Genomic DNA, 57671 nt, shown 5'->3' on the forward strand with positions numbered 1-57671 from the left:
CCTATCACAACACTATGAATGCACCGTATCCTTCAATAATATGACACTGTTTCACATGGGTATTGCTGATGACAAGTCAAGAAATCCACTATCGCTACATCCGTCAGGGATGAGGTAAGGATCACTTTGCTAAAATCATGCAGGCGCAGAGATCATCGCTTAAGCGTTTTGGCGACATCGTTTCTACGATCGGGTTAATGAAAATATTCGCGTATCTCAGTGAGCTTCACGGCACAGTAATATAGTCTGTAGTTGCAGAGCCGTATCAGAAAACGCAAACAAATGGATAAAAAGCGGCTTTGACGATGCAGCCGTTCTTCTTAAACTTACGGCTCTCCAGTTTAAATTGACAGAAAGGGGGCCTTGACTGGTTTTTGCCGCTTTTTCACAACAATATTATTGGGTTGGAGCATTGTGGACAGTCCAATTCAACATCCGGACTGGATCGGCGCAGTGCTTACCTGGTACTAAAATATCTCATGCAAGGAATTGATAACTGCCAGCAGGTATTCTTCTTCGTATCAGCACTTCTTGATCTTCTCTGGCCCAACTGTGTGCATCACCATGCAGACCCTGTCCCGAACTCACATCGGTAATATATCTGTCACGCACTTTCGACAGATCTATTTCGATAACATTTTCCATATGTCCCTCTGCGTAACATAACGCCTGATGTAGTGATCTTGACGTAGATATATATTGTGTTCTCAAATTCGTATTACCATGATGCGTCCCACCGGGCGACGGAGGGCCTTCGACATGAAATTGAGGTGTTGCATTAGCATGTGGGTCTCTGGCTCGAATATTGCGTCCTTCTACCGCATCTAAAAATTCTTCATCGCTTAATGCTCTGTATACAATGCCCGTATGCTCCTTCGTCAAACCTAAGGGATCAATCCAGCCGGTTGGATTGGGGGCATACTGATAAACATTTCCCCCCCCCATCAGGCCCAGCGGATCGGGAGAGATAAAACGCCCGGTGTCCGGGTCATAATAGCGATGATGATTATAGTGCAAGCCACTCTCTTCATCATAATACTGTCCCGGAAAGCACAGGGGCTGATGGGCCATCTCCTCATCCGCAGACCGGGTTTTCCGACGTTTCCCCCAGGCCTCATTCTCGGCCTTCCATATCAGGCGTCCGTCCTGTGACGTCATCGCATACGGCGTGCCGGTGGGGTCCGTATGGTAATAATTGATCCGGTGCTTATCGCCTTCTTTCTGAATCCGTTGCGCCAGCGGCGTATGCCCGGACGGCCCGTATAGCCAGGTAATCGTTTCCCCCGCGTGCTGCTCGTTCAGCAACCGGTTTCCGTCCCAGAAGAACAGGGTGGTACCCGCTGCCCCTTTTTTGTAGACCCGCCTCCCCAGCGCATCATAGCCATACTGCACAGTCTGCTTTATGCCATCACGTTGCGCCTCAACGCATTCAAGCAAGTTTTCCGGCGTCCAGTACAGACGTAAAAATCCACCGCCCTCAGACGTTTTTTCCCGTAAGCGTCCGCAGTCATCATAAACAAAATGAGCGTGCTGATAGTCTGACAGCCGGTTATTCAGAACTCGCTCTCCGTCGCTATCAACAATGTTATGCGCGGGATCGTATGAAAAACATGCTTCATTGGCGCTTATCAGCCGCCCCAGCGGATCATAGCTGTAATGCTGATTCATCCCGGATGGGGTGAGTACCGACGTCAGATTCCCGACCCGGTCATACTCGTAGGCGCGTGACATAAAATGGGATACGCTTGTCCCTTCGGTATCGACTTTCTGTTTAAGCCGCTTTCCGGACGGATCATAGTTAAAGCCGCTGGTGATACTACCCTGCGTGCGGCTGGTTTCACGATAGCGGATGTCGCGCTCAGTTTCACACACCATCTCGTTATCGAGATTAAGCTGATAGAAATGCCCGGCGCCATAGCAGAGATAGTTCAGTGTGGCGCCATCAGGCAGCCATGTCTGCCGCCGCCAGCCGCCGCGGTGGTAGCGATGCCGTAGGGTCTGGCGATAACCCAGCACCTCACTGGTTTCTGATTTCACCCGCCCGAGAGGATCGTAGGTAAAGGTGACCGTGCTCCCGGCATTCGATGCTTTCAGCAGCTTACCGCCCGCGTCATAACTGAAATGGCTGTGCGCGACGGCGTCTCCCTGCCTGACCGTTTTCTCCGTCATCCGGCCTGACGCATCGCGCGACATCGTGACGCAGATATCGGCCACCCGCGTCTCAACCAGCAGGCCGTCACCGTCGTAGTGATACTGCTTCAGCACGCCGTCGAACCCTTTTTCACTGATAACGTTATCATTATCATCGTAGGTGAACAGGTGCTCCGCGCCGTTCTCATTGGTCAGCCGCATTAAGCGGCGGGCGGCGTCGTAGTGACAGTGAAAAGTGTGACCGCAGGCGTCGGTACGGACCAGAATCAGGCCATCGGTATCCCGTTGCCAGTGCGTCTGCGCCCCCAGTGCATCACGCTGTGTCGTCAGACGCCCCCAATCATCATAGGTATAATGAATACGGTTACCATCCGGTCCGGTAACGGAGAGCACTTCTCCCCGTTCAGTGTATGTTAACAGGGTCCGGGTGTTATCCGGGTGGGTGACCGCGTTGATATTTCCCCGGCTGTCACGCGCCAGGCGGGTTGTCTGGCCGGAGCAGTCGGTGTGGCTCGCCAGCATTCCCATCCGGTCATAGCACATACGGCGGGTTTTTCCGTCGGCACCGGTGACGGCCGTCAGTAAACCCCGGGCGTCATACTGGTAGGCGGTGGTCTGCCCCAGCGCGTCAGTCTCACTCAGCAGATTGCCTGCGCCATCGTAATCGTAGCGCATGGTATGGCCCATCGCATCCGTCACGGCGGTCAGGCGGTTATCGGCGTCATAGCGGAAGGTGCTGCGATGCCCGGCGGCATTCGTCATCGTGTCGGTCCGGCCCAGATGATCATACGACCAGCGGGTTTCACGTCCGCCGGGAGAAATCAGGGCGATCAGCCGGCCTTTATCATCGAGCTTACGGGTGATGGTGGAGCCATCAGCCTGTATCAGTGCGGTAAAATTTTTATCGTCATCAAACTGGTAGCGCGTGACCCGTTTCAACGGATCGGTGACCCGCGTCTCCCCCGCACCATAGTCAAACAGCCAAGTCTGCCCCAGATTGGTGGTGTGCCGGATAACCCGCCCTTGCGGCGTGTAATGATCGTATTCATACCGGGCGCTGAGCCCGCCGGGCTGCGAATGTCCGGTTAAGAGATGATTACGGTACTGGTAGCGACGGGTTACCTTACCCTTCCCGTCCAGCACACAGGCCAGATCACCCTGCGCCGTATACTGATAGGTGACCAGCGTTTCACGCTGCCTCTTGCCTGCCGCCTCCCCGCTCAGTGAAACACGCTGTAGGCGCCGGACCGGTTCACCTTCAGGTAAAATCAGGCGGATAAAATGCAGATTCAGCTCTCTGCCCGCACTGTCAAAAAGCGCTGCCGGTAGCCCGTCCTCATCGTAGATTAGCCGGAGATGGTTACTATTCGCGTCGCTGACAGCAATCAGAGGCAGATAGGCGGCCCTGTCGCCCCGGCGATCTTTTTCATCCAGCGCCAGGGGCGCGAAGGTATAGCGCAGTCGGGCATCCCTGGTCGAAACGTAATAGCGCCCGTTCTCTCCGCGTTCAAAGCAGAGCTGTTCCGTACGGTTGAGCCGGCGCTGTCCGATCTCCAGCGCCGGCAATATGATCGCCTGCCCCTGGGCATTGATGAAGGTTAATTGCTTGCCGGCGCGCAGCAGGCGGGCGGAAAAAGGCAGGGACCAGCCCTGCCCCAGCCAGCCATTGCCGGGCTGGTCGGAAAAATAGCTGCGCTGCCACGCCAGGGGTATCACCGCCGGTAAAATAAAATCCTGTTCAGGCAGGCCGTTCAGAAACTTGATGCCCAGCACCGGGTTTACCGGATGGCCAGCTTTGGGGCACTCTTTGGGCGCGTGTTTTTTTTGCTCTTTTTTTTCTTTCGTCTGAATACCGTCTTCTTTTTTTTCAGTTTTAGATTGCGTGTTCCCCGGTTTTTCATCTGGTTTACTGGCGACTTTTTTCTCTTCAGGTTTGGGCGCAGGCTTTCCTTCGTGTTTGGGGCTATATTTTCCTGCACCGTCGATAGCCCCTTTTTCTGCAGTTTTGACAGTGCCTTTTTCTGCCTGCTTTAGACCGATTTTTTCAGCCTGTTTTGATACGGTTTTAGTGACCTTAGTTAGCGCTTTACTGACTGCTGCAGCGCCTTTTGCACTGTATTTGGCAATCTTAGCCGAGGTGCCAACTCCGGGCGCCAAATCCAGCGCAACGGAACCAAATGACATCGCCGCTTCTTTATAGTTACCCTCTGCGGCATAAATGGCGCCATTCGCGCCGTCAAATAGCGCACCTGCTACGGGAATGCCCCCCGCCAGATCCAAAGCGCCATGGACATACTCCCCCGTGACTTCCCATAACACCGGCGCGGATTCGATGAAAAAATTCTTTAAGGTTAATCCTCCACTCGGCGGATTACTGTCACTGCCCGGCGAGGCGGCTGCTGGTTCATTGATTAATACCCCTTCCGTATTTCCCCCGGCCGAGGAGTTGGGTACTGAAAAAGGAATATTCATAATGTGTACAGAGGGATCAGCGGAAGCATTTCTCGGAACAACTTCCGTGTTTCCCCCCACCGGGGACTCCTCTTTCGGGTTACCTTCCGCATTTTGGCTGGCAAGGGATTCCGGTGCTGAGGAAGAAATTTTCATAATATGTTCGAAAGGATCAGAGGATTCAGATTCATTCACCGTTGAATCTCCCGTTCATATGAAATTTATCCCCTTCGCGTATGACATATTTTTTACCAATCCGTACCGTGTTGCTGTGCTCTTTAGGCCAGCAGTCTCCGCCGGACGTACCACTTTTGACTCCCCCCGACGATCCCGCCTCGTCGCCTCGGGTTTTGGGCGCCTTACTTTTATCAAAAACGAAGGCTGGATTACCATTGAGCTGAACGTTATCAATCACCCCCTGAGCATCGCCCAAATCCGATATTACCTGATAGGGAACCGGGATATTCAGGGGAGGAGTCAGGCAGACGTCAGGTAATATTCCTACAATTAACCATTTGCTGTCCTTCCTGGCGCCCAATTTTTTCGCCATGACGAATTACCTCTTATTATTCAGACTGGGGGGGACAGGAACATAACTGGCGGAAGTGCCATCTTTTGACATCTCAGCAGCTAATACTTTCTGCGCCATTCTGTTTTCCGCTGCGATATAACGCAGCTGAATTTCCTGAGGCTGAAATAATTCGGCTAAGGCAATCCGATAAGTACAGAATACTTTTCGTGCCCACATATCAATCACAATAGTATCCAGCTGCATATCTTTCGTGAGAGATAATCCAAGCTTAGATTTATTTAAGGTAAAGAGGGTTTCCACAGGGATAGAGAATGAAATAGATTGATGAGGATTTTCATCTGCAGGTAACAGTCCCCACAGTTCAACAGAGATATTATCTTCAGATGGGAGTGTTATTTGCAAAGATGGATGCGCCCCACACCAATAATTAAAATTGAAATCCTGCGGAAGATAGGGATGCCGCTCATTTTTCCATACATCATCATAGGTTCCGGCCCATTCAATCCGCCTGCTCCAGCTACGGCCGAAAAAACCAAATCCCTCCGGCATAATAAGCTCACTGATACGCGTAACGGGTGCATCGTCAGAATCTATCTGAGGTGCAGGGAGTGACGTTTTTTTACACTGTTTCAGGTATTCTCCAGGATACCATCCTATACCCAGCGGATTAGAGGGTGAAACGTGCGTTTTATCGTCCATCTCATGCCATCCACCTGATGCATAATCATATAAAATATCAAGCTGGTTTATGGGTTTCTCATATTCAAGCAGCCAACCTGTTGGATAGAAAACCCAGCGCCGGGGAGCATGGATGCGTAATGTTTTTATTTTATCGCCTATCTTTACCGCAACAGGGAAACAGTGCGTTAATTTACCCTGCGGAGCGAAGGCTGTGGCATTAATAATAACATCAGTTTTGGGTTTATAAGGGGCAAGGTCGCTCTCATATTTAACATTGCTCCGTACCGGATCGTGATAATGCGCATCCCCATAATTCAACGACGCCTGTTTTGCAGAAAGCGACAGGTGCGCCTGACCTTTTTTTTCTTCTATGTTGATATCATAGGTGAGGCGAGCGGCCACTACGTGAAAAGTAATATCATATTGATCAATCGCTTCGTATCTCAACGCAGGAAAAAGACTAAAGTTTGTGAAATCACTCATCAACGTCACCATCATATCAAAAGAAATAAGAATAAATTTAGTTTAAGTCGATTGTATTCCCATCAATCTGAACGGCTCCGGCGCTACCAATATTGATTTTCTTTCCATTAATGGAAATATTACCTTCGCTATCCATAGTCAGGATCGAGGAACCAACTACCAATTCAAACTTATCTTTGACGGTAATACGGTAACTTTTGCCAACCTGCGCGTTTTTATTTCCGTTAACCTGCTCACTCATGTCCAGTTCTATCTGAGACTGCAGATTTTTTTCCACCTTAATACTCTGATTGCCCTTCACATCCCGGCTATCATTCCCACCAATAAGCCTGTCGTAATCACTCTTAACTTCGTAACGTTGTTTACCGCCTATAGTCGTTTGTTGATTACCGCCGATATCAACGCTGTCGTCCTGTTTCACCGAGCAACTACGGTTCGCCATTAAGGCTATTTTCTCATCCTGATTAACCGTTTCGCTGCGCGTGCCATCAATATTTGTCGTTTCGTTACCGCCAATCGCTTTATCTCGGTTGGCCAGTACCCGGTGAACCTCATTATTTTTTACCTCTGTGAGCATATCCCGCTCAGCCTGAAGCCACACCTCTTCCAGGCCGGGCATGTCTTCGAAGCGCAGTGCATTCGCATTGCTCAACCCACCGCCCAATGTCCTTGAAATAAGCCCACTCTGCGTCGCATTTAACGGCAGCTCCCACGGTGGCATAGTTATAGCGTTGTATACCCTTCCGGTTATAATCGGTCGGTTAGGATCGCCGTTTTCAAAATCAACGATGATTTCAGTTCCAATGCGGGGAATATTGATACCGCCAAAATTATTACCCGCCCACGGATAAGACACCCTGACCCAGCATGATGAATTGTGATCGAGGATCGACGTGCGATCCCAGTGGAACTTCAGCTTTACCCTGCCGTAACTGTCTGTCCAAATCTCTTTGCCTGGTGGACCGGTCACAATCGCCGTCTGTGGCCCGGTGGTCCTGGGAAGCGGGGTGCTGCGTGCCGGTCGCCAGGGAAATTTTACAGGCTGAACATCGAAAGAAGATTTGAAGCGATATTCTCCTGACTCGCTGGCTTCCCCTTTTTCTTCTGCTTCAAGTTTTGAACGGGTGACCAGGTAATGGCAGTTTGCCCCTTCCTTCGGATAGCCTGTCAGCTCAAACACCTTGCCACAGACTACATTGCGCAGATTGCCGCTGCCTGAGGCGTGCCAGCTCCGCGAATGGATCTCCTCCATGCGTACCCGGGCATACTCTGCTCCCTCCAGGGGGTCGGCATAATTACCGGGCCACTCATAAATAACCAGATCGCTGGCCGATGCTTTATTCAACAGGGAATGATGTACCGCCAGATCTGCAGCCGGCTGTTTGAAATCGAAATCACTGGTGGTCCTGGTACCAGACTGAAGACGTTCAGCCGTAGCAAAATGGTGAATAAATTCCTGATCGCGCCGATTTTCCGCTGGAGAGTAAGGTAAACGGTGGTAGGCGCTACTAGTAACCGGATCGTGTGCAGCGATGTTATCGATTAATATCATTCGATGCATATTATCGGCATGTTCGAAGAACCAATAAATACCGTAACGCTCCATTAACCGCTGAATAAAGTCGTAATCTGACTCGCCATACTGGACCTCATATGTCAGCATCGGATAAACCTGACTCAGTCGCTTTTGCCATGACAGATAAACAGGTTGGCTACCTAATACTTCATCAATAATATCCACAACAGACTTTTTCTGAAATATCCGGTAATCCGTACGGCGTTTTGCTAATACTATCCAGGGCTCCAGGATTATCTGGTAAAGATAATAACGATCGAATTGCTCTGCCAGTCTGGCCTCGGTCACAATACCACTGATTTCCCGCGTCCCGGCACCCATGTTGCATTGAGCATTATCGGTTGAAAACGGGCTACCCATTCCATCCAGTTGAATCGTCACCGTCAGCTCGTGACCGATCGTTGAGCTGAGATCCAGATTAGCCGCGTGATCCGACGGCATATCCAATGAGGTAGTGAGGTTTAACTGGTACTGATAGGTTTCAGATAGGGTTTCCTCACCAGAAATACTGCGTAAGCGCAGAGTGGTGATATCAAAACCCTGCTGCGTCAGCGTATTACTGCTGATGGTAATATTTCTGTTGTTTAAAAAGTTCAAATGCATAGCCCTCCGAATCCTTGATAAATTTAAAATATAAATAATCTTTACGGGAGCGGTCTAAAATTTAGCCGAGCCAGACACATCGAGGTGAGGAGATTTGAAAGTATTTGGTTTTAATATCAAAGTCACTATTGTATTTAAAAAATCAGTTTCCTTCATCTTAATCATCGATATTATTAAGACCAACACGGAAGTGTGATACATTTGAATAATAAAAAAACACCTGACAACCTTACAGAGCAAGCCTCTCTTTTTGGCATTTTCTGGAAATGAATATAATACTCAGTCCTGTATTTTCCTGTCGCATCGCCCGTTGCTTCTGGTGTAACTCAACAGCACAAAAGGGAGCAATAATTATTCTGCCAGACGCAACGTTCGGAACTCCTTAGTTCAATAATGTTAATCAATATACTGAATAAATAAGTGGACAATTCATCTGCGATCGGCATATTGCCGTTTTATATACCGACACGCTGCAAACGCGGGATCATGTCAGTGGCTTTTCATCTCACTCTTCACATAATGATGCCAAATGCATAAGCAAGGTGAAATATTCACGCTAAGAATTTTAAAACGAAACCAGATAAATCGAAAAGTGATCGCCCTAAGGTTAAAATAAAGTCGAGTTGTAATCAGCAACATGAATAATCGCGCTTTAAATATGCAGGTGTTCCGAGTTGCCCGGTATGGGTCGGATATCTTAGTCATTATCTGCCAGGGTAGAGCGGCAGGGAGACGTGGCCCCCATGGATGCACCTTTATATTTTTTCTATATTTTTTTAACTTTCTACCGCTGCAGGATAAAAAATAACACCTTTAAAAGGAGGTTTTGATGGTCTGGGAAAGTTCCCACACTCTTTGTCGTTGTCACATCATGAGAAAATATCAACCGTATCTCTTTTTGAGTTAATCCGGCTCTGTATCTTTTTTTCATTTTAGCGGCTAAACGTTAGATTTGATACTTCAGTGAATGGGAAATAGACCGAATGGGTGAGGCTTAAAGCCCGGAAAAATAAAGATGGTCGACGCCAGGCTGACCTAAAGGATAAATCGGCTTGCTTAGAGATTATCTGAATATGAAATTCAACGCTGAGACAGGCGATCACAGCGCACTGATTTTTGATGTGCTTAACGATCCACCTTTCGCCTTTCACAATAACATGAATAAAATTTCATTTAAATCAATCCTGGATTAAAAAGATAAACTTCGCCACCTGTCTCCTTCGCCATATTTGAAAGACGGAAAGGTAACAATTTCATCACCACGACGTCCAGTTCATTCATGAAAATTAAGACACCGAGCTTTTCCTTTATCGATTAATTATCATCCTCAATAATTATATCTGTATCAGTGATAAACGAAATGGCCACACAGCTTAGGGTAAAGCACCTCGCCAGCGAACCAGAGACGATATAACACTCAATGAAAGTAAAAACTGTCAATTGAAAATATGATTTAATTGTAAAAATAACTCTGAATCGCTGCTGATATCCAGTTTTCGCATGGCATTACATTTATGGGCGCTAATCGTTTTGATACTTAACTGCTTAATTCGCGCGATATTCTGCAGATCCTTACCATTATACATATACCTTAAAACATCGAGTTCGCTACGCGTTAATCTCGCCGGAGAAAATTGATACGATTCATTTATACGCGCAAGATCGCTGCATATTTTAGGGCTGAGCACGCGCTGCTGTTCAAACGCCTGTTTAAAAAATTTCTGTGTATCAGCCAGTGATTCACCACGCGCTATCACACTGATGTTGTAGTGATCAAGTAAGCGCCTGAGTATATTACTGTCATGACATGAGGTATAAACCACAATATTCATGGCAGGAAACCGGGCGTTTATGCGCAGTAAGCAATCAATGCCTTCCTGAAAGGTCTCATCCGCACTTTGTAAATCGGTGACGAGAATATCCACGGACAGATACATCAGGGCATCGAACATTTTAACCAAACTGAGTTCCCGAAGGCTAATTTCACAGTTTTTATCGACCGACTTTATCAGCGTCGAAAGGCCAAAGAGCGTTAAAGGGTGGCTGTCCATCAACGCCACAGTGTGTGACGATGTACACGTCTGGTTCATCAGGCTTTAGCTCCTTGCTGGCCGGGACTTCCGGCCGTTAATCCGTTAACAAACTGGTTGCTTAAAGTCCGGTTGCGGGACCGATTTGTGCCATCCAGGTGCCTCGGGAAAAGAGTTCACTGTCATTGTGAAAACCCAGCTTCATCATGGCATTACGTTTATGGGTACTGACAGTACGAATATCACGATGGAGTGCCTGCGCCACCCTGGACACGCTCAGGCCTGAAAACAGGTGAGCGAGAACATCCAGTTCTCTGGCAGTCAGTGCGGTATTTTTAGGCGTTGTCTTCACATATAACCTCTGCACTTTGGGGCTTAGCCATTGGCGCTCTCCGGCGAGGCATTTGGAGACACACTGCGCCAATGCCAATGACGGTTCGTGTTTTAATAGAATGCCGTTGGCTTTCGATGAAATGAGCATCTCCAGTATCCGATCGTCATTAAAATCCGTGCAGACGATAATCTTCATTGTCGGGCAGACCTCATTCAGATGAGCCAAAAGCCGCAGCCCATCCAGCATCCGTTCTTTTTCACCGCAGATATCCATAATCAGGAGCGCAGGCGGCGCGCTGGCAACTCGCGACGAAATACCCGCCAGACTTTGTACATAGTGAATCGCGTCGGTTATACCGCATGACTCCACCAGTATCTGTTTTATGCCCAGCGCGGTGGCTGGACAGGCGTCCATAATCAGCACCCCATCGCCTGCAGAGTCCGCAGGAAGCGTCCCTGATAAGACAGGATCTTGCGTTAAGCTAATGACGTTGTTCATCTTACCTCCTTGTTTTTAAGTGACGCGTCCTGACGCCAGCCCGCTCTGGAACAGCCGCCTGACTTTTACTGCTATTGATAGGTAAAGGTAACTTGCATGGTGCCAACAATCGTTCCCGGCGTGGCATTGCCCTGAGCACTGTGGACCCGTGCCTGCATATTGAAGGTGGTTCCACGGCTTGCGGCATCCACGTTCTGCACCATTTGCGCCATGTTGCCAAGCGATGTGCCAGCACTGCTTTGCACCTCAATTTGCACCCGGGATGAAGTTCCTGTGTTCGCGTACATCGTGTTTTCGATCTGATCCGCCGTGCCGTTCAGTGTCATCGTTACTTTATTAATGGCTATCGGGCACTCGCTAAGTACAATCGAAAAAGGTCGCCAGCTAGTTGAAGATCCCGCCACTGCCAGTGATGAGGCCAAAATTTTCTGACCTAAATCCACAGTCAATCCGCGGGTTGGCAGATCAACTTTGCAAGGCGAGGATTTGATTCTGCCAGTGATGTTAAGTTGAGTATCCGCACTTACCGGAGATGAAAGTATCGAGGCTACCAGCCACAGTATCAGTGCTGGCGTTTTTGCTTTGCTGTTCGTAATGGAAGCAGCCGCTTTAAACATTCTCTTTTTCCTTACGCGCTTCATCACGAAATTACTCGATTTCAGCACGAATAGTCGCTGTCGCAGTAAAATCACCGGTCTCAGGCACATGACCTGTGGTGTTAACGGGAAATAATTTGATCCCCGATACGGCAGACTGTGAGGCGTAATCCATCATCAGTGGCAAACGCCCACTCTGCGGCGCGATGGTTGCGCCAGCGGTATCCTGAATCCTGACGCCTATATCAGTGTTGGTGCTCGAAAGCAGGGTCGGATCGTTGATATCGGGCGTTCCCTGGAAAGAGAGGCTGAGCTTCACCCCTTCAGAAATATTGGTACAGGCAACGTTCAGGTTGACGTTTTTAGGCGTAAAATTCTTCGCCATTTCACCCTTTGTGGCGATATCACCTGACATGATGTCGCCGAAAGGTACCGTGATCACGCCCCCGCCATTGATCTCACAAGATTGTGGCACAACAACCGTACCGCTCATCCAGACGGTTGATACCGGCGTCGGCGACTGCGTTTCCTCATCAGAAGCAATATAAACATCAACCACTTTGGTCAGCGGAATAGTTTGTTTGCCGACAAACGGGCGTTTAAAGTACAAGGAGATGAAACCGCTGGCGCCGGTACCGTATGGAGCGGTCTCGCAGCGACTGCTCCCGTTGTTTCTATTGCTGACGCTGAAAAAGGGCGTGGCGACATAGCTATCCAAATTCCCGGCGATAAACACCTCGCTGGCCACGGCCAGAAATTCATTGACGCTGTAAAAGTTGAGGGGACCGTCCTTGTAGACCTGCTCGGTGTCCGGTACTTTTGCCGTGACGAATCCTTTCTGATAGGTATCCTGACAAAAACAGGTCACATTGTAGACCCCGCCGAGGTTCCAGTCTGAAGCTGAAGCACGCTTAATCACCCGGCCTGTGGTGTTTTCGGACGGATTGGTAAGCGTGTAATTCAGCTCAAAGTTATAATTTTTTGTTCCGCCAATCGGAGCACAAACAGCGGCCTGTCCCTGCGCACTCACCATACCGGCGGCCAGCGCCAGGCTGAGCAGCAGGCCACTTTTTCCCCATAACAAACGGCGCAATAAATTACGGCGTGAGGGGATGTCTACAAAAAAGGGATGCATTCGTTCGTTCATATCCTTATTCCACCTTACTGGCAGGCTCCATTAATAAGCTGAATACCCGAGGTAGCAGACTGTTCTTTCAGGCGATAACTCACCTGGCAGGTCTGTGACGCTGTATTACCCCATTTCACCGTAAGCGTTCCGCTATCCGGCATACCCGACAGATAAACCTGCCCACCGTCACCGACAATGCTGGAACTGCTCTTTTTGCCATCATCAATGCTCGCCGTCGCGCCAAAAGGCACCGCCTCGCCATTCGACCGGGTGAGCGTCATCAATACGCGCTGACCCACATTGGGTTGGAAGTCAGCACGAACCACTGCGCCACGCGTAGGTATTACCGATGCACTGCTCATCGTCATATCGACGTTGTCCGGCAACGTCGTCGTATCAAGGGAAATCTGATTACGCCGGTATGCGGTGGCATAAGGCACCACGGCATATCCGCGCCAGTCAGTTTTGACCCCGGCATTGCTGGCGATACTCACATTATCCGCGCCCGGCGCTTTTACCAGCACCACCGTTTCACTCAGGGGCTGCGAAAGGGTGACCCCATTCTCATGGACCACCACGCCACCCTGCAGACCATAATCCATACGACGCTGGCTGCTGTCATAGCCGTAACCGGCGTTGATTTCACCGTAAGCCCCTTTATAGTCAGCGCTGGCGTAGCCGTTTGCGCCCCCTCCTTTCGTTGAATAGCCCTGAGTGATGCTGTAATTCATGTTGTCGTCAGGTAACGCCGTACCGCTGAGTCCCACGTTGTGGGAGGTACTGCCATTTTTACTGCTATTCAGGTTATAGATGGCATAACTTCCCGGCATCCATTTGCTCAAGGGTACGATGAGGCTCAGAGCAGCAATCTGATCGGTGTAGTTGGTCTGGTTGCCAAAGCTGTCCATGCCGTTGCGACTGTAGCTATAGCTCACATTGTATGAGATCCCTTGCCAGGTGTTGTTATAGCCAACGCTGGCCGACTCGCTGGACCGGTTGTTATTCCAGTAGTCCTCTTTCACCAGGCTCAGCGAAATGGCCCCCCACTTCTGCCATAAGTTCTGGCTGAGCGTGAGTTCGGAGCGACTTTTCTTATGATCGCGGTAATTATTGTCCCGGCCGTAGGTTTCGATTGCCTCCTGCAGGGTATAAAAACCCGCAGTGGAATAACGGTAGCTGGCCAGGCTGAAGTTGGTCCCGGTTTCAGCAAAGCTTTTTCCATAGCGCAGACGATATGATTGCCCGTTTTCTTTTGCGGCATCTTCCTGCCGGGCCCACGCTTGTGTCACGTCGACAGAGAAGGCACCAATACGACCCAGGTTCTGCCCCAGACCCAGAGCCATCGCCTGATATTTACTTGACGCCTGCAGACCACCATAGATGGTCGCACCGCGGGGTAGGCCGTAGATGACGGTAGCTTGCGTGAACGGTATTTTACGTATCTGCGTGTTGTACGAACGGTACTGACCGCTGGTGAAACTGTATTTCAGACGCCCCTCACGCTGCAGAACCGGTACAGAAGCAAAAGGAACGACCATGGTTCGCTCGCTGCCATCTGCCTCTCTAATCGTCACGTCAAGATCGCCACTGCCTGCGGTCGGATAGAGGTCAGAAATAGTAAACGGTCCGGCAGGTACGTAGGTCTGATAGATCACATAGCCGTTCTGACGAATGGTGACCTGAGCGTTACTCTGTGCGATGCCTCGAACTACCGGTGAGTAGCCTTTCTGGCTGTCCGGCAACATATCGTCGTCAGATGCGAGCTGAATACCTCGGAACGGCACCGTATCAAACACTTCCGTTGGCGAGTTGCTGTCACCCACCGTCAGCTGACTTCGTAGTCTCTCAATCCCTCGTTGAAGATAGGTATTGATGGTGTTCCAGCTGACTTTACCGCTACTGTCCCGATTCCAGGTGGAATAGTTGCGCAACCGCCAGGCCCCCAAATTTACGCCAGAACGCAGGTTCAGATAGTAGGTATTGGCGTTTCTGGCGTTATTCTCCCGCGCTGTCGTGTTCGCACCACTAAAGCTGTAATTTAACAGCAGCGCCGGAATGCCCGAGTCCCACAGTTCCGGCGAAACATACCCACGCGCTTGCGAACTCAAAGCCGCCTGAGGAATGCTCAGATCCAGTCGCTGTTGGTTAAAAAGGAATGTAGCCGAGGACTGCGCTATCGCATCGGTAAACCTGGCGCACTCCTCTGTTGCCTTAAGACTGGGGTACATGCCAATTCTTACGCCCATATCTTGCAGCGTCTTGCCACTCAGGCAAGGTTGAAGACTACGTTTACCGGAGGCATCCGTCACCAGGCTGAATGTGACATCCTGGGTATCCACCGCTGAACCATTCAGATAAATATCAACGCGGTAAGTGCCTGGTGGCTGTAATTCGCTGTCTTCGAAAATGGATAAATCAGCTTTACCCTGGGCAGGATTATCGATTTCTAATAAGGCTGGATTGAAGTATTCCTCTGCACTGACCATGCCTGATATGCCAGTTGAGAGCGCAATCTGGCAGATCACAAGTTGTGCAAGCCGGGAAAGTTTGAAACTGACGGTCGCAGGTTTTTTTATAATATTTCCCATTTTTTCGTTCCACCTCATCACGCAGCCTGACGCCTGCGGTAACGACTTCCCTATTGGCAACAGGCGTAAAGTGCCTCCGATTAGCAAGATTAAATACTGCTCGTCAGAACGTTGCTGAGGCCTCCATAGTCATTAATAAATTGCCAGGTCAGCGATCCTCTGGCGACGTTGGAGGGTAAATCAAACGAAGCGACTGACTGTGGTGCCACCATAGAGGCTCCCTTGACTTCAGTACCGTTGATTTTGACTTTAAAAAAGGTGAAGTAATGTGGGGATGAATTTGTCACCTGAAGCTGGTTGCCCACCCGTTTCCATGTCAGCAATTTTGCCGTGTCTTCAAGCGTGCTTGTTACACCAGCCGGTCGGAAAATGAGTTTGATGCGCGTTTTTACCGCAATTTGCAGCGTGTTTTGCTGCGTCTTGTCCACAGACGGAATAGATTTGATATTGAGCCAGAACAGCGACTCTTTGTTTTCCGGCAGATCGCCACCGGCGCGGATCACGCGCAATATATTTTGCTGATTTCCACCGAGACGGAATAGAGGCGGCGTCACGATAAATGGGGGTCTGCTCGCCTGTACACCAGCACCTGCCTCGGCGCTGTCCACCCATGACTGAATTAAGTAGACGTTTTTGTCGGGGTTACTGACATTAATGGATGACTCTTTTTTTGTGCCGTCATAAATCAGACGCGTGCCGCCGACCACCACGCCCGCTTTTACCATCGTGCAGAAAGTCGTTAGTACAACTGCTAACGCTGCTATGCGCCAATTTTTCATGGTATCCCTACCTGCCTGAAACGGTTCAAAAAGTCAGAGGCAGTCGTTGCCTCTGACCTGCTGCAACTTAACGAAATTACTTATAAACCACCGTGAATTGCGTTACAGCATTCGCACTACCCACGGTGACCTGATCAGCTACAGCGATGTAACGCGCGCTAAAGTTCAGCTTATTAGCGCCAGTACTGATCAGAGGATAAACGGAAGAGTCCTCGTACAGCGGGACGACTTTGTTCTGGTTATCTGAAATCTGAATACCAACACCCTGTGCCGTCGTGGTGCTTCCGCTGTCAGTCAGCATCAAGATGCTGTTGTCGCCAGGAACTTGCGTCCCGTCAAAGCGGACCGTTGCGCCTGTCACGGTATCGGGGCAGTTAGTCAGTACCAGGGTAAAGTTCTTCGGTGCGGCCGTGGAGCCGGCCCCCGAAAATGCGGTACGAGAGATATTTCCCATCAGAACATTTTGGTTCTGAGAGGCGGTGTCAATTGTACAGGCTGCATCGGTGATAGTTCCGGTGAAGTTAACTGCACCATCAGCAGCGGAAACAGAAACAGAGACAGCGGAAGTCGCTATCAATGCTATAGCAAGAAGAGTCTTTTTCATGAGAATTATCCTGTGAAAAATAAAAACTAATATCCCTATAACGCGATTATTGGCTTCGTTATGAAAAAAAATTACCTGCCGCACCTATATTTATTTCATGAGAAGCTGTCTCAAGTTAATAGATAGCGTAACGGCCTTCTCCTAAAGAAGGCCTATTCATTTTATATCAAAACCATTCGAATGCAATAAATTGGTTACAGGTTCTTAATCAGACTCCTTTGTATCGCTATGCGTCATTCACCGTAATGATAATCCGCTCTGAATATTATCCAACCCCGAATAACACTGAATCGGTTCACGTCTATTCCTCAGTCAGTTTTAGCAAAGTCATCGACCTGTATCAATATATGAACATCTCTATTAATCTGAAAAATTAATCCCGAAACAGAGTTATTCATTAATCAGTAAATCCGTGACGAGATAATTCATTCTTCGATGAGAAAATAACACGCAATCAGCCAGTCTCCGAATCACGAATAGTGCCGTAATTTAATGGCATGAACTCATTGCCAGAGACCATACAGTCTTTTTTTTGAACATTTTCTAATGATGAGACGAAAATTATATCCCGATCCAGGCGCTGAAAATGAGGTTACGAAGCGTGACTACGTCGTTCCACTCGCACCCTGTGATTCTGGCTATAACATAACGGGTTGAAGCCAGCATCATCCAGCGTTCCGGCACGATATCAGGTATGTAAAACGAGACAGTAAACGGACGCAGAGAATAGTATTTTCATCAAAATTCATAAATTTACAATAAATCACTCCATACTAAACGGCGCTAACTGGCCCGGCCTCAGGCATAAAACAGGTAGTGCCAACTGTCTTTACCGCTTACCTGTCATCAGGGTTGACTGACTTTGCAGCAGATAACAGTTAAACATTTTAATTTCAGATAGTTACCACAATCTTGCGGCTCGATTTTTTTTAATGATGTCGCAGAACGGTATTGAGAGTGATCCGAAGCGCCCTTGCTGTATCACGATGCCCGGCGTCATTCATCGCCATCTCTTCAATAGCGTGATGGGTATCAGGTTTAACACCGTTGTAGCGATAGTTAATCTGAAAAGTTTTCAGGTATTGATCACAGCGATAAAGCTGTGCGCCTGTGCAGGAATGACCATTTCTGATTATCCCGTGAGTATGAGAAAAATGGCGACAAATCATATCAATTTTTTCATCATGGGTTCAAACAGCGAAGAATACTCAAACACGAAGTCTGTAGCGCAAACCAAAGACATAAATTGCCTATATAACAATAAAAACAGATTTAATCTGCATGTTTATTTCTTATTAAAGAAAAAAATGAATAAATCAGAACTAACTTTCACCTTATCATTTCTTACTTAAGAAATAACGTAAAAATAAAAGTGGGCGTATTGCCTCAAGCAGCCATCAGGACTCAACAGAGTAAACTAACAAAGCTTATACGCCGGAGTTGCACCTAAGCGCCAGAATTGAAATCAATAACGCCACACAATATCAACAGAGCGACAGCATCATCTAAAAGGTATAATTAACCACTCATATCAAAAGATATTAATTTTCAGTAGGCTTAACGACTTCATTCCTTCAAAAGCGATTATAAACTACCGTTCCATAATTCGTAACAGACAGGCGGCATTATTTGCCTGACGCTAATCAGCTGCCTGAAAGGCTGTGCCAGTAAAACAGGGCCTGCCACGCCCTGTTTGCTGGCCTCAGGCAGAAAGGCCCCCATCCAGAATAAGGGTTTGTCCGGTCATATAACTGCTCTCATCGCTGACCAGCCAGGCGACGGCACTCGCCACCTCATCCACGTTGCCGAAACGTTTCATTGGGATTGTTTTTCGCAGTTCCGCCAGCTTAACTTTAGGAATACTGTCCATAATCTGGGTATCAATATAACCGGGCAGCAGACAGTTGACTCGAATTCCGAAGCGGCCTGATTCAACGGATAGAGAGCGCGTCAGCCCCATCATCGCGGCTTTACTTGCCGCGTAGGCGCTTTGCCCACTGTTGCCTTTCACACCGGTAACCGACGACATCATCACAACCGACCCTGTGCCCTGCATCATCATGGGTTCGAGCAGCAACTTATTCCAATAGAATACGGCATTAAGGTTGGTGTCCATAACCTTGTGCCAGTTCGCAGCGCTTTGCTGAATGTGCAAGGCATCCAAAGTCACGCCAGCATTGTGTACCAATGCATAGGGCGCGCCGAAGCGCGCCAGCAGATCGGTAGCCAGGCCGATCACCGCCTGCTCGTCGCAGCCATCACATTGGAACCCCTTAACCGTGCCGGGTAATGCTTTGCCAGCCAACTCAACCTCGCGTGCGGCATCTTCATCTTTACACCAGGTGAATACCACATTCCACTGTTTTGCCAAACGCAACACCGTGGCGCGACCTATCCCGCGGCTTCCGCCTGTCACTAAGATCCATTGAGTGTGCATAATTTACTGGCTTTTTTCACTAAGATGTTGACACAACTCGCTCAGTGTCATGTTGGGATGACGGGTAAACATCTCAGCGTCAAGCGTGACAGCAAACTCTTTCTTCGCCAGAACCATTAACTCCACATAGTCCAGACTGTCGAGTTTAAGCAGATACAGCGGCATATCTGGTCGAAGATCAGTCATCTCCAGATCTTTTGCATCACACAGCATCTCACATACCTTGGTATAAACTTCATCAAATTGCGCCATTTTTATTCCCTTTAATTGCGTTGCTTAATACTTTTCAGAACAAATTTTTAGTGAGTGAAAAACGGTGTTTCACTCCGTAGCCAGCGGTCCGGTTTTTAACGTCACCGTTACCGCAATCAACGGTTCATCAGTCCGCCATGCCTGGATGCCGGTAACTAACACTAGCCCTGGCGCCTTTTCACCCATCACCAGCGTCGGCTGGATGGCATAATGCAGCGGTTCACCTGACCACACTTTCTCCACAGGCTGTAACAGCCAGGACGCAAAATGGACCTGATGATGGGTCTGTACTACCTGCACCAGACTTAATATATCGCCGAGGCAGTTAGCCTTGTGGCCGGGGATAAGATCCCGTACGCTTTCGAGCGTTTCCGTGGCATTCACCAGTTGACGAAACAGAATCGCGTCTAAAAGGCTCCAGAGCGGCACTGGATTATTTTCTACCGTCAGGAACTGGTTATAGATTGCCGAGAGCCTGTCCCCAGGTAGCATGCTTGCCCGGATGACGGGTGATAGCGTCAGCGGCATCGCCACGCTCAACTTACTGTTGATACTGCTCTGCTGGGTATCGCTATTAACCAGTTTTCCCCCGATCTGCAACCTGTCGCCCTGGCATGTTTCGTTTAATGACAGCTGATAAGGTATATCGAACAGCACGGGAGCGCGCAGTCGGCTACTGAATAGAAAACCATCTGAACAAAATAGGTGTTTCTCCAGTGCCTGACTGAGTCCTGACTTCACCTCCAGCAGCGCACGCATACCGTGTATACACAATCGATCCATACCGAGACGTCGCGCCTCGGCAGGGTCAAAATGGATCGGATTATGATCGCCGGAAAACACAGCCCAACGTGCTGCATCTCGTTGCGTATAGCACAGTGCCATTATTCCCCCCGCCCAATAACCAGCGCCGCATTCGCGCCGCCAAAACCAAAACTCAGGTTAAGCGTCATGTTCAATGCGGCCGGGCGATGTCTGTTCGGCACATAATCCAGATCGCAGCGCGGGTCCGGCGTATCAAGATGACAGGTCGCGGGTATTACCTGATGCTGTAGTGCCTGCAGGCAGACGATGGATTCAAAACTGCCAGCCGCCGCAATCAGGTGACCACTATAGGATTTGGTACTCGAACAGGGCGTCGCGTAGGCCGCTTCCCCCAGCGCCATTTTGAGCGCTTCTGTTTCGTTGAGATCGTTAAGCGGTGTAGAGGTTCCGTGTGCGTTAATGTAATCCAGTTCGCTGGCGCCAATTTCAGCCTGATTAAGCGCACAGCGAATGGTCTGCACGCGGGCAATTTTGTCGTCAGCCGGGGCGGTAAAATCGAAGGCGTCAGAGTAATTTCCATAGCCGTGAATTTCACCCACTATCTTCGCACCGCGCGCAATGGCTGACTCCCGTTCCTCCAGGCATAGCACAGCCGCCCCCTCACTCAGCACGAAGCCGTTACGATGCTGGCTGAACGGACAGCAGGCGCGGGTCAACACCGCCTGCTCGCTGGCAAGCGCGCCCAATACGTCAATGTTCCACACCGCTGAATCAGAACGCAGTGACTCGCCCGCGCCGGCCAGCATCATGTTTGCACGACCCTGGCGAATCAATTCAAAGGCATCTCCCACGGCCATCGTTCCGGTTGCGCAGGCGGCCACCGGCGTATTTTGATAGCCCCGAAGTGCCCACAGCAGGCTGACGGCCGCCGTGGCGGCGTTCGGCATCGAGAAAAAACAGCCAAAGGGTGATCCTACGCCGCTACGCATAAATTCTTCATAGTGTGATTGCGTTTCGTCTTGCCCGGCCCAGCCGGTGCCCATGATGGTGCCGCAATCACGTAAATCGTAGTACTGCTCCAGCTTTTCATCACCAAAGGCCATCTGCATGGCTTCACGCGCGGCGGCCAGGGTAAGCCGTGCAAAACGCGGCAAGCGGCGGCGGATCGCAGCAGGAACGCCCTTGAGCGAGGGTTCCTCATCAATCAGCCCGTAAAAACGGGATTTGATCCCCGCGGCAGACTTATCGCAATAACGATAGCCAACTTTGTAGTTCATGATAGCCGCCCAGCTCTCTGCGGAATTCATTCCCAGAGGGGTGACCGCACCATACCCGGTGACCACAACCCGACGTGGTGTATTCATCGCCGGTAAACTCTCCCTTTGCATGACTCATCCTTATTGATTCACTGTGTCGTCTTCTCCACCACCCAGTGCGAGCCAGAGCTTCATGGTGGAATTCAGGTAGTTGTATTGCGTTGTTACCCGCGCATTCTCGCTATCCAGCAGTGCGTTCTGCGAATCCAGCAGCGTCTGATAGGACACGGCACCGAAGCGATACTGGCTTTCCACCAGCGCCAGCCTTCGCTGGCTTAGCGCGAAGTTATCCTGTTGACGCTGTTTTTCCTGCTGCGAAGTCAGGCGCTGCGACATAGCGTTATCGACATCCTGCAACGCACTGTAGGCTGTTTTTTTGAACTGAATGGCCGCGCTCTGAACATCTAAATCAGACTGTGCAATGGTCAGCTGCACCCTATTCCATTCAATGAAGGGCAGATTGAGCGCTGATCCCAGCGTTCTGACCGGATTGCTAAACCATTGCCGGAATACCGACGCCCCGGCATTAAGCGACGCGCTGAGCGTCAGTGAGGGATAAAAGCTCAGACGGGCAACATCCGAACCGGCCAATGCCGCACGCAGCTTCAGCTCGGCCGCCCGGACATCCGGTCTTTGGGCTATCATCGCCAGCGGGAGCCGTTGCGCAACCGGCACGCGCTGTTTGCTATCCAGCGAAGCGCGCTCCGCCGTGTATTGTCCTGGCGGACGGCCCAGTAAAATCGCCAGCGCATTACGGCTTTCATCACGCTGCTGGTAGAGATCGCGCAGGCTGTTTTCCCGACTCAATAGCGTTTGCTGTGCCTGCAAATAATCAAGCTGACCAAGATCCCCGGCTCGCCAGCGTGAGGTCACCATCGCCAACGTATCCCGGGCAATATCCACGCTGCGCTGCATATTGCCGATTTGCGCATTCAGGCTGGCCGTCTGCCAGTAAAGCTGGGACGCCGTGCCGATCAGGGTCAGTGCAGTTGCATGTAAATCCTGTTCTGATGCCTTTGCCAGCCAGTCAGATTGCTCACGCGTGCGCGCCAGTTTTCCCCAGAGATCCAGTTCATACGACGCCGTAAGCGCATTGTTGTAATTTTCCGTTGGCGTGGTATTGCGACGTAAATTTTGGCTATTGGTGGCAGTCGCGTTGGCAGAAAAATCAGGCGTCAGGGTGAGATCGGACAGGCCAGCCGCCAGCCGCGCTTGCCTGAGCTTTATGCCGGCCAGCGCTAAATCGTTATTACTTTGCAGCGTTGCCACAATAAGCCGTGACAGCTGAGGATCGTCAAAGTTATTCCACCAGTGCGGCGTAAATTTCACCACCCCCTCACCGGTATCCTGCTCGCGCCAGACATCAGGAACCGACAGCAACGGGCGCTGATAATCGCTTTTCAGTGCCTGGCCACACCCGTTCAGCATCAGCATGATTAGCACCGCAAGAGACCGGATCAGAATATTCATTCGCGGGCCAGCGCCTCAGTCGGATGCAGACAAGCCGCATTGCGCGCCGGGAAAAAGCCAAATCCCAACCCGATTAGCGCGGAAAATCCACCCGCCAGCAGAATCGGCGGCCAGGTAAAAATCATGGTGAATTCTTGGGTAACTTGAGAAAAAATCAGCCCCGCCAGGCCCGATCCAATAATACCGATCAGTCCGCCAAGCGTACAAATCACCATCGCTTCAATCAGAAACTGGCGCATGATGTCAACCGGGCGCGCACCCACAGAGAGACGTATGCCAATTTCATGGGTGCGCTCTGTCACGGAGACCAGCATGATGTTCATCACCCCTACACCACCGACCAGCAGAGAGATCCCGGCAATGGCGGTGATCAGCAGCGTCATGGATTCTGAGGTTTTACGGATCGTCTTCGTCAGTTGATCGTTGGTCAGCGTGAAGAAGTCGCGCTTGCCGTGTGCCGATATCAGCAGTTGCTCAATCTGATGCTGCGCCACCTCGATCGGGTAACCGTCAGCAATACGCAGGATAATAGACTGCAGCGGCGTATCACCTGACATCCTTTCAAGCAGCGAGGTATACGGAACCCAGGCACCAGGCTGTTCGCCAATAGACTTCGGCCCTTTTTTATCTGCGACGCCAATCACTCGGAACGGCACCCCGGCGAGCTGAATAATTTCGCCCAGCGGATCCTGGCCGTTGGCGAACAGCGTAGCGCGCACGTTAGGATCGATGATGATCACCGGCTCACGATCTGTCAGGTCGCGAGGCGTAAATGTGTTCCCGGCAATAAACTGCAGGCCCTGAGCTCGGAAGAAGCCGTTGCTGACGCCCAGCAGCGACACCAGAACCTGTGTTCCCCCACGGATGGCCCGAACCGTGTCGCTCACCACTGGCGAAAGGCTATCGGTAAACGGTTGTTTGCCAAGCAGCGCAACGTCTTCCAGCGTCAGCGAACGTTCAAAATCCGGTCGCGGTTGATCCCAGCTCAGACCAGGACGAATTTGGATGGTGCTGGTGCCAAGCTGGCTTATCTGGTTCAGAATACTTTGTCGTGCCCCTTCGCCCACCGCCATAGAAGAGACGACAGAGGCAATACCGATGATGATGCCGAGCATAGAAAGAAACGCACGGACACGATGCCCGAGCAGTGAACGCCACGCCATGCGCACCGCTTCTTTGATGCTTTGCCACACCGGGGTTCGGCCGATAGAGGCAATTGCTGGTAACGACTGTGACTCACCCTGTTGCATTGCCGGGTTGGCGTAATCGGCGACCATCTGGCCGTCGTGGATTTCAACAATGCGCTGACACTGCGCGGCGATGCTTCGGTCATGCGTCACAATAACGAGCGTATGTCCGGCCTGATGAAGGCCATGCAGAATATCCATCAACGCCTGACCGCTGGTGCTATCAAGTGCGCCGGTGGGTTCATCAGCCAGAATCACCGGCGCGCCGTTCATCAGGGCGCGCGCGATACTCACGCGCTGTTGCTGACCACCGGAGAGCTGTGCAGGCAGGTAGTGCATACGCGGCCCCAGCCCTAAACGTCCCAGCAAATGTTCCGCGCGCGACTGGCGGGTAGAAGCGGGCATGTCGGTATACAGCGCCGGAATAGTGACGTTCTCGATCGCCGTCAGATACGGCATCAGGTGATAGCGCTGAAAAATAAACCCCAGATACTGACTGCGCAACTGCGCCAGCTCTTCACTTGTAGCGGCCTGGGTCGACAGACTCATAATCGACATTTCGCCTTCCGAGGGCTTATCCAGGCACCCCAGAATATTCATCAGCGTGGATTTACCCGAGCCGGACGCGCCGACAATTGCCAGCATCTCACCGGCATGCACGCGCAGAGAGATGTCCTTCAACACGGTCACTTCAGCGTTGCCCGAGCCAAAACGGCGAGAGATGTGGGAAAGTTCGATTACCGGCGAGCTAGCCATTCTTGCCCCCTGTGGTGTTTGGTATAACCACACGCTCGCCGTCATGCAGTCCAGCTTTCACTTCTACAAACTGTCGGTCGTTGATCCCCACATGAACAAGACGTTGCTCGGTTGTCCCCCCTTTCACGACCTGCACTGCGTAGTCGTCGTCACCTTGCGACTGACCCAGCGCCATCACCGGCAGGCGTAACACATTTTTGACCCGCTCAGTAACGATAAACACTTGCGCCGTCATAGAGGTACGCAGAAGATGGCCGGGATTCGGCACGCTAAACACGCCGTTGTAATACACGGCGGAGGATTGTTGAGGCTGGCCGCGCATATCGTCATCCTGCAACGCCTCGTTAGGGGCATCCTGCAACGCGCCCATTACGCCTTGATAACGATGGCCCGGATCGGCGACCACGTAGAATGTCAGTGGCTGACCGGGATGCACTTTCAGAATATCGGTTTCTGAAATACGGGTTTGCACCGTCATCGTGTCAACGTTCGCCAGCACCAGAATCGTCGGCGCGGTTTGAGAGGAGACCACGGTCTGGCCCTCTTTGGTGACAATCCCCAGAACCTGGCCGTCCATCGGTGCCAGAATGCGCGTATAACCCAGGTTGGCTTTCGCGGTTTCCAGCGCCATCTGTGCCTGAACGATCTGCGCCTCATTGACTTTTATCTGCGCCCGCTGGGTATTCACCCTGGCCTGCGCCTGCTCCAGATTGCTTTTGGTTCCCGATCCATCGCGATCCATCTGGCGCTGACGTTTCAACTCCAGCTGGTACTCGGTTAACGTGAATAGCGCCCCCTGCTTCTGGGCCAGCGCACTGTCCAGCTCGGCCTCCGATTTACGCAGTTCGCTCTGTTGCAGCGTCGGGTCAATTTCCGCCAGCAGTTGCCCTTTGGTTACCCGATCTCCGGCTTGCACATAGAGTTTTTTTAACTGACCGTTGACCTGTGCACCCACGTTCACCTGCACGGAAGGTTTCAGTATTCCGGTCGCCAGCACCACCTTTTCAATATCACCGCGGTCTATTGCCTGCGAGAGCAGCGGTGCCGTCGTGCCTGACATCATGCTGCGCAGCCCCCATGCCCCGCCAGCCAGCAGGATCAGCACTAGCGCGACCAGTGCATAAAAAGGCTTACGCTGCCTGGCTATGCGGACCAGGATCGTCTTCATATTCGCACTCACGCCCGCTTTTCCTGCAGCACAATATCCGGTGTCACCCGGCGCTTTTCGTCTTCCAGTGGTTTATTTCCGAGTACGCAAAGGTGGTCGAATAACGACAGCGCCGCTTCACTGTGCGTCACGACGATCAGCGTTTTTTGGTATTCGCGGCAGTGATCGATCAGGGTCTGCATCACATGCTGTGCGGTTTGTTCATCAAGGTTGGCGGTGGGTTCGTCCAGTACCATAACCGGGCAGTCGCTGTACATTGCACGTGCCAGCATCAGTCGCTGACGCTGCCCCAGAGACAGCGCGGGATGGCTTTCGCGGATCAGCGCATTTTGTTTACCCGGCAGATTATCAATCACCTCGGTCAGCTTCAGCCCGCGCAGGGATTTATCAATACGCTGCTGTTTTTGAGCATCATAATGGCGATCGAACAACGCGATGTTTTGCCGCACGCTGGCGCTGAACAGAATGTCCCCCTGGCTTTGCAGGAAGAACAATTTTTGCGCCTGACGGGTACTCACCCGCTGGCCATCCACCAGAATTTCGCCGGACTGGGGTGCCATAAGCCCGGTGATCACTTTTAGCAGCGTACTTTTACCGGCGCCGGACTCACCGACAATCGCCAGGGTTTCACCCCGATATAGCGCCAGAGAAACATCGTTGAGTACTGGCTTGCCTGGCTCGTAAGCAAAATGAAGTCCGTGGTAGCTCAGCCGCTGGGCAAAGTGTAAGGGCGGCGATGGCGCATCGGCGTCTTCGTCTTTTTTCACCTGCGGAAACAGATCGGCAGCGCGGGTATCGATCACGTGCAGCTGATTCTTTTTCAGCACCGAGAAGAAAATTGTGGTGACGTAGGAGGTAAAAATCTGACGTACAAAGCTATAGGCAAAGAACTCCCCCAGCGAGATACGGTTATCTTTCAGCAGCGGTAACGCCAGCAGCATAAAAAATACCATTTCGAGGCTGCCAATCAGTTGATACAGACTGCTTTTTACCTGTTCGTACACCTTCTGCTTTTGCCTGATCTCAAACAGGGACGAGGCAAAGCCTGCAAATGCTATCTGACGCTGGCTATTCAAGCCCGCCGATTTAAGCGTGGCAAAGCCCTGAATCGACTCCAGCAGGAAGTCACTTTGCTCCGCGCTTTTCACCTGAACTTGTTGCGTGTAAAAGCGATCGCGGAAGATGGCCCACACGCTGACCAGGCCCATTAACGTTACCCCTACGGCCGAAATCGCCGCCAGCAGCGGGCTGATGTAACACATCACCGCCAGCGCTATTACACCAACGATCCAGTCTGTTCGCAGGCCGTTATCCAGCTCGATTTTCTGAGCGGCAGCCATTTGCCAATTGGAGAAGCGACTGTAAATCTCACCCGGACTGCGTTTTTCAAAGTAGGCAAGCGAGTTTTTCAGCAGACTGGCGAAACCACTCACGCTTTGCATAACCACAAAACGCTTAATAAAGCGCTCGGTGAGACTACGCACAATGAGGGCCAGCAGGGTCGACACCACAAACGCCAGCAGGAAGTAAAAGTAGGGAAAGTCGCGTTCCCCGCCGGATGAGAAAACGTTATTGATCGCCGAACTGACCATCACTGGCATGATAAACAGCGTCAATGAAACCAGAAACGTCAGGAGCATGAGGCGGTAAATACGCGGTATGCTCGCTGTCTGCTTCAAACTCATGCATTTCAGTGCGCGGAACCGCCGCACGCGCTGAGGTTGCACCATCGTAGATTTTTCATCGACCGCATCGTTATCCAGTACCAGCGCATAGCCGCTGATTTCAGACTTCAGCGCAGCAATCGGCAACAGCTGCTCACCAATAGCGGGGTTCATCACACACACATAGCTGCCCTGCCGATACGCCAGCAGGACATAATGGCTGCCACCGTAGTGCAAAATGGCGGGTAACGGGAGGTCAGCCAGCTCGTCCAGATCGAAAGCGACCGGATACGCCGGGATAGCCAGCCCGGAGAGGATCTCGCACAAGGTTGACAGCGCGGTACCGTGGGCAGACGCCGGATAATGTTCGCGCAGCATGTCCAACGGCGCATCAATGCCCTGGGTCTCCGCCAGCATAGAGATGCAGGCCAGCCCGCATTCATTCGTTTCAGCCTGGTAAACGATTTCTGGAATAATATTTTCCATAATTTAATTCCTAAAACGCCCTGTTCTTTTCTGTCGTTATGCCTGATTAGTCGTTAATAAAAAACAGTGAGTGCGAATGCCATAGCATCCAGTCAGTAGAATAATCATGAATGCTTTGCTCGATAATTCGGGGCATCTCATCCTTGAGCATTCTGGGCGCAACAGGTTCGTGGATCTTTATTTTTAATCCTTTATCAAAATAAAGATGATAAAACACCACCTGCGCGGACATCATTCTGGCCAGGCGGATAATACCGCTGTGCAAACTGGCCGGGCGCTCAAATAAGCGGCAAGATAATTTCTCTGCTTTGTCTTTACTGGCAAATTGCGTGAAGTCCGGCGTAATATCGGGGAATAAAATAATATTGCGTTTATTCTCCGCTGCCGCCATCACCGACGTCATTAAGTTACCGGCAATATTTTTATTATCTTCATGTATCGAACAATAGTTGAGATCTAACCCACCCAGCCGCCGCTCCGCTTCAGAATGGGCATTGGCACTGCGGGAAGTGATCACCGTCGCTTTTCCCGGATAGGCAGTCGCACCGATCATGGTACTCAGGACGTCCGAAACCATGTGCAACGGGGCCAGCAGCACCGGCTGGCCGGCTCGCTGGAGCGGCTCTACAACGCCATTAAGCCGTGCCGAGCAGTCTGCCAGCTCGCGTAATAACCGGCGGTTACGTCCGTAGGTCACCGCCTCAATTAACAGTTTTCGCCGCTGCGTCAGCCAGACATAGTCAAATGTTTTATTGTCATTGAGCAGGCACTGACGATTAGATTCCGCCACCGCCGCCCGCAATTTCACATCGCGCGGAATAAGTTTGAAAAATATTCTGGCCCGTGAAAATGCAAAAACAATACGGTAATGCAAATAGCGAAATAATGCACAATGCGCCCTGTAGCCCACCCGCTGTAGCTTAGATATTAGCCACTGACATCTGACGGTAAGGTTCCGCCAGAAAAGCGCGCACCACAGAGCATAAAATTTCATTATTACTCCGGTGCCTTACCTGTTTCCATAATAGAGAGCAATTTATCAGCGAAGGCCGGGAAATCTCGGTCCTGAATTGCAATCCATTTTTTATTAATAATAAACGTCGGCGTGGCGTTGATATTATAATACTGAGTAACACGCGTCATGTAATCCAGACGATCTTTGACTTCCTTCGACTGACTGACTTTATGATATTCCGCGACGTTAATCTTATTTTTTTCCAGCCATGCGTCGAGCTTAGCCGGGTCCCCTAAATCAATCTTATCCTTTATCACCGCATTATAGGCACTCTGACGATAGGTGCTTTCAATCCCCATGGCTTCCAGAGTAGCGAAGACGGGTGCATAGCGCGCCAGCCCGGCTTGACTATCAAGGCTGAGATGAAGTCGGATGAACTTTTTTCCGGCCGGCATACGTTTTTTAAGTTCAGCCACATTTCGCTCATTCATTTCACAAAAATGGCAGCCGTATGAAAAGATCTCAACAATATCGTCTCCATCGGCAATCGGACTTTTATCCTGCTTTTCGGCAGAAAGAGAACGTAACACCTGCGGCCCGGCCTCGCTGGTTTGATTCAACACGAAAGCATGGAACCAGGCAGTAGTAATCAGCGCTGAAATAACCGCTATAAAAACGGTATACATCAGCACGTAAAAAATTCTTTTTTTCATGGAGGGCATTGGTCCGAATCTACGAGTAAGATAGATTTCCTCAATGATTATCAGGATGGCGTTGTATTTAACAATACAACGCCATCGGGGATGAATAGCTGCTACTGACTATTGAATAATCAACCTACGCTAGGGCAGTTGATAATAGCCGCAGGCGTGTACTCCTTAGTGACATCGCCATTTTTATCAGTACAGGTTTTAACAGCATTACAAATGTTATACTTGCCTACCACATTCAGTTCGAAACTATTAACGCAGGTCGTGATCCCACCTACCACTGAGCTTGCTTCAGACATATTAATTTTTTTCATATTTAACATCCTATGTTGATTACAATCATGAATTTTTGGCATTTGTTAATACATACTTTAAAGAGACAGAAAAGCATTACTGCCCCTATAGTCCAATAACTCTATCAACGTTTCTTTTCGGAAACTCATTATCGGACAGCGGCCATTCTAGTGTTGCCTTTTTAATTAGGCAATACATCCAAAATGACATAAATTGGGCATAAATTGCTGCTATACAATTTAAAAGAAAGGATATTTCTTATATAAAAAACGGAAATTTCCTTCATGGTATATAGCCGCTACACTTATTCGCTATTTTTACCTATACCGCTACAGAATATTCCCATAAAAAATTCAGACTATCAGGATCACAGCGTCAGGTTTTTTTAAGAATTTTTTTTCTAAATGGATATATAAGGATAAGTTTCAGAATTTTTGCACTCCATGAGGCGGGATCAGTCTGCAAAATACGGGATAAAGTCCGATACATAAGCCGCTGATGGCATTTTATCTCACATCGTCCTGGCAAGGCGGATCGGATGGGGCAGTGTGCCTGAGCAGCGAGGGGGGGCCGCATCGATGCTGAATAAAAGTAGCGCACCAAAAAGTATCGGGCTACTTATTACCCGCCCCGCCAGGTACTCGTAAGGCAAAAACCTGTCGACGATCCTCACTGGCGGTGGCACTAAAAACTGAAGAGAGTGCCTAAACATGCCTGTTTTATTTAGAATCGCCACAGACAATCCAGACGCCACCAGGCCGTTGATGGGCTGGCCCTCCCCCTGTCGACGCGATCGCTCAGTCGTTTTCAGCCATCAGCAGCCTTCGCTAAACGATTTGGCGACCAAATCAACTCCACTAACCCCAGAATAAGTTTCTGACGCGCAAGTTGCTCCGCTTTGTCGAATACCTCGACGGATTTGAAAAGCAGTCCGTATTGATTAGCAAACTGCTTAAACTGTGGCTGATGTTCGTAAACACCTGGATCCAGACTTGCAGCAAAGAAGTTCTGCTTAGCATAGTGCGCTCTCTTCAGCAAAAAGGGTTTGTCCTGCAAGCTGCGGTTGACATCTGCGGGTAACAGTAATAGTGAGGCAACGTGGTTACGCCAATCCTGAAACTCCTGCTCATTGTTGAACTGATTTTTCACGCTTTGGTCATCATTGGGGCAGATATGTTCGATATCGAATGGATTCTTCAGAGTACGGTTCACCAGTCGTTCAAATGTCTCAGTACGCCCGGCTCCCTTCTCAGTGGCTTCTGTTAGTCTTGCCAACAGATGGTAGATGTAGCGGCGGCTGAATTGGTTTAGCCCCAAACCCTCAATACCCGTTCGTCCTTTTACTGCATAGCCAGAGAACGTAATATCATCTTCCGCCAGTTTCTTTTGCAGGATAGCCACCAGTTCCGCTAACGTTTTGCGTCTGATCTCCCGGCACAATAACCACATAGCGTAGGACACACTGGAGTACCCAACCCGGATATAGTTCACGACTCGCCGCATCAACCAGATATCCAGATAGGTCGCGGTGACAGCCAGTTTGCGGTCGACGGTATCGTCATCATCAGTCTCAACCAACGATGCCAGCAGCACGGTATTCTGCCAGGTAAAATCGTTGTGTGCGTTGTAATAGACCGCTTCCAGCTTCGGTGTGTAATGCTTACTGCTGTGCAGGATACGTCGGTACGCTTTGGCAAAAAATGGAAAGCTAACCGCCATCATCTTCTGATTATTCTGAGCCTTTCCCAGACCCAGGCGTGCGTTATTTTCCCGCACCCAACGATGAAACACCGAGCCGATTAACTCCCAATCTTTATCGACCGACCCGGCCTTACGCTCACGGATGGTTTCTGCATACTGTGCCCGTAACCACGCCTTAATACAGTTGGCATCGCGCTCTGGCTCGTGCTCCCCTCCCCAGGAGATTAAGTCCAGGACTTGTTGCTTCCAGATTTGATTGGCCTGTAACCGCGCTGCCTGCTCTTCAATCGGAGCCAGTAAATATGCCTTCAGCATATCTACCGGACTCAGCGGTTTACCCCGATCATTCATCGTTTCAAAAATAGCGTAAGCATAATTGTCGTTAACAGTGGCAATCTCAATCAAACCCACCCGCGTCAATAACCAGTAGATGAAATGCGGTAAGACATCTCTTATCTCTGCCATCAGATCGTTGGCTTCAATATCACTGTAACGGGCGTACATGGTTTGGATGGATTCATCCTTCCCATCCGGACTGAACGCTTCCCCCTTGAACAGGGCATTGATAACCGGAAGCCGCTCAGAGATGTCGAGATTGAACCTGGGATTGCCGAGGTTGTCGCTGAAAATAAGTGGGGCGACCGTTTGGGCGACCGGCAAGCTCTGTTCCCTGGCAGATCGATACAGACAAATCAGCAACAAAGTCAGAGAGGTGACTCGCTGCTGACCATCGATCAAATAGTTTTTGTTATTGCGTTTGCTAACAATGATAGAACCAAGAAAATACTCGCCGTAGTGACTAATCGCACTGGTTTCATCACCCTCCCGATAACAGTTGAAGAATTTTCCCTGAAGATCAGCCAGCAGCTCGTCAATATTCTCCTTCTCCCATTTATACTCACGCTGATACTCGTCGATAGAAAAGGATTGGCTTTGCAACAACTGTTGTACACTACGGTAATGGGGGGTGATTGTGCTCATTTCAGACCAAACTTTACTCATGATTAATGACGGTATTATGCCCTGTTAGCGGAGCGGTATCTTTGACCTTTGTTCAAAATCCGTGCGTTGGAAAATCAGCCGTGGATAGCTGGATTAAAATCCAGCCAAAAGCCGCATTAGCGAAAAATGAGGCTAAACAGGCTGGCAAGCTATTTTCTTGCTTGTAGCGATAACCCGGGTAACAACCGGCGAACGGAACCTACCCGCCAACGGCTTAACGCAATGTCGATGTGGAATTTACAAAAACGAAGCCCTGCGCCGTTTGCAGCCCAACGCGCTGAACACTCCGTTCCCGTCATCCATAATCAACCTGTCACCCCCCTCCCGACACAGCCAGCCAGCGCGCTCCGGGACGGTATAACGGAAGGCGTCCCGTTGCCACACATCCGCTTACTCGCCTGAGACAGGTCATTTCTTTGTCCCATATCGGTTGCGATAGCCCCCGTAGCAGGTATTATTTTACGCACTCTATTCCATAGCGATTTTTTTTGCCGACGCACTTTGCTTCATGGCTGCGATTTCTTCCGAGGGTTTCATGACTAACACTAACTTTTCTCAAACGGCGGCGTTTATCTGGTCGGTGGCTGATTTGCTGCGCGGTGATTTTAAACAGTCTCAGTACGGACGGGTGATACTGCCGTTTACGCTGCTGCGTCGTCTTGAGTGTGTATTAGCCGAAACCAAAGACGCTGTCGTGGTAAAAGCAGACGCGCTGAAAAAAAGCCCACTGCCGGAGGACGCTAAAGAGAAGTTCCTGCTGCGCGCCAGCGGCCTGACCTTCTTCAATGCTTCGCCGATGGACCTCGGTAAAATGGGGCAGAACGACATCAAAGCCAACCTGGAAAACTACGTACAGGCATTCTCCCCGGATGCGCGTGAAATATTTGAACACTTCAAATTCAGTGAGTTTGTTGGCCTGCTGGAAGATGCCAATCTGTTGTTCAAAGTGGTGAAGAAATTCGCCACCACCGATCTTAGCCCGAAAGCGATCTCCAACCACGACATGGGCCTGGTGTTTGAAGAGCTTATCCGTCGTTTCGCGGAGAGCTCCAATGAGACCGCCGGCGAGCACTTTACCCCGCGCGATATCGTGCGTCTGACCACCTCGCTGGTGTTTATGGAAGATGATGACGCGCTGTCGCAGGACGGTATTATCCGCACCATTTACGATCCGACAGCCGGGACCGGTGGCTTCCTCTCTTCGGGTATGGAGTATGTGCACGAGCTGAACCCTAACGCGGTCATACGCGCCTTTGGCCAGGAACTGAACCCGGAGTCCTACGCTATCTGTAAAGCCGATATGCTGATCAAAGGTCAGGACGTCAGCCGTATTAAGCTGGGTAACACGCTCTCTAACGATCAGCTGCCGGGAGATCGGTTCGACTATATGCTTTCTAACCCCCCGTTTGGCGTGGACTGGAAGAAGATTGAGGGCGAGATTAACGACGAATATATGCAGAAAGGCTTTAACGGCCGTTTTGGCCCGGGTCTGCCGCGTGTTTCCGACGGATCGCTGCTGTTCCTGATGCACCTGCTCAGCAAACTGCGCGACAACCACAATGTGGCTGGTCGCGTGAGCAACGGCGGGCGTATCGGGATTATCCTGAACGGCTCGCCGCTGTTTACCGGCGGGGCGGGCAGCGGTGAGAGCGAAATCCGTCGCTATATTCTGGAAGCCGACTTGCTGGAAGGTATTATCGCCCTGCCAACCGATATGTTTTACAACACCGGCATTGCCACCTACGTCTGGATCCTCTCCAATAAGAAAGCGCCCGAGCGTAAGGGCAAAGTGCAGCTGATTGATGGCACCCACCTGTGCGGCAAGATGCGTAAATCGCTGGGTTCCAAGCGCAACCTGATGGGCGAGGATGATATCAAACTGATCACCCAGACCTTCGGTGAGTTTGAAGTGGTGGATGCCACAACCCTGGAAGAGCTGGGTCTGGAAAAAGCCGCCGGGCAAAAATCCAGCCGTGGCCGTCAGGCTGCCACCGCGAAAACCGACGCGCCGAAAACTTTCGCCAGCAAAATCTTCAACAGCACCGAGTTTGGCTATCGCCGCCTGACCATTGAACGCCCGCTGCGGTTATCCGCGCAGGTAACGGATGAAGCGATTGCAACGCTGCGCTTTGCGCCGAAGCCGTTTAATGCGGCGATGGAACGCCTGTATGAAGCGTTCGCATCTCAGTGGCAGAAGGAGACCTATGGTGATTTATCTGAACGGGAAGCCGACGCGCGCGTCATCCTCAAAGCCGAATTTGCCGAGCTGAAAGAGAAGCAGATTAAAGATCTGCTCGACAGCAAACTGTGGCTGGCACAGCGCGCCTTGATGGAAAAAGCACAACGGATTCAGACGGCGCTGGCTACCCAGGCGGGGGGGAAAACGCGGGTGAGCAACGACTTCAACCAGTTCCAGCTAACCCTGAAAGCCGCCATCAAAACCGCGGGCGTGAAGCTGGACGCGAAAGAGAACAAGCAGTTTATCGACGCCATCACCCGCCGAAACCCGGATGCCGAGCCGGTGGTGAAAAAAGGGCTGAAAGAGGCCGCTCAGCCACTGTACGGTGCCTTCGAGTACCGCGGCAACGTGGTGGAATTTGAGCCGGACGGCGAGCTGCGCGACTACGAAAATGTGCCGCTGAACCCGGCAGTGTCCACCTGCGATCTGATCGAAAACTATTTCAAAGCGGAAGTGCTGCCGCACGTCGCCGATGCCTGGATTAATGCTGATAAGCGCGACGCGAAAGATAACGAGGTGGGGATTGTCGGTTACGAGATCCCGTTCAACCGCCATTTCTATGTTTATCAGCCGCCGCGCCCGCTGGAAGAGATTGATGCCGATCTGGATGCGGTCAGCGCCGAGATTATGAAGTTGCTGCAGGAGGTCCATTCCTGATGGCAAAGTATAAGCCGTATCCGGCGTATCAGGCGTCTGGGGTGGAGTGGCTGGGGGATATTCCTGAGGATTGGTCTGTCACTAAATTAAAGTACATTGCAGATTTGCAAACCGCAAAATTTACTAATTCAGATTACTTATTTGTTGGATTAGAAAATATATCGAGTGGTGATGGAAGGTATATATTAAAAGAAGAAAATATAGCAGATGGTACAACGGTGTCGTTTAAAAAGAATGATGTTCTTTTCGGGAAGTTGCGGCCTTACCTTGCCAAATCTTGGCTAGCTAGTTTCTCCGGGGTATGCTCATCTGAGTTTCTGGTGCTTCGTACAGCCAAATTACATCCAAAATATCTTAATTATTATTCATTAACAAATGAATTTATTGAGCAGGTTAATTCCTCAACTTATGGCTCCAAAATGCCAAGAGCAAGTTGGGAGTTTATTGGCCTGTTACCTATACCAATCTGTTCTTATTCTTTATCAGAAAAGGTGGCTTGGTTCCTCGATCACGAAACCGCAAAAATCGACTGTCTGATCGCGAAGCAACAACAACTGATTGAACTGTTAAAAGAAAAACGTCAGGCAGTGATTAGCCATGCCGTCACCAAAGGGCTAAACCCTGATGTGCCGATGAAAGATTCGGGTGTTGAGTGTTTGGAGGGCATACCAGATCATTGGTTATGCACGAAAATAAAATACATAGCATTACTAACACCTAAAAAATCATCAGTTAACTTTAAAAATAACGATGAATGTACCTTCATCCCGATGGAAAAACTGAAAAGAAACTCTCTTGTAACAGATGAAAGAAAGCTGATTCGGGATGTTATAAGTGGCTATACTTACTTTGAAGATGATGATCTTCTGTTAGCTAAGGTTACGCCATGCTTTGAAAATAAAAACATTGCTGTAGCTAGAGGGCTAGTTAATAGTATTGGATTCGGCTCTACGGAAATATATGTTTTGAGGCCAACTGAAAAAATTTGTGCACATTACTTATTATATCGCCTTCAAGAGGATAATTTTATCCGTGCCGCAACAGGAGCAATGACAGGTGCTGGCGGACTAAAACGTGTACCTTCAGATTTTCTGCTTAACTATCCAATTGCTATTCCTCCAAAACCAGAAATGGATGCAATTATTACTTATATCAATGAACAAGAATTCCGTTATGACTTGATGGAGAAGCATGCGACGCAGGCTGTTCAACTCCTCCAGGAACGCCGCACCGCCCTGATCTCCGCCGCCGTTACCGGAAAAATCGACGTCCGCGATTGGGTTGCCCCGGACACCGAGGATATCGAGGCGCCACAGGAGGCCAGCGCATGAGCATTGACAGCACCCAAGAGCGGATTTTCCAGGATGACATGATCGCCCAGATGCTCGACCGAGGCTGGGTTCGCGGCAGAACGAGCGACTACGATCGCCAACGCGCGCTCTACGCGCAGGATGCGCTGACCTTTGTGCAGACCACCCAGCCGCAGCAGTGGGAGAAGTTTGCCAACATTTACCCTACCGATACCGAACGTCATTTCCTCGATGCGCTGGTGGCCCAGCTAAAAAAAGCGGATATCAACGCCACCGACAGGCTTTCGCGCACCTACGGCACGCTTGGCGTGCTGCGTCACGGAATCAAGAGCCACAATGCGCGGTTTTCGCTGTGCCAGTTTAAGCCAGAACATAATCTCAATCCGGACATTCTGACGCGCTACAAACAGAATATCTGCCGCATCGTGCCGGAGCTGGTTTACAGCCCCCATGCGTCGAACGCCGCATTCGAAGAGACCGGCGTTCAGGCGAAGAAGTGGCGTATCGACCTGGTGTTGTTCGTCAATGGCCTGCCGGTAGCGACGCTGGAACTGAAGTCTGAATTTAAGCAGTCGGTGCAAAACGCCATCACACAATATAAGAGAACGCGTTTGCCAAAGGACCCTGGCACCAATAAGCCTGAGCCGCTGCTGACCTTTAAACACGGCGCACTGGTGCACTTTGCCGTCAGTCAGTATGACGTGTTTATGGCGACCAAACTGGATGGCGATAACACCGTCTTCCTGCCGTTTAACAAGGGAACCCATGACGGCGGCGCGGGCAATGACATCCCGGAAAATGCCAATGACTATGCCACCAGCTACCTGTGGAATGAGGTGTTGCTGCCGGACAATCTGCTGAAAATTCTCGCCAGCTTCGTGCATCTGCAAATCGTCGAAAAAGAAAATGCCATTGGCCTGAAGTACAAAAGCGAGAGCCTGATTTTCCCGCGCTATCACCAGTGGGACGTGGTGAACAAACTGATCGCTGCGGTGACAGTAGAAGGGACGGGCAATAAATACCTGATCCAGCACAGCGCGGGATCGGGCAAATCGAACTCTATCGCCTGGAGCGCCCATCAGCTTTCCCGTCTGTACGATGAGAACGGCGAGAAGCAGTTCCACTCGGTGATTGTGGTGACAGACCGCACCGTGCTCGACGAGCAACTGCAGGACACCATCTATCAGTTTGAACATCAGGATGGCGTGGTCGGGCGAATCAACAACAAAGAGGGCGACGGTTCAAAATCAGAGAAGCTGGCCTTCGCGCTGGAAAACTCACAGCCAATCATCATCGTCACCCTGCAGACCTTTCCGTTTGTCCTGAAGGCGATTGAAAACAGCGTCAGCCTTAAGCAGCGTAAATATGCGGTGATTGCCGATGAGGCACACTCCTCGCAGAGCGGCTCCTCGGCGCGACAACTGAAAGAGGTGCTGATGAACGAAGAGAAAGATGGCGCGGTCAGGATGTCTTCAGACGAGTCTGTGGGTGCCATCGTTGCCACGCGTGTGGGCAGCGATAACCTCAACTTTTACGCGTTCACCGCCACACCGAAAGCCAAAACGCTGGAGCAGTTTGGCCGTCGCCCTAATCCGCATGAACCGGCGTCAAAAAACAACAAACCGCAAGCGTTCCACGTCTACTCCATGCGTCAGGCCATCGAAGAGGGCTTCATTCTTGATGTGCTGAAGAACTACATCAACTACAAGGTCGCCTATAAGCTGCTGCAAAAGCTGAACGATCCTGACCGGGAGGTGGACAGTAAAAAAGCCAGGATCAAGCTGAACCAGTGGGTCTCGCTGCACGATCATAACGTGTCGCAGAAAGTGAAGGTGATTGTCGAGCACTTCCGCCAGCATGTGATGCACTTACTGGCCGGCCAGGCAAAAGCGATGGTGGTAACAAGTTCGCGTAAAGCGGCGGTGCGCTATAAGCTGGCGTTCGATAAATATATCGCTGAGCAACAGTACGATAAGATCAGCGCGATGGTGGCGTTCTCCGGGGAGGTGGAATTCCATGAAGATGACCCTAACAGCCTTGCGCTGCTTAACCAGAAGTTCACCGAAATCACGATGAATCCAGGCCTGAAAGGCCGGGATATGCGTAACGCGTTTGATACCAACGACTACCAGGTGATGCTGGTCGCCAACAAATTCCAGACCGGTTTTGACCAGCCCAAGCTGTGTGCCATGTATGTGGATAAAAAGCTGGGCGGCGTGGAGTGCGTACAAACCCTGTCGCGCCTGAACCGTATCTATCCCGGAAAGGCGCTGTCCGGTACCTTTGTGCTGGATTTCTACAACGAGCCGGCCGAGATTTTGGCTGCTTTTCAGCCGTACTACCAGACGGCGGAACTCACTGATGTCAGCGATCCACAACGCGTCTTTGAGCTTTATGAAAAGCTACGCACCAGCGGCATTTTCCTGTGGAACGAAGTGGAGCAGTTTTGCGAGGCATTCTTCAGCAGAAACAAATCCAACGCGGCCATCAGCAATATCTGCAAACCTGCGGTAGCGCGCTGGAGACATCGCTACACCTCAGCAATCGAGGCCTATGTGCTGGCCAGAGAGATGCTGGAACGCACCAGGAAGACCGGCGATATTGTGCTGATCACCAATGCAGAGAACACCTTCAAAGAGTGCGAAAAAGAGAAAAGTAAGCTGGATATCTTCAAAAAAGATCTCGGCAGCTTTGTCCGCTTTTACGAGTTTATGTCGCAAATCGTCGATTACGATGACAAGAACCTGGAAAAGCTCAGTCTGTTTGCCCGCCATCTGCGTCCATTGCTGCATGAACAGCGTATCGAAGAGGATGAGATTGCATTAAGCAACGTCGAGATGAGCCATTATCGTCTGTCAAAGCTTCACGAACAGCACTTGAAGTTGCAGGAAAATGCGGCGGACGACAAAATCAAACCGGGTAATGATGTCGGTACGGCGAAGCCGAAGGACAAGAAAGAGGAGTTTCTGTCGACTATCCTGGCTCGCCTGAATGCGCTGTTCGTCACCGATAATCTGACCGATAAAGACATGATCAATTATGCCTTCGCGGTGCGCGACAAGCTGTCAGAAAACCAGGCGGTGATGACCCAGATTGCCAACAATACGCGCGAACAGGCGATGCTGGGCGATTTTCCCAAAGCCATTGATGATGCCGTGATGGACAGCAACGACGCCCAGCAGGCGATGATGGTGCAATACCTCTCTAATCCTGAGCTGGCGAAAGGTTTTGCCCGTGTGGTGTTTGATATGCTGAAAGGGGCTTGAGGCTTCTTCACCAGGGCGTGGTGTAAGAAATGCTGAGTTCTCTGGAGACAGTTCCGGCGTTGAATGAATTGGGTTACCGCCTTGTGGCGGAAAAATTCGAGCCGGGTTATGCCTCCGGGCACTCGCCTGGCAGTGGAAAGTCTCTGTGTCAAACGTAGCCAGGACGGCGTGGTTAACCAGCGTCGAATGGATTGCTTTCCCAGAATCAAACGAACTCGCTCCCTGTGCACAGACAACTGATGCGCCACCCCTTCAACATCAACCGCCCCTTCCCAGCGACGCATCCTATAAATACAGGCGCATGCAACGCATTACGCTCCCTATGGCTAATCTGAGGTTCCACGCATCCTTGCACCATAGACCCGACTAAATCAATGAACTGTAGGCCATTGTGCGAAAGCCATGACCGCAAAACTCAGTCTTCGTAACGTAACGTCAACTTAAAGGCCTTCACTCCCGGCTTAGCCGAACGAACCTCACATCACTCAGCGTCATGATGAGCATTCTTTTAAGAGATCTGTGTGGATAGAAACATCATCGAACGGGGATACAGCTGCAGATGTCGCCGCATCTGTAAGTTGATGTAGATTGAATCAGCTTGACTTAGGTTGAGTAACTAAATCGTGGAAAGCTCTGTGCGGCGCGATTTTCAGACCTAAAAATGACTTCAGTTGAGGTCCATTTACATACTTATGGTGCATGGGCGGACTCACCAAAAAATAAATCTAATTATTTTTAATATATTCAATAAAGTAAATATTATCTTGCCCCCCTTTTGACCCACTGAATTTTTCCTATAACGCTATTTTTGGCGATCTTTACGACAGCTATTCAGAGGCTTATCTCCGGGGATTTCTCTGGCATAACGCCCCCGGTTATCGCACGTTATCGTATCAATTGTAAACGGTGTAAGGAGTGACTGTAGCTCACGACAGTTTTCATCCGTTCCGGGTCCGAATGCATGGGCCAACACACTACCTGTTTCAGTATTGCAGTCATACCCGAGCCGGTGTGCTCGTTCTTTACTGCCAACAAAGGCCCATTGCTCATCAACTTCACAAAATAGTGCGATATCAGCATGCGCAACGGGAGAGGAGGCCATTCGCTTTGGTGAGCGTTTTCAAAGTGCGAAGAACGGTATTCATACCGATTTTAAGGATTATTGCCGTATCACGGATACCCGCACCGTTGAATGCCAGCCCGGTAATTTGTTCTTTGACGCCAGGCTTACGCGCTTCACATGTGTAGACCCGATGAGAGTCACGGCAGCGAAAACGGTCACGTCCTTTGGGGTTTTGACCATGACGCCAGACCTGAGCAGATTGACAGCGGGGGCAGCGAACAGTAACGGTGGCGATGAGGAAATCGCAAAAATCTTATCCTGTGCCAATCCAACTAATTAGAGGCATCACCATCACTTGAAAGAGACGCACATCAGTGCCGAGCCCTTGGGTTGACCACCGGTTTTTCCCGCCCGGACATCTGCGAGGTGCATGTGCTAATAACATCAATGGGTTGACACAATGTGTAACAGAACAGATCCCTGCCGTAGTAAATGATTTGCTGCATCTGTTCTTTTTTCCTGACCGTGAAGGTGCGTCGCGATTATTGCCTTTTTAGCGGACACCCTGGCACAGGGTACAGTATCTTTCCCAATCGGGTTTATTTAACACTGTGAACTTTGTCACTTTTTTCTCACGCTGCCCCGGCTATAACTTCACTCCTGATAAACGGACGTTATCGCGAAAGCGAGCGAAACCTGTTCAGAGTCCACCCTGGTGGCCTCTGAACAGGTTTTTTTTTGCACAAAATCTTGCTCTGACACTGTCGTTACTCTTACAGGTGAATAAATGAATGCGAAACAACTGGCCGGTAGCGTGCTGGCGCTGGTTGGCTCTACCCCCAATATCATCACCGCGATGCACTGCGCCACACGTCTGCGTCTGACGCTGAAAGACACCTCTCTGGTGCAGGACAGCGAAATCAACGCGCTGGACGGGGTGATCAGCACCGTTAACAGCGGCGGCCAGTTTCAGATTATCATCGGTAACCGCGTCAGTGAGGTGTATAAAGAGCTGGCGCTACTGATCGGCGAATCCACCGTCGAAAACGCTCAGGATGCCCCGGCACAGCGTCAACCTGTGGTGTCACGATTTATTGATGTCGTGTCCTCTATCTTTACACCCCTGATGGGTGCCATGGCCGCTGCCGGTATACTGAAAGGGCTACTGACTATCACCCTCGCTACCGGTTGGTTGACGAAAACCGATGACAGCTGGCGGATTATGTGGGCGGCGTCCGACGGGCTGTTTTACTTCCTGCCCATTCTGCTGGCGGCAACCGCAGCGAAAAAATTTCAGTGTAACGTCTACGTTGCTATGTCGATTGCCGCGGCCTTGGTCTATCCGGATATGCTTACTCTCGCTCTGCCCGGCGAAACCGTCAGTTTCTTTGGCCTGCCGGTTGTGGTAGTACGCTATACCTCCTCGGTGATCCCGATCATTATTACCGTCTGGGTAATGTCGCTGCTGGAGTTCAGACTGAATCGATGGATACATGAAACTGTCCGCAACGTACTAACGCCCTTCATCCTTCTGTGCATTATGGTGCCGCTGACGCTGGCGACAATCGGCCCGGTCAGTACGCTGGCCAGTGAGATGCTTGCCGCCATTTTCGTCTCCATCTATCAGTTCAGCCCGGCCATCTCCAGCGGTCTGTTTGCGGCATGCTGGCAGGTGCTGGTGATCTTCGGTATTCATTGGGGCTTTGCCGCCCTGTTTATGAACGACATTGCGGTCACCGGCCGTAGCTATCTTAAAGCCGCCACCGCCCCGGCCATATTCTCTCAGGCGGGAGCCATCCTCGCGGTGATGCTGAAAACCCGCGATCCTAAACTGAAAACGCTGTCCGCGTCGGCATTCATCTCCGCCCTGTTCGGCATTACCGAACCTGGGGTGTATGGCGTGACGCTTAAACTGAAGCGCCCCTTTATCTGCGCCACTGTCGCTGCAGCGATCGGTGGTATGGTGGTAGGCTGGGCGCACAGTTCAGCACTGTCGATGGGGATCACCGGGCTGCTGACGCTGCCTATCTATTACGGCCATGGTTTTGGCGGCTTCCTCGTCGGCTGTGCGATTGCCTTCGTGCTGGCTGCGCTTTTTACCTGGTTCTTCGGCGTCATAGAAGAGCTGCCTACCGGGGAGCAGAAGGCACCCGTGGATACCCAACCTGCCGTTGCTACGCCCGCTGCCCCTGGCTCGTCTTACGCCCACGCTGAGCAGATCAGGATGCCCTTCCCCGGTAATATTGTGCCTCTGCAGTCGGTTAGCGATCGGGTGTTCTCCTCCGGCATCGTTGGGAGGGGCTGCGCGGTGATCCCGGCATTAGGCGAACTCCATGCCCCAGTCGACGGCGTGGTAAGCAGCGTCTTCGATACCGGCCATGCCATTAGCCTGCTCTCACACCAGGGGGCAGAGCTGCTTATCCATGTCGGCATCGATACCGTTCAGCTGGCAGGCACCTGCTTTATCGTGATGGTGAAGGCCGGTGATACGGTCTGCCAGGGAGATCTGCTGCTACGGTTTGATATTGCCGGGATCATCGCCGCCGGCCTGGACATCACCACGCCCGTTGTGATTACCAACAGCGACGATTACGCCGAGATTACCCTAAGCCCTCAGACAGTAGGCCAGACCGGCGATCTGCTGATGACGTTGAATAAATAAGGAAACCCAATGAAACACAATACGTTGAAACCTTTCCCTGCCGACTTTCTCTGGGGGGCTGCCACCTCCGCCTATCAAGTGGAAGGCGCCTGGGATGAGGATGGTAAAGGCCCGTCGGTCATCGACGCGCGTCAACATTATCCGGAGGGCACAACGGATTTTAAGGTCGCCAGCGACCACTATCACCGCTACAAGGAAGATATCGCCCTGTTCGCCGAGCTGGGACTTAAGTGCTACCGCTTTTCCGTCGCCTGGACGCGCATCATTCCGGATGGGGATGGCGAGATTAACCCAGCGGGCATCGACTTCTATCATCAAATGATTGACGAACTGCGCGCGAAAAACATCGAACCTTTGGTGACTCTGTACCATTTTGATTTACCGCAGGCGCTGATGGAAAAAGGCGGCTGGGCCAACCGCAATACGCTGAATGCCTTTGTTCGCTATGCCAACGTCCTGTTTGAAGCTTTTGGTGACAAAGTGCGTTACTGGCTGACCATCAACGAACAGAACATGATGATCTTGCACGGAAACGCCCTGGGTACTCAAGATCCGAACCTGGAGAATCCGGTCAAAAACCTCTATCAACAGAACCACAATATGCTAGTTGCACAGGCGCAAGTCATGCAGAACCTGCATCGCCGCCATCCGCAGGCAAAAATTGGTCCGGCGCCGAACATTGCACTGATCTATCCGCTGAGCTGTCGGCCGGAGGACATTACGGCCGCGTTTAACTACAATGCTATCCGCAACTGGGCCTATCTGGATGCGGCCGTCTGGGGGCGCTATAACACCACCTTCTGGCGCTATTTGGAGGAGAAAGACGCCCTGCCGCACATTGAGGAGGGGGATATGGAGATTCTGGCCGCCGGACGGCCGGACTTTATCGCCTTTAACTATTACACCACACAGACTGTGGAAGCCAGCCGGAATGACGGCACCGACTCCGTGGCGCGCAGCAAGACGGATCAGCATCTGCGTTCTGGTGAAGAGGGCGTACATCGCGGTGCAAAGAATCCGCACCTGGCGCGGAACGCTTTCAACTGGGAAGTCGATCCGGTGGGCTTTCGCAACACGCTGCGCGCCATTTATGACCGCTATAATCTGCCGCTGATCGTCACAGAAAACGGCATTGGCGCCTTCGATAAACTGGAAAATGGCACGGTTAACGACGATTACCGCGTTGACTATATCAAGGCCCATCTGAAGCAGATGCAGCTGGCGATCACCGACGGCGTGGAGGTATTTGGTTACACCCCCTGGTCGGCAATTGATGTTATCTCCACGCATCAGGGGTGTTCAAAGCGCTATGGCCTTATATGGGTCAACCGCGATGAGTTCGATTTAAAAGATCTCAAACGGATACCGAAAGCCAGCGCCAAATGGTATACCAACGTCATTAAAAATAACGGCATCGATTAATGCTGGAGGGCACCCCTCATCTACCTGGGGAACGTCGGTTATGAAAATTACGCGAATTTTAAGCAACAACGCGGTTATGCTGCTGTCCCCGAAGAATGAAGAGTTTGTCGCTGTTGGCCGGGGGGTAGGATTTGGCAAAAAAACCGGCGATGACGTTAACGAGGCGCTGATAGAGCATCTGTTTGGTAAGAAAAGTGAAGGCCTGGGTGCCTACTTTGCGGCCATTCTTGGCGACATTGCGCCGTCAGTGCTGATGGCGGTGCAAAATGTGGTTCAGATGGCCGGTGAATCACTGAAAATTACTGCTCCGGAAACGCTGTTTCTTGCCCTCAGCGATCACATAAATGCCGCCGTGTCGCGGCATCAGCAGGGAAAGTCACTGCGCAACGGCCTGTTGTGGGAGACGCGTGCCTTTTATCCGCAAGAGTATGCCGTGGCGCTGCAAGCACTGGCGATGCTGCGTGATGCCCTGCATGTCGATTTACCGGATGATGAAGCTGGTTTTATTTCCCTGCACCTGGCCAATGCGGTCAACGACAGTTCGCTTCAGCACCATATGCAGGCAACGGAGATTCTGCGCGACCTTATGAATATTGTGCGTTACGAAATGCGTAGCGCCTTTAATGAAAACAGTGAGGTTTGCCAGCGTTTCATCATCCATCTGCGCTTCTTCATTCAGCGCATGCTTGACAACAAGCAGCATATTGTCGGGTCGCCGGATATTTATGCCGGCCTGTCCACCATGATCCCCGACGCGTGGAAAAGCGCCAAGCGGCTGAGCGATTTTATTGAAAAAAAACATGATTACACACTTAATCTCGATGAGATGGCGTTTTTAACACTTCATATACACAGACTGAGAATAAATCAGGATGATGATCAGATTCACAATTAGATAAAACTCTTAAGAACAGCCCTGTAAAGACGAAAAAAATAGCATTATTGTAGATTGACTAGGATGTCACTACCTCGGTAGGCAAAACCTGAACTTATGCTTCACTCATCATCGCATCATGCGGTAGGGAGTACGGCGGAAGTTCAGGTTTTTTTTGTCAAAAAAAACAGGAGGTTCCATGAATCGTCGTCAACTACTCGTTGGATTTGCTGCGCTCTCCACCTCAGCAAAACTGATCCCTGCGATCGCCGCACCGCGCCTCCCCTCCCAGATATCGCCACTGTCCCGGCCGGACGGGATGGATGAGCAGTCGTGGCAGTGGTTGAAAAAAGCACAGGCGCTAACTCCTGCCCTGCATCATCATTTACAGCCGATGACCGGCTCCGTCACCATGAAGGCTAATGCCGATGGCCGTTACGGCTATAAGGTGCAGAAAGATCTGACACCGCAACAGGTGGCACAAACGGTGCTGCAATCCGGTGACAGTATCATTCTCGACTTCGGTAATCACTACACAGGCTACCTGTCCTTTGACCTTGGCTGGCAGGGCAAAAGCGCCGATGCACCGGCCCGGCTGCATCTGACCTTTGGCGAGATCCCGGACGATGTCGCCGAACCGCTCTACCCCTATAATGGCTGGATCAGCCCCTCCTGGCTGCCCGATGAGGTAGTCAACGTGGACTTCCTGCCGACACAGTTTCGGGTGCCGCGCCGGCACGCTTTCCGCTTCGTCAAGATTGAGGTGATCGCTACTTCCAACAACTTCGGCATCCTACTGAAGCAGGCCAGCGTCGATGGCGTCAGTTCTGCCGGACCCGATAGCCTGAAACCGCAGCAGTATCCCTCCGCCGAATGGGAAAGGCTGGATGCCGTTTCGATGCGTACGCTTAGCGAGTGCATGCAGACCACCTTTGAAGATGGTCCGCGTCGCGACCAGCGTTTATGGCTAGGCGATCTCTATCTGCAGGCGATGACTAATCACGTCAGTTTCCGTCACCACGACCTGGTCAAACGCTGCCTCTACCTGTTTGCCGCTCTGCGCGATCCGCGCGGCTACGTTTCCGCCTGCGTCTACGAAAAACCGGTGCCGCGAATTGGTGAAGCTTTCCTGCTGGATTATGCGTTGCTGTTTGGTGTCACCTTGCATGACTACGTTTTCACCAATCGGGATTACGCCCTGTTAGTCGAACTTTTCCCCGTTGCCGAACAGCAGCTCCAGCTGGCACTTCGACAGGTCGACAGTGCCGGGCTGTTCCATCTGCCAGCGGACATCAAATACTTTATCGACTGGAAAAAAGAGCTCGATAAAACGGCCGCAATGCACGGCGTGGTCATGTTCAGTCTGAGCCGTATGTCCCGCATGGCGCGGGCGTTGAACCAGCCGGAGAAATCCGAACGCTGGGAGACGCTGCGCGCAACGATGGCCGACGCGGCGCGGCAGCATTTCTGGGATGAGAATCAGGAATATTTCGTTAGCGGTGCAGATAAACAGATCTCCTGGGCTTCACAGGCATGGCTTGGTCTGGCGGGCATCGTCCCGGCGGCAAAAGCGAAAAACGCCCTCATGCGGGTTATGAAAGAGCCGGGCGCCATCGGCCCGACAACGCCATATTTGTATCATTATATGGTGGATGCGCTGGTGCATAACGACGGTGTGACAGAGGCAAAACAGCTGATACTCGACTATTGGGGCGAAATGCTCAACCTCGGCGCTGATACTTTCTGGGAGTGTTTTAATCCGCGCGAGCCGGGCATATCGCCCTATGGCGGTAAGCAGATTAACAGCTACTGCCACGCATGGAGTTGCACGCCCGGGTATTTCATCCGTACCAACTTTAAACCCACCCTCTGAGCACGGCATCCCACAGGCACTGCAATGAACGTGAATAAAAAGAACATCCTTCTACTCTCCCTGCCAGCCGCACTGGCGTTGACGTCCCTGTATGCTGCTGGATACCCGTTAACTACGGAGCAACGTCTAAATCTGCTTGAAACTGAGTTACGTAAAAATCAGCAGGAGCTTGAACAAACCCGTCGGGAACTGATGGCGATGAAGCGTCAGGCCGCCACCCCGGCAACAGCTCCGCACTCGGTGACAGCCGCGCTGAACCGACCTGATGCCACCGGATATTATCCAGACGGTGTTAAGCCTGCAGCCGTGCCCGCCACTTTGCCGGCGGATACCCGGCTTAAGACGGCAGACAATCGCCCTCTGACGGTAAGCGAACTGAATAAATTTATTAAAGATGATATTGGTTTTACCTACAGCGGGTATCTGCGAACGGGATGGACAACTGGCAATAAGGGTAGTCCGACGGCCTGGGCCGCCGGTTCCGTCGGGCGTTTTGGTAATGAGCAGTCGGGCTGGTTCGATTTAATCTTTAACCAGCGCGTGTTCAACCAGGACGGCAAAAAGATCAATGCCATCGTGCGTCTGGACGGTAACGTTGGACCGTCGTACAGCAATGCCTGGTTTGGTGACAACATCGGCAACGATAATCTGCTGCAGTTCTCCGATGTCTATGTCAATACCAGCGGCTTTGTGCCCGGTTTCCCGGAAGCTCAATTCTGGGTAGGGAAACACTATTTGAAAAACTATGAAATTCAGATGCTGGACTGGAAAGCGCACAAGGCCGACTCCGCTGGCGGCATAGGCGTTGAGGGACTGGATATCGGACCGGGTAAACTATCGCTGGCCCTGCTCCGTCAGGATTTAAACCTTTACAATCTGGATAAATCTGCCTGGCGCAAGACCAACACCAATGCGCTGGATATACGCTACAGCGGTATTCCGCTGATAAATGACGCCACCGCCGACGTCTATTTGCGCTACAACAACGCCAACCACTCTGGGGCGCCGGCCGGGGATTCGTTCGGCAAAATGAAGGATTCACTGCTCGCCACGCTGCTGTACCGCCAGCCTCTGGCACACAGCGGTTCCAATGATTTTGTCTTTCAAATGGCGACCAACTCAAATGCCAGCGGCTTTATGAATCTATCGGATGCCAATCCTGATTATGGCTTTGGTCGCTATTACTACGGCGATCATGGCGGACAGGCATTCCGGATGATTTCGCAGGGTGAACAGTATCTTAGTCCGCGCATCATTATTGCCAACGCACTGGTCTACGGCTGGGGCAGCGGGCTATACAGCCCTTACACCGGGAAAGATACGCGCTTCGATACGCTCCGCGCCGTGATCCGCTCCGCGTGGATCTGGGATAGCTATAACCAGACCGGAATTGAGCAGGGCTGGTTCCGGCAAAAACAGCAGGCCAGCGCCGAGGCACGTACGGAGTCCGGCTATAAAACCACACTGTTCCACACGCTCAAGGTGGGGACCAGTATGCTCAAATCCCGACCAGAGATCCGCTTTTACACCTCGTATCTGCGGACAACGAAAAACGGGATCGATGGCTTCAGCTTTGAGGACGGTTCTGCCAGCCAGATAACCGTTGGTGCGCAGGCCGAACTGTGGTGGTAGTGCGTGGAGGCGGCGGGAGGTCGCGCGCCTGCCGCCAAACCTGCGGTTAATCAGGGTTTTAAACTTCAGCGGCACTGTTGCAAAAGTCCGGAGGATAAAGAGTTCTGCTTTTGGCTGTTACAGCGTCAGCAAGAAAACTCAAAACTAACCCATCTACTGGATGAATATGTGAATCTTACGCACCGCTGAAGTTATCCTTCCCCGTACTACGTGTTCATTCTTCAGTGCCCTGAAGATGTACAAGCTCACTTCGTCGGCCAATTTAGTGTGATATTCTTTCCAGAAATCCTGTTGTATCGACGACATAAGGCGATGATTGATGGAGCAGTCTCTCAATTTTGAAATGTTGCGCAGCCAGTGGCCGGAACTGGCGGATCTCACGTGTATGGCGGAACGTTACGTTCACACCGACCCGGAAAGCAGTCTGGTTAAACTACGCAACTATACCGAATTGATGGTGCGTTGGTTATATCGTCAGGAGCGGTTGCCGGAAGGCATCAAGGCGAATCTGTACGATTTAATGAACGCCGATGTCTTCACCAGCATGATACCGGAAGCCATCATCATGAAAATGGATGCGCTGCGTATCCACGGCAATCGCGCCGCGCACGGCGGACGTATCAAAGCCAAAGATACCTACTGGCTGCTTAAGGAAGCGTATTTATTAGGTGTCTGGCTATATGTTCGTTACGCCCACGGTAATGTTGATAACTGCCCCAAATTTTCTCTCCCTCCGTTAACGCAATCTTCAGGTCGTGCAGATGAAAAACGTCTGGAAGATGCAATCAGGGCTCAAGATGAAAGCCGTGAGCGCGAATTGGCATTACAACGCGCATTACAACAGGAGCAGGAAAAGGCCGAACACCTTACTCAGCGCCTGAATGAAGCCAGAGCGCGTAACCAGCATGTTGCCGATATCCTCTCTATTGATGAAGCAGAAACCCGCCGCCGCCTGATAGACTCCCGCCTGCTTGCTGCTGACTGGAATGTAGGTGAAGAACTTAACAATACCGATCAGGTTACACAGGAACACCCAATTAAAGAACAGCCTACCGTGACCGGCGACGGTTATGCAGATTATGTCTTGTGGGATGAGGCGCATAAACCGCTGGCGGTAGTGGAAGCAAAAAAAACCAGCGTCAATGCTGAGCAAGGACGAATTCAGGCCCGGTTGTATGCAGACTGGCTGGAAAAAGAATATGGTCAGCGTCCGGTCATTTTCTACACCAACGGCTACGATATCTGGCTGTGGGATGACCATAAAACGCATGGCTATCCTCCGCGCAGGGTATTTGGCTTCTACAGCAAGGAAAGCCTGCACTATCTTATTCAGCAGCGTGAAACCCGTCTGCCACTGAACAGCGTGCCGCATGTTAAAGATAACGAAGGTAAGGCCGTTGCCGGACGTTTGTATCAGCTTGAAACCATTGCCCGTGTCAGCGAACGGTTTACCAATAAGTATCGCCAGTCATTGATTGTTCAGGCTACAGGTACTGGCAAAACCCGCGTGGCAATTGCGCTAAGCAAACTGATGATTGATGCCCGCTGGGTAAAACGTGTCCTGTTTCTTTGTGACCGCAAAGAGCTACGTAAACAGGCGGCGAATGCCTTCAATCAGTTCACCAATGAGCCGCTGTATGTGGTCGGGAAATCGAAGAAAGCAGACAGACAGAATGCCAGGATCTACATCGCCACCTATCCCGGCATGATGAAAATCATGGACCATTTCGATGTCGGTTATTTTGATTTGATCATCGCCGATGAATCCCATCGTTCGATCTATAACGTTTACGGCGATCTGTTTAAGTATTTTGATGCCCTCCAGATTGGCCTGACGGCCACGCCGATCGACATGGTGAGTAAAACCACTTTCGGCTTGTTTGGTTGTGAAGGACGTATTCCTACCGCCAACTACAGCTTGGAAGATGCCATCGCTGATAACAATCTGGTGCCTTATGAGGTTGTCACGCATACCACAGAATTTCTGCGCGAAGGCATCAAACGGGAGAAATTAAGCGACGCACAAATCCGCGAACTGGAAGAACAGGGGATCGATCCTAATACGCTGGAATTTGATGGCAAGGCGCTGGATGAAGCAATTCATAACAAAGACACCAATCGCTATATTCTGCGTAACCTGATGGAAAACGGCCTGAAAGATCGGGACGGCCAACTACCTGGTAAAACCATTATTTTCGCCCGTAACCACAAACACGCGCTGCTGTTGAATGAATTATTCGACGACATGTACCCGCAGTTTGCCGGACGCTTCTGCCAGGTCATCGACAACTACGATCCCCGCGCCGAGCAACTGATTGACGATTTTAAAGGGCTGGATGAAAGCACCAATAAAGAGCTGACCCTCGCTATCTCAGTTGACATGCTTGATACCGGTATTGATGTCCCGGAGATTGTGAATCTGGTCTTTGCCAAGCCGGTCAAATCAAAAGTGAAATTCTGGCAGATGATTGGCCGTGGTACGCGCCTCTGTGCGGGGCTGTACGGCTACGATGACAACGGCAAACCGCTGGATAAACAGAAATTCCGCATCTTCGATCACTGGGGCAATTTTGAGTATCACGAGCTGCATACCGAAGAGGCCGAAGTCACAGCGACAAAATCGCTAGCGCAAAAACGCTTCGAAGCGTGGGTTATGCTGGGGGCTGCCGCGCAGCGTAAGTTCGACAAACAGGCGGTGGATTTAGTCGCTCACCAGCTCCGCGAGCAGATCAACGCGCTGGATGAAAAGTCGATTGCTGTGCAGGAGAAGTGGCAGCAAAAAGCGCACTACAGCGATGAAAAAGTGCTGCGCCAGCTTTCCCCGAAAACACAGCAGGATCTGCTATCTGCCCTGGCCCCGCTGATGCAGTGGCTGGACGTGCGCGGGCAAAGCGATGCCATGCGCTTTGATAGGGATATTCTGGCGGCGCAAACTGCCCGTTATACCAACCCGGAAGAGCTGGATGTGCTCTGGCCGGTCATCATCGAGAAAGTGGAACGTCTGCCGCCGCATCTGACTCAGGTGCAACAGCAAGGACAACGGATTAATCAACTTCGTGATTTAGGCTGGTGGAAGCAAGCCAGCCTGGAAGAACTGGAGGATATCCGCATTCATTTGCGCGGCATCATGCACCTGATGGAAAAAGACGCGACGCCGAAATTTGGTTCGATACAGGTGGATATTACCGAAGATGCGAACCTGATCCAGACGGAGACCCGCAAAACCAACATCCGCTCGATTGATTTCAAACTCTATCGTCAGCAGGTTCAAGGAGCGTTGGAGCCCCTGTTTCAGCAAAATCCGGTACTGAAAAAAATCCGCAACGGCGAGACGGTGACGCAAAGCGAGCTGGATGAACTGGCTAAGTTGGTGCTGATCCAGAACCCTAACGTTGATATCCGTGCGCTGAAAGAGTTCTATCCGCAGGCGACCGCCAGCCTGGATAAACTTTTGCGTACCATTATCGGGATGGACAGCGATGCGGTAGAGGTACGTTTTGCCCAGTTCGCCGCTGACAACAGCCTGACCAGCCAGCAACTGCGCTTCCTGTCACTGCTGAAAAACCACATCCGCGATTACGGCACCATTGAAATGCGGCAGCTCTTTGAACAGCCATTTACGCATATCCACAACGAAGGCGTTACCGGCGTGTTCCCCGATATAGAGCAGATCGCCCGGTTGCAAAGGATAGTCGAAGAGCTGGGTGTTGTGACCGACGCGGCGACGGTATAATACGCGCATGACAAGCCCCGGCAGCGGGGCTTTGGTATTTATAACAGGGTATAGACGTTAACAATGATCACCGGTGACTTAAAAAGTAAAATCGACGGGCTGTGGGAAGATTTCTGGGTGGGTGGTATCACAAACCCGCTGACCGTAATCGAACAGATCACCTACCTGATGTACTCCAGGATGCTGGATACCCAGGAACAACGGGACGAGAAGCGTAAGCAAATCGCAGGCGTTGATTTTAAACCACGCTTTGCGCCTGAGCAGCAGGAGTTCCGCTTCAGCCACTACAGCAACCTTGGCTCGGACGAGATGATGGAAGTGGTGCGCGACGGCGTATTCCAGCATTTCCGTCAGCTTGGGCAAGCTGAAGATACGAAAGTGACGCTGCTGGGCAACTTTATGAAAGATGCTCGCCTGGAGATTGTTAAACCGTCACTGCTGACCAAAGCCGTGGAGGTGATTAAAAACCTGCCGCTGGATCGTGGCGACACCAAAGGCGATCTCTACGAATACCTGTTAAGCAAGCTGACCACCGCCGGGATCAACGGTCAGTTCCGCACGCCACGCCACATTATCCGCACAATGGTTGAAATGATGGAGCCAAACCCGGCACGTGGTGAAACGATCTGCGATCCGGCCTGTGGTACGGGCGGTTTTCTGGCAACCAGTTATGAGTACCTGCTGGAGAAATACAGTTCACTGGAGTCCATTCATACCGAGGTTGTTACCAACGAACGCGGCGAATTAGAAGAGCAAAAAATCTTTACCGGCGATCTGCTGACGCCGTGGCGTGATCATGTGGATAACAACATGTTTCACGGTTACGACTTCGATACCACCATGCTGCGTATCGCCGCCATGAACCTGATTATGCACGGCGTAGAAGAACCGGATATCCACTATCAGGACACCATGAGCCAGAGCTTCAGCACCAATTTCCCACAGGCCAGTAAAAACGCTTTCAACCTGATTCTGGCGAACCCGCCGTTTACCGGTTCACTGGATGAGGAAGATATCGACGCTACGCTTTCGGCAATGGTGAAAACCAAAAAAACCGAACTGCTGTTCCTGGCGCGGATTCTGCAAATGCTGAAAGTAGGCGGACGTAGCGCCACTATCGTGCCGCAGGGGGTGCTGTTTGGCTCCAGCAAGGCGCACCAGTCGCTGCGTAAAACGCTGGTGGAAGATAACCAACTGGAAGCGGTGATTAACCTGCCTTCCGGCGTATTCAAGCCTTACGCTGGCGTGGCAACGGCGATCCTGATCTTTACCAAAGGCGGTCAGACGGATGAGGTCTGGTTCTACGACCTACAGAATGACGGCTACAGCCTGGATGACAAACGTAACCCGGTAAAAGACAACGATCTGCCACACCTGCTGGCAAGCTGGAAGCATTACCGTACTTTGCGCGGGCTACCGGTTGATAACTTTATGGGCGAGAAATCAGCCTCGTTGCTAAAACAGCAGCAACCGGAAGGGATTAATGCTGGCGTTGATTTTAAAGATCGCACTCAGGCGGCGTTTGTGGTGCCGAAAGCGGAGATTGCGGCGCAGAAATATGACCTCTCTATCAATCGTTACAAAGAGGTGGTGTATCAGGCCGAGGAGTATGAAGATCCGAAGGTGATACTGAAGCGGCTGAAGGACCTGGAGAAAGAGATTCTGGCGGATTTGGATGAGCTGGAGGGGATGCTGTGAGCTGGCGTTATTTAAAAATTGCGGATTTTTGTAGCACCGGTAGCGGTGGAACACCCAGTAAGTCAAAGCCTGAGTATTATGAAGGAGGAGATATCCCCTGGATTAAATCAGGAGATCTTAAAGATTCAACAATTTATGACGCAAATGATTATATTACAGCCGCAGGGCTAGAAAATAGCAGTGCTAAAATAGTTGAGAAAGACTCAATCTTAATAGCAATGTATGGAGCTACTGTTGGCCGCTTGGCGATTTTAGGCATTAATGCAGCGACTAATCAAGCTATCTGTAATATCAGGCCTGATACAACAATTGCTGATATGAAGTATCTCTATTACTTCTTGAGGAGTAAATTTAGCTATTTTGTTGGAAATGCGGTTGGTGGAGCTCAACCTAATATTAGCCAAGGATTGATTAAGTCATTGGAAGTTCCTCTACCTTCCTTAATTGAGCAAAAGCGTATCGCAGATATTCTTGATAAAGCCGCTGATATACGTCAAAAACGTGAGCAAGCAGTCAAACTCGCTGATGATTTTTTGCGCGCTACCTTCTTGAAAATGTTCGGCGATCCAGTATCAAATCCCATGGGATGGGATGTTAGACCGTTAGGTCAACACATTATTCATGCAAATAATGGATTATCACGCAGAAGGAAAGAAAGCGAGAATACTGGGGAAGTGGTACTTAGACTGCAAGATGTTCATTATGAAGGGATACGCTTCGATAATAATTTGAATAGAATCAAATTAACAACTTCCGAAAAAGAGCGTTTTTTAGTTGCTAACGGGGATATCCTTTTTATTCGTGTAAATGGAAATCCAGATTACGTTGGACGCTCTGCCGTTTTTGAAGGATATAAAGAAAATGTTTATCACAACGATCATTTAATAAGATTAAAAATCAGTAAAGAATATGAACCAATATTTTTATCTTATCTTTTCAATCATGAAGGTGGGAAAAGAATAATATCAAGAAAAATCAAAACATCTGCGGGTCAGTATACTATTAGCCAAGGTGGGATTGAGTCACTTGATATTTACATGCCTCCAATATCCCTACAAAAAAAATTCGTAGAAATTAGAAATTCAGTAATGAATCTCCCGTATTCTTGCAATTCGTTCACAAAATTATACACAACGTTAAACCAAAAGATATTTTCAGGATATCTATGGCTTTGTTGAATAAATCGAACTTTTGCTGAGTTGCAGGATCAGATCACGTATTCTCCTGACAATACAGGCAGTCCTGTGGCAAAGCAGAAGTTCAAAATCACCAACTGACCTACCTACAACAAAGCCCTCATCAACCGTGGCTCCATTACTTTCTGGCTTGACGATGAGGCGATCCAGGCCTGGTATGAGTCAGCAACGCCTTCACCCCTGGGAAGACCTCAGCGTTATTCTGACCTTGCTATCACGACTGTCCTGATGATTAAACGCCTGTTCCGGCTGACCCTGCGAGCCGCACAGGGCTTTATTGATTCCATTTTTGCCCTGATGGACGTTCCTTGGCGATCCCCGGATTACACAAGTGTCAGCAAGCGGGCGAAGTCGGTCAATGTCAGTTTCAAAACGTCTACCCGGGGTGAAATCGCGCATCTTGTGATTGATTCCACCGGGCTGAAAGTTTTCGGTGAAGGCGAAGGGAACGTCAAAAAACACGGCAAAGAGCGCCGTCGTATCTGGCGAAAGCTGCACCTTGCTGTCGATGGTAAAACACATGAAATCATCTGTGCAGACCTGTCGCTGAACAACGTAACGGACTCAGAAGCCTTCCCGGGACTTATCCGGCAGACGCACAGAAAAATCAGGGCAGCAGCGGCAGACGGAGCTTACGATACCCGGCTCTGTCACGATGAACTGCGGCGCAAGAAAATCAGCGCGCTTATCCCGCCCAGGAAGAGCGCGGGTTACTGGCCCGGTGAATACGCGGACCGCAACCGTGCTGTTGCGAATCAGCGCTAAGGGGGAGTAATGCCCGATGGAAATGGACAACAGATTACAATCGCCGCTCGATAGCGGAAACGGCGATGTACCGGGTAAAGCAG

General features: G+C 50.9%; 35 protein-coding genes and 3 pseudogenes (1 of these 38 only partly in view). 12 read left to right on the forward strand and 26 right to left on the reverse strand.

Annotated elements, in window-relative coordinates:
* Positions 1 to 477: 477 nt before the first annotated feature.
* From BM191_RS08035 to BM191_RS08150, 24 genes are all read right to left on the reverse strand, one after another.
* Positions 478 to 4797, reverse strand: coding sequence for an RHS repeat-associated core domain-containing protein (locus BM191_RS08035; RefSeq protein WP_092876953.1), 4320 nt, complete (start codon positions 4795 to 4797; stop codon positions 478 to 480).
* On the reverse strand, positions 4790 to 5152 hold the full coding sequence (locus tag BM191_RS08040; protein ID WP_092876955.1) for a DUF4150 domain-containing protein: 363 nt from the start codon (positions 5150 to 5152) through the stop codon (positions 4790 to 4792). The genes BM191_RS08035 and BM191_RS08040 overlap by 8 nt, the downstream gene beginning before the upstream one ends.
* 6 nt (positions 5153 to 5158) lie before the next feature.
* Positions 5159 to 6298 (reverse strand): DUF2169 family type VI secretion system accessory protein, encoded by a 1140-nt coding sequence (locus BM191_RS08045; protein WP_230479561.1) that lies wholly within the window; start codon positions 6296 to 6298, stop codon positions 5159 to 5161.
* A 37-nt stretch (positions 6299 to 6335) separates the two neighbouring features.
* On the reverse strand, positions 6336 to 8477 hold the full coding sequence (locus tag BM191_RS08050; protein ID WP_092876959.1) for a type VI secretion system Vgr family protein: 2142 nt from the start codon (positions 8475 to 8477) through the stop codon (positions 6336 to 6338).
* A gap of 1436 nt (positions 8478 to 9913) precedes the next feature.
* A complete protein-coding gene (locus BM191_RS08055; protein WP_092876961.1) occupies positions 9914 to 10567 on the reverse strand; it encodes a response regulator transcription factor in 654 nt (217 codons plus the stop codon).
* 61 nt (positions 10568 to 10628) lie between these two features.
* Positions 10629 to 11339, reverse strand: coding sequence for a response regulator transcription factor (locus BM191_RS08060; protein ID WP_230479550.1), 711 nt, complete (start codon positions 11337 to 11339; stop codon positions 10629 to 10631).
* Positions 11340 to 11410: 71 nt separating this feature from the next.
* Positions 11411 to 11956: a fimbrial protein gene (locus BM191_RS08065; protein ID WP_177203314.1), complete on the reverse strand. Its 546-nt coding sequence runs from the start codon at positions 11954 to 11956 to the stop codon at positions 11411 to 11413.
* A gap of 31 nt (positions 11957 to 11987) precedes the next feature.
* Complete coding sequence (locus tag BM191_RS08070) at positions 11988 to 13082, reverse strand: fimbrial protein (protein ID WP_230479551.1); 1095 nt, start codon at positions 13080 to 13082, stop codon at positions 11988 to 11990.
* 14 nt (positions 13083 to 13096) lie between these two features.
* The gene (locus BM191_RS08075; RefSeq protein ID WP_092877250.1) at positions 13097 to 15652 is read right to left on the reverse strand and encodes a fimbria/pilus outer membrane usher protein; all 2556 of its coding nucleotides are present in this window, start codon (positions 15650 to 15652) and stop codon (positions 13097 to 13099) included.
* A gap of 89 nt (positions 15653 to 15741) precedes the next feature.
* Positions 15742 to 16431, reverse strand: coding sequence for a fimbrial biogenesis chaperone (locus BM191_RS08080; RefSeq protein WP_092876966.1), 690 nt, complete (start codon positions 16429 to 16431; stop codon positions 15742 to 15744).
* A 76-nt stretch (positions 16432 to 16507) separates the two neighbouring features.
* Positions 16508 to 17035: a fimbrial protein gene (locus tag BM191_RS08085; protein WP_092876968.1), complete on the reverse strand. Its 528-nt coding sequence runs from the start codon at positions 17033 to 17035 to the stop codon at positions 16508 to 16510.
* A 929-nt stretch (positions 17036 to 17964) separates the two neighbouring features.
* Positions 17965 to 18204: an IS1-like element transposase gene (locus tag BM191_RS08090; RefSeq protein WP_092876970.1), complete on the reverse strand. Its 240-nt coding sequence runs from the start codon at positions 18202 to 18204 to the stop codon at positions 17965 to 17967.
* A 533-nt stretch (positions 18205 to 18737) separates the two neighbouring features.
* A complete protein-coding gene (locus BM191_RS08095; protein ID WP_092876972.1) occupies positions 18738 to 19472 on the reverse strand; it encodes an SDR family NAD(P)-dependent oxidoreductase in 735 nt (244 codons plus the stop codon).
* A gap of 3 nt (positions 19473 to 19475) precedes the next feature.
* Complete coding sequence (locus BM191_RS08100) at positions 19476 to 19724, reverse strand: acyl carrier protein (RefSeq protein ID WP_092876974.1); 249 nt, start codon at positions 19722 to 19724, stop codon at positions 19476 to 19478.
* A gap of 69 nt (positions 19725 to 19793) precedes the next feature.
* The gene (locus tag BM191_RS08105; protein ID WP_092876977.1) at positions 19794 to 20609 is read right to left on the reverse strand and encodes a MaoC/PaaZ C-terminal domain-containing protein; all 816 of its coding nucleotides are present in this window, start codon (positions 20607 to 20609) and stop codon (positions 19794 to 19796) included.
* Entirely contained in the window at positions 20609 to 21877 is a 1269-nt protein-coding gene (locus tag BM191_RS08110; RefSeq protein ID WP_407927866.1) for a beta-ketoacyl-[acyl-carrier-protein] synthase family protein, read from the reverse strand. The genes BM191_RS08105 and BM191_RS08110 overlap by 1 nt, the downstream gene beginning before the upstream one ends.
* A gap of 9 nt (positions 21878 to 21886) precedes the next feature.
* The gene (locus BM191_RS08115) at positions 21887 to 23275 is read right to left on the reverse strand and encodes an efflux transporter outer membrane subunit (RefSeq protein ID WP_230479552.1); all 1389 of its coding nucleotides are present in this window, start codon (positions 23273 to 23275) and stop codon (positions 21887 to 21889) included.
* Positions 23272 to 25218 (reverse strand): ABC transporter permease, encoded by a 1947-nt coding sequence (locus tag BM191_RS08120; RefSeq protein ID WP_092876979.1) that lies wholly within the window; start codon positions 25216 to 25218, stop codon positions 23272 to 23274. The genes BM191_RS08115 and BM191_RS08120 overlap by 4 nt, the downstream gene beginning before the upstream one ends.
* Entirely contained in the window at positions 25211 to 26386 is a 1176-nt protein-coding gene (locus BM191_RS08125; RefSeq protein WP_092877256.1) for an efflux RND transporter periplasmic adaptor subunit, read from the reverse strand. Before BM191_RS08125 ends, BM191_RS08120 begins: the two co-directional genes overlap by 8 nt.
* An 8-nt stretch (positions 26387 to 26394) precedes the next feature.
* Positions 26395 to 28536 carry a peptidase domain-containing ABC transporter gene (locus BM191_RS08130; RefSeq protein WP_092876981.1) on the reverse strand — a complete coding sequence of 714 codons (2142 nt, stop codon included), beginning with the start codon at positions 28534 to 28536 and terminating at the stop codon, positions 26395 to 26397.
* Between the two features lie 46 nt (positions 28537 to 28582).
* Positions 28583 to 29530 carry a lysophospholipid acyltransferase family protein gene (locus BM191_RS08135; protein ID WP_092876983.1) on the reverse strand — a complete coding sequence of 316 codons (948 nt, stop codon included), beginning with the start codon at positions 29528 to 29530 and terminating at the stop codon, positions 28583 to 28585.
* A gap of 2 nt (positions 29531 to 29532) precedes the next feature.
* Positions 29533 to 30204 carry a DsbA family protein gene (locus BM191_RS08140; RefSeq protein WP_092877258.1) on the reverse strand — a complete coding sequence of 224 codons (672 nt, stop codon included), beginning with the start codon at positions 30202 to 30204 and terminating at the stop codon, positions 29533 to 29535.
* Between the two features lie 119 nt (positions 30205 to 30323).
* Entirely contained in the window at positions 30324 to 30515 is a 192-nt protein-coding gene (locus BM191_RS08145; protein ID WP_092876985.1) for a DUF4762 family protein, read from the reverse strand.
* A gap of 787 nt (positions 30516 to 31302) precedes the next feature.
* Positions 31303 to 33198, reverse strand: a complete 1896-nt coding sequence (locus BM191_RS08150) for a DUF262 domain-containing protein (RefSeq protein ID WP_407927867.1) — start codon at positions 33196 to 33198, stop codon at positions 31303 to 31305.
* 535 nt (positions 33199 to 33733) lie between these two features.
* Between BM191_RS08150 and BM191_RS08155 the strand changes: the two genes are divergently transcribed.
* From BM191_RS08155 to BM191_RS08165, 3 genes are read left to right on the forward strand one after another with little or no spacing between them, the layout of a single operon-like run.
* Positions 33734 to 36094 (forward strand): type I restriction-modification system subunit M, encoded by a 2361-nt coding sequence (locus BM191_RS08155; protein WP_177203315.1) that lies wholly within the window; start codon positions 33734 to 33736, stop codon positions 36092 to 36094.
* Entirely contained in the window at positions 36094 to 37425 is a 1332-nt protein-coding gene (locus BM191_RS08160) for a restriction endonuclease subunit S (protein WP_092876991.1), read from the forward strand. The genes BM191_RS08155 and BM191_RS08160 overlap by 1 nt, the downstream gene beginning before the upstream one ends.
* Positions 37422 to 40670, forward strand: a complete 3249-nt coding sequence (locus BM191_RS08165; protein WP_092876993.1) for a type I restriction endonuclease subunit R — start codon at positions 37422 to 37424, stop codon at positions 40668 to 40670. Before BM191_RS08160 ends, BM191_RS08165 begins: the two co-directional genes overlap by 4 nt.
* A 205-nt stretch (positions 40671 to 40875) precedes the next feature.
* Here the strand turns inward: BM191_RS08165 and BM191_RS17515 are convergent.
* Together BM191_RS17515 and BM191_RS08170 are read right to left on the reverse strand one after the other, a co-directional pair.
* Positions 40876 to 41102 (reverse strand): annotated as a pseudogene (locus BM191_RS17515) (hypothetical protein); the annotation flags it as partial.
* A 400-nt stretch (positions 41103 to 41502) separates the two neighbouring features.
* Positions 41503 to 42028, reverse strand: a pseudogene (locus BM191_RS08170) (IS1 family transposase); the annotation flags it as partial.
* Between the two features lie 492 nt (positions 42029 to 42520).
* Here BM191_RS08170 and BM191_RS08175 point away from each other — a divergent pair.
* From BM191_RS08175 to BM191_RS08220, 9 genes and pseudogenes are all read left to right on the forward strand, one after another.
* The gene (locus BM191_RS08175) at positions 42521 to 44395 is read left to right on the forward strand and encodes a beta-glucoside-specific PTS transporter subunit IIABC (RefSeq protein ID WP_092876996.1); all 1875 of its coding nucleotides are present in this window, start codon (positions 42521 to 42523) and stop codon (positions 44393 to 44395) included.
* A gap of 9 nt (positions 44396 to 44404) precedes the next feature.
* On the forward strand, positions 44405 to 45817 hold the full coding sequence (locus BM191_RS08180; protein WP_092876998.1) for a glycoside hydrolase family 1 protein: 1413 nt from the start codon (positions 44405 to 44407) through the stop codon (positions 45815 to 45817).
* Between the two features lie 40 nt (positions 45818 to 45857).
* Positions 45858 to 46712 carry a PRD domain-containing protein gene (locus BM191_RS08185; protein WP_092877000.1) on the forward strand — a complete coding sequence of 285 codons (855 nt, stop codon included), beginning with the start codon at positions 45858 to 45860 and terminating at the stop codon, positions 46710 to 46712.
* Between the two features lie 178 nt (positions 46713 to 46890).
* Positions 46891 to 48564: an alpha-L-rhamnosidase-related protein gene (locus tag BM191_RS08190; RefSeq protein ID WP_230479553.1), complete on the forward strand. Its 1674-nt coding sequence runs from the start codon at positions 46891 to 46893 to the stop codon at positions 48562 to 48564.
* 24 nt (positions 48565 to 48588) lie between these two features.
* Positions 48589 to 50196, forward strand: a complete 1608-nt coding sequence (locus tag BM191_RS08195; protein ID WP_230479554.1) for a carbohydrate porin — start codon at positions 48589 to 48591, stop codon at positions 50194 to 50196.
* A gap of 319 nt (positions 50197 to 50515) precedes the next feature.
* Positions 50516 to 53929: a DEAD/DEAH box helicase family protein gene (locus BM191_RS08205; protein WP_092877005.1), complete on the forward strand. Its 3414-nt coding sequence runs from the start codon at positions 50516 to 50518 to the stop codon at positions 53927 to 53929.
* A 63-nt stretch (positions 53930 to 53992) separates the two neighbouring features.
* Positions 53993 to 55627, forward strand: a complete 1635-nt coding sequence (locus BM191_RS08210; protein ID WP_092877007.1) for a type I restriction-modification system subunit M — start codon at positions 53993 to 53995, stop codon at positions 55625 to 55627.
* Positions 55624 to 56805, forward strand: coding sequence for a restriction endonuclease subunit S (locus BM191_RS08215; protein ID WP_092877009.1), 1182 nt, complete (start codon positions 55624 to 55626; stop codon positions 56803 to 56805). The genes BM191_RS08210 and BM191_RS08215 overlap by 4 nt, the downstream gene beginning before the upstream one ends.
* Positions 56806 to 56925: 120 nt before the next feature.
* Positions 56926 to 57671: pseudogene (locus tag BM191_RS08220) on the forward strand (IS5 family transposase); it runs 123 nt beyond the window's last position.

This window comes from Izhakiella capsodis (assembly GCF_900115045.1).
In the GTDB taxonomy this organism is placed as follows: Bacteria; Pseudomonadota; Gammaproteobacteria; order Enterobacterales; family Enterobacteriaceae; genus Izhakiella; species Izhakiella capsodis.

Coding starts and splice junctions, on each gene's coding strand:
- BM191_RS08190 (WP_230479553.1), top strand. CDS start 46,891: ATGAATCGTCGTCAACTACTCGTTGGATTTGCTGCGCTCTCCACCTCA.
- BM191_RS08145 (WP_092876985.1), bottom strand. CDS start 30,515: ATGAAAAAAATTAATATGTCTGAAGCAAGCTCAGTGGTAGGTGGGATC.
- BM191_RS08085 (WP_092876968.1), bottom strand. CDS start 17,035: ATGAAAAAGACTCTTCTTGCTATAGCATTGATAGCGACTTCCGCTGTC.
- BM191_RS08110 (WP_407927866.1), bottom strand. CDS start 21,877: ATGCAAAGGGAGAGTTTACCGGCGATGAATACACCACGTCGGGTTGTG.
- BM191_RS08185 (WP_092877000.1), top strand. CDS start 45,858: ATGAAAATTACGCGAATTTTAAGCAACAACGCGGTTATGCTGCTGTCC.
- BM191_RS08180 (WP_092876998.1), top strand. CDS start 44,405: ATGAAACACAATACGTTGAAACCTTTCCCTGCCGACTTTCTCTGGGGG.
- BM191_RS08140 (WP_092877258.1), bottom strand. CDS start 30,204: ATGAAAAAAAGAATTTTTTACGTGCTGATGTATACCGTTTTTATAGCG.
- BM191_RS08120 (WP_092876979.1), bottom strand. CDS start 25,218: ATGGCTAGCTCGCCGGTAATCGAACTTTCCCACATCTCTCGCCGTTTT.
- BM191_RS08150 (WP_407927867.1), bottom strand. CDS start 33,198: ATGAGTAAAGTTTGGTCTGAAATGAGCACAATCACCCCCCATTACCGT.
- BM191_RS08055 (WP_092876961.1), bottom strand. CDS start 10,567: ATGAACCAGACGTGTACATCGTCACACACTGTGGCGTTGATGGACAGC.
- BM191_RS08060 (WP_230479550.1), bottom strand. CDS start 11,339: ATGAACAACGTCATTAGCTTAACGCAAGATCCTGTCTTATCAGGGACG.
- BM191_RS08065 (WP_177203314.1), bottom strand. CDS start 11,956: ATGTTTAAAGCGGCTGCTTCCATTACGAACAGCAAAGCAAAAACGCCA.
- BM191_RS08045 (WP_230479561.1), bottom strand. CDS start 6,298: ATGAGTGATTTCACAAACTTTAGTCTTTTTCCTGCGTTGAGATACGAA.
- BM191_RS08070 (WP_230479551.1), bottom strand. CDS start 13,082: ATGAACGAACGAATGCATCCCTTTTTTGTAGACATCCCCTCACGCCGT.
- BM191_RS08050 (WP_092876959.1), bottom strand. CDS start 8,477: ATGCATTTGAACTTTTTAAACAACAGAAATATTACCATCAGCAGTAAT.
- BM191_RS08080 (WP_092876966.1), bottom strand. CDS start 16,431: ATGAAAAATTGGCGCATAGCAGCGTTAGCAGTTGTACTAACGACTTTC.
- BM191_RS08135 (WP_092876983.1), bottom strand. CDS start 29,530: ATGAAATTTTATGCTCTGTGGTGCGCGCTTTTCTGGCGGAACCTTACC.
- BM191_RS08105 (WP_092876977.1), bottom strand. CDS start 20,609: ATGGCACTGTGCTATACGCAACGAGATGCAGCACGTTGGGCTGTGTTT.
- BM191_RS08040 (WP_092876955.1), bottom strand. CDS start 5,152: ATGGCGAAAAAATTGGGCGCCAGGAAGGACAGCAAATGGTTAATTGTA.
- BM191_RS08100 (WP_092876974.1), bottom strand. CDS start 19,724: ATGGCGCAATTTGATGAAGTTTATACCAAGGTATGTGAGATGCTGTGT.
- BM191_RS08210 (WP_092877007.1), top strand. CDS start 53,993: ATGATCACCGGTGACTTAAAAAGTAAAATCGACGGGCTGTGGGAAGAT.
- BM191_RS08165 (WP_092876993.1), top strand. CDS start 37,422: ATGAGCATTGACAGCACCCAAGAGCGGATTTTCCAGGATGACATGATC.
- BM191_RS08095 (WP_092876972.1), bottom strand. CDS start 19,472: ATGCACACTCAATGGATCTTAGTGACAGGCGGAAGCCGCGGGATAGGT.
- BM191_RS08130 (WP_092876981.1), bottom strand. CDS start 28,536: ATGGAAAATATTATTCCAGAAATCGTTTACCAGGCTGAAACGAATGAA.
- BM191_RS08115 (WP_230479552.1), bottom strand. CDS start 23,275: ATGAATATTCTGATCCGGTCTCTTGCGGTGCTAATCATGCTGATGCTG.
- BM191_RS08090 (WP_092876970.1), bottom strand. CDS start 18,204: ATGATTTGTCGCCATTTTTCTCATACTCACGGGATAATCAGAAATGGT.
- BM191_RS08175 (WP_092876996.1), top strand. CDS start 42,521: ATGAATGCGAAACAACTGGCCGGTAGCGTGCTGGCGCTGGTTGGCTCT.
- BM191_RS08125 (WP_092877256.1), bottom strand. CDS start 26,386: ATGAAGACGATCCTGGTCCGCATAGCCAGGCAGCGTAAGCCTTTTTAT.
- BM191_RS08195 (WP_230479554.1), top strand. CDS start 48,589: ATGAACGTGAATAAAAAGAACATCCTTCTACTCTCCCTGCCAGCCGCA.
- BM191_RS08075 (WP_092877250.1), bottom strand. CDS start 15,652: ATGGGAAATATTATAAAAAAACCTGCGACCGTCAGTTTCAAACTTTCC.
- BM191_RS08155 (WP_177203315.1), top strand. CDS start 33,734: ATGACTAACACTAACTTTTCTCAAACGGCGGCGTTTATCTGGTCGGTG.
- BM191_RS08205 (WP_092877005.1), top strand. CDS start 50,516: ATGGAGCAGTCTCTCAATTTTGAAATGTTGCGCAGCCAGTGGCCGGAA.
- BM191_RS08160 (WP_092876991.1), top strand. CDS start 36,094: ATGGCAAAGTATAAGCCGTATCCGGCGTATCAGGCGTCTGGGGTGGAG.